This is a genomic window from Catenulispora sp. GP43, assembly GCF_041260665.1.
Taxonomy (GTDB): Bacteria; Actinomycetota; Actinomycetes; order Streptomycetales; family Catenulisporaceae; genus Catenulispora.
Genome location: NZ_JBGCCT010000003.1, coordinates 226,256 through 282,125 on the forward strand (window position 1 = coordinate 226,256; position 55,870 = coordinate 282,125).

Genomic DNA, 55,870 nt, shown 5'->3' on the forward strand with positions numbered 1-55,870 from the left:
CTGGCCCGGCTGCTGGACAGCGCGGGCTCGCGCCTGGTGGTCTGCGGGCGGCCCTCGCCCGGCGAGAACCTGCCGGTGACCGTGGTCGAATACGACAACGCCGGCGGCGCCTTCGCCGCGACCAGCCACCTGCTCTCGCAGGGGCATCGCAGGATCCTGTTCATCGGCGGCGACGAGGCCAACACCACCACCCGCGACCGCCTCGACGGCTACCGCCGCGCGATCCACGCCTACCGCGCCGAGGAGGACCCCGGCCTGGTCATCATCGGCAACCAGCTGCCGCCGTTCGCCTACTCCGAGCTCAAGAAGCGGCTGGCCGCCGGCCCGCCGGACTTCACCGCGGTCTTCGCCTGGGACGACCACATCGCGGCCCGCGCCCTCGTCGCGCTGCGGGAGGCCGGGGTGTCCGTGCCGGACGAGGTATCAGTGATCGGATACAACGACGAGCAAGAGGCCCAGGACCTGTACCCGGCGCTGACCACCGTCTCGATCCCGCACATGGAACTCGGCCGCGAAGCCGTCCGCCTGGCCCTGCACCGCGACGAAGCGGCCGCCCCGACCCAGCACGTCGTGCTGGGGACCCACATCGTGATGCGGGACTCGGTGCGGCCGCTGATCAACCGGTGAAGGCGGGCTTCACCTTCAACGCCTCGGCCAACGGCACGGCCTCGGGGTGCCACTTGGACTCCCACTCCAGCGACATCCAGCCCTGATATCCCAGTTCGCGCAACGCGGCGTAGAACTCGTCCAGCGGGATCGTGCCCTCCCCGAGCGGCAACGGCGTCCGCTCGGTCGGCGACAGGACATCCTTGACCTGCACATGCCGCAGATACGGGGCCAGCACGTCCTTCGTGACCGCGATCGGCTCGCCGGTCCGCCACGGATGCATGACGTCCCAGATCGTCCCGACATCGCCGGAGACCTGAGACAGCACCCGCGCGATATCCACACCCTGTGGATGACTGTCATGGGTTTCCACCAGAATCGCGACGCCTTCGGGCAGCCGCGCCGCGATCGCGTTCAGCCGGCGAACCGCGCGCGCGTCGGCCTCGGCGCCGGGTTCCTCCGCGCCGGGGAAGACCCGCACGAAAGGCGCCCCGAGATCCCGCGCGAGATCGGCGTGCGCCAAGGCGTCCGCGACGCACTCGTCGTCGCCGACTTCGCCGCGAGCCACTTTGACATACGACGCGACCGCCAACACCGTGACGCCGCCGGACTCCAGCACCTCCCGCGCGGCAGCCCGCTCCCGCGCCGACAGCCCGACGTGCACCGGCTCGTCGTCTGCGGCCCGCAGCTCCAGCCCGAGCCAGCCGGTGGACCGGGCCAGTTCCACGACGTCCGGCAACGGCAGCCCCGAGCAGCCCAGGGTCGAGAACGCCAGCGGCCAGCTCATTCGGCATCTCCCTCGGGCAGCCGGAACACCATCGCCTTCGACCGGTAGAACACCGTCCCGCCGGGATGCTCGGCCGTCAGATACGGCGTCGCCGAGAACGCCCCCAACGCGTTGGCGCCCAACTCGTGCTCGACCCCGGCCGCGGTCCACCCGCCCAGGCTCTCGATCCGCGACATCACGCCGAGGTCGTTGACCGCGAAGGCGCCGGGCAGCTTCTCGTTCTCGCCGTGCAGCGCCTGCTCGGAACCGGCGACCGGATAGCCGCCCTCGCGCACCGTCCAGCCGGCCGGCGCCGTCACCCGGTGCACCCGGATCTCGGCGCCCTCTTTAACAAAGGTCTGTGTTTCGATCATGAAAGGCTGTGTCTCGATCTCCGCGCCCTCGATGGGGTGGACGGCGCCGCCGGGCTCCTCCTCGAAGCCCGGGACGTGCCGCGACGCACCCCACTCGGCCGCCACCCCGATCGGCTCGATCACCGCGCGCGAGGTGACCCGGCCGTCCGGCGCGATCAGCGCGACGTGGTTGCCGACCCGCCTGGCCCACGCCTCGGCCCCGGTGTCCGGCGCGGTGACCGTCGAGAACGCCAGCGGCGAGTAGAAGACGTCGGTGTGCTCGTCGAACGGCGGAGTGTGGTGCCGGGCCTTGTCGCTGCCGTGGTTCAGCAGCCGGACCACGCCGTCGTTCCGCGTCCCGCTCAACGACCAGCCGACCGGCGCGATCGCCGACTCGAAGTCGGCGACCTCCACTGGCAGCGGCGACTCCGGCGCCGTCCATACCCGGTGATCGGCCGGCAGCATCAAGCCGATGAAGCCCTTCGAGGCCCAGTACGGCGAAGCAGGGCCCGAATAGTTCTGCACCATGGGCAGGAACGGCTCGTGCCAGCCGAGGGTCAGCAGTCCGCGCTCGTCCGGCGCGCCGTGTTCGGCGAAGTGCTTCAGCACGCCGCTGGCCGCGCGCCGCGAAAGCCCGGCGTCGTAAGGGGAACAGTCGAACATCTCCCCGATCCAGATCGGGGCCGCGGCCGCGAAGCGGTAGGTCAGCGACCGGCCCTGGTGGATCGGCGCGCCGTCGGCGCCGAAGAAGTCGAAGTAGCGCTCCAGGAACTGCCGCAGCCGGTCCCGGTACACCTCGCGGGCCGCGAGCGCGCGGTCGTTGCGTCTGCCACCCTCGGCCATCTGCGTCCACACCAGCGGATACAGGTGCATGGCCCAGCCGATGTAGTAGTCGAAGTTCCGGCCGGCGCCGTCGGTGTACCAACCGTCGCCGACGTACCACTCCTCGGTGGCGTCCAGACCCCGCAGGATCTCAGACTCCTCATATCGCGCGCCGATCGAGGACAGGAACTCCTCGGTGACCGTCTGGAACAGCATCCAGTTGTTCGGCCAGGTCGGGTTGCCCACGAACTCGCCGAGCCAGTCCGCGACGAGCCCCTGGGCCCGGGTGTCCAGCTTGTCCCACAGCCATTCCCGTGTGTAGTGCAGCCCCAGCGCGATCGAGGCCGCCTCCACCATCGGCTGCCCCGGACGGCCCTGCGGAATCCGAGGCCAGGCCTCGGGATGCGAGGCGTCCGCTCCGGCGGCCAGGCCCGAGGAGTACCGCGCGATCAGGTCCTCGGCCACCGGCCCCCGCCCGCGATCGGCGGCGATCCGCCACGCCGCGAGCAGGAAGGTGCGCGCGAAGCCTTCGAGGGCATCGGAGTCGAACCCCGAACCACTCGGCCGCCCGGGGAGCTCGAAACGCGCGGAATGCGGCGAGGCGAACGGTTTCACGGAATCGAGCAGGTAGTCGGCCTGCGTGAGCCAGTGCTCCCGCGTCCAGCCGGTGTACTCCGACAGTTCGCGGTCCTCGGGGACATCCAACGCGCCGGCCATCAACGCTCCTTGCGCTCGACGGTGAACACGGACTCCAGCCGGCTGCCACCAGCCTCGACCGAGCATCGTAGCCGAAGACGGAAAACGCTTTCCAGCTCGCCCCGGTGACCGGTGGTCTCGACGGTGTCCAGCTCGGGCCGCATCTCGACCGGGCCCGACCAGGTGAGGACACACCGGGCCTTCTCGCCTTCCCACACCACGCGATCGGCCTCGACCGCCGGCCGGATCCGGCTGAGGTACAGCTCCTCGAACGGCATCGCGCGGTCGGTCTCTACCCGGTCCACCACGACCAGGCTGCCGTGCCGCTGCCAGGTGAAACGCCGGCCGAGGGCCAGCAGGCCCGGCACGTCGTACGCCGCGGTGAGGTCCAGCGTGAGGATCGCGCCCCGGCCGGTCTCGGCGAAGCGCTCGACCTTCGCGGCGTACTCGGCGCCCGGCAGCTGACCTCGGCCGTCGACCAGCGGGATGGAGTGGCCTTCGGCGGCCGTATGAATGTCCTTATACCGCTCGGGCCCGAAGTAGTCGGCGTTGTACTCACCGGCGCCGAGGTCCGCGAGAAGCGTCTCGCCGTGGCCGCGCAGGATGAACTGGCCGACATCCAGGTGGTTGTGGAACTCGTCGTTGTGACCGCCCTTGGCCGCGAACTCCGCCTCGCCGCCGCGGTCCACGACCCACGCCAGATCCGGCAGAAACGCGACACCCGGTGAGACCGGTCGGCCCAGGACGCGCTCCGTCGTCCACTCGATGTTCTTGGCGACGTGCGGCCAGCGATGACAGAAGTCTGATGCGAAGCTCGGCACCGCCTCGATGTACGGCACCGGCACCCCGAGCCGCTCGACTAGCCGCGCCATCAGCCCGGTCGGGATGGCCGCGGTCTCTGAGCCGTCCGAGAAGCTCGGGAACCGGCCGTCGCCGAAGGCGACCCGCGCCGGGAACGCCGCGATCTCCCGGATCTTCGCGTCCGTCAACAGGTCCGGGCCGCCCCGCTCGCGCCAGGCCTCGGCGAAGTAGGCGAAGTACCCGAAGCCGTAGACCCAGTAGTCCATGCCCTCGGAGCAGCCGCCGTCGTCCGGATAGTGCTCGATGAAGCGGCGCAGGGATTTCTGCGCGCGCTTCAGGATCATCGCCAGCCGCTTGGCATCGTCCGGGAAGAAGGCCAGCGCGGCCATCCCGACCCCGCCGGCGACCACGGCCAGCCAGTTGTTGGTCATCTTCTCGAACGCCATCGGCCGCTGGTCGTCGGCGAACGGGATGAAGACCCGGTCCAGCAGTTCCTCGCGGCACCGCATGGTCACGTCTTCGGGCAGCTGCTTGCCGAAGCGCCCGATCAGCTCGGCCACGGTGTGCGCGGTCTCGGCCGCGAACAGGTCGACGCAGCGCCGCATGTCCCCGTCCCGCGCGTGGTACTCGTGCGCGGGCAGGGCCCAGCTGTACTCGTCGCACACCCGCCACAGTTCGTCGGCCAGGACGCTCAGGACCTCGGCGCCGACGACACCGTCGGCGCGCACGTCGAACATCGCCGCCGCGCCGGCCGCGACCAGCCGGCCACGCCGTTCGAAATAGGGATGCTCGTAGCCGTAGCGGTGGCCGGTGTCGCCGAACTGCCGGTACAGCGTGTAGGTCAGCTCGGGCGCGGCGGACCCGGCCGCCTTCGCCACGACGTCGCGGACCTCGTCTTGCAAAGCGGCCAGGTAGCTCATGCGCCCGATCATGCCTCAGCTATGAGTCTTGCTGTATTCGGCGCCGAGCTCCGCGGCGATCTGGTCGCCTCCGCTGCTCTTCCACTTCTTGATCACATCGTTCCAGGACGACAGCTGCGCCTTCCCGGTGATGATCGCGTTCATCCCGTCCTGAATCTGCTGCAGCAGGGTCGGCCACTGCTTGTTGCGGGTCGCCGACTGGATGCCCAGGCTCGGGTCCGGGACGCCGAGCGGCACGATGTCCACCTGCGCCTGGTAGCAGCGCTTAGCCGCCTCGGGCTCGCCGGCGAGGTAGTTCACCAGCGGGGCGGCCATGACGTACTTGAACGGCACGTTCACCGAGTTCTCGATCTTGCCGAGGTCGGTCGGCTTCGAGGGCCCCCCGTCCGCGCCGCGGGTGAAGTGCACGCCCTCGATGCCGTAGTTGATCAGCTCCCACTCCTTGGAGCCGAAGGGCGCGGCCAGGAAGTTCAGCACGCCGAGCAGCATCTTGATCCGCTCCGGCGACGCCTTCTTCAGAGCCGTGTAGCCGAAGTAGCCCGGGGTCAGCCACGGCGTCGCCTTGGCGCCGGCGCCGGTGTCGTAGGGACGGACGAAGTCGACCTTCCACTTCTCGTTGACCGCGGTCGCGTAGCCGCCGAACCCGCCGAATCCGTCGGTGGTGGTGACGTAGGTCCCGTTCTGGAAGTCCGTCTTGCACTGGGTGCTCGACACGGTCAGCGCCGCCGGGTCGTACAGGCCCTTGCCGTACCAGTCGGCCATCGTGGCCAGCGACTGCTTCATGGTGTCGGTGCCGTAGGCGGTGGTGAACTGGCCGTTCGCGAGCGACCACAGGTTGGGGGTGCCGTGCACGCCGGAGTGCGTCAGGTAGCCGAAGGAGGCCACCTTGTTGGTGCCGAGCGCGAAGTGGCCCTGCGTGTTCAGCTTCACCAGTCCGGCAGTCAGTTCGGCCTTGCTCAGGCCGCCCGGCGTCGGGTTCCAGATCCCGGCCTGCTGGAACAGGTCGGAGTCCGCGAAGAACGAGTTCCCGAGCCGCGGCCGGTGGATCGGTATCGCGTAGAAGTCGCCGCCGACCCGGCCCACCGAGTCCCAGCTGTACGGCGGGATCGCGGCCAGGTTCGGGTAGGCCTTCGCACCGGCGTCCCCGGACAGGTACTGGCCCAGCGGCTCGCACTTGGCCTGCAGGAACTGCGCCTCGTTCGGCAGCTGGTACAGGCCCAGCATGATGATGTCCGGCAGGTCCGAGGCGGCCATCATGGCGCCGAGCTTGGTCTGCCAGTCGGCGTCGGTGACCATCGTCAGGTCCAGGTCCACGCCGACCGCGTCGTTGACGGCCTTCCACAGCTGGTTCTGGTCCGGACCCTTGGGCTGCGTGCCGTAGGTGACGATCAGGGCCCGCACCTTCGAGCCGTCGCCGGGCTTGGTCGGCACCGACTGGATGAGGTTCGCCGGGTAGCGCAGGAACGTGTCCTGCACTCCGGCCGCCGTGCCCGGCATGTCGGGGTGCAGGCCGGCCGCCGGCGTGTAGGTCGGCCAGGCCATGAGCTTCTTGTCGGCGTTGGACTGCGCGGCGCCGGAGGTGGTCTTGGAGCCGCCGCAGGCCGCCAGGGCCGGGGCGGCGGCGGTCGCGACGGCGGCGGCACCGGTGGCGCGCAGGACGGTCCTGCGGGAGATCTGCTGCGCGGGGTTGGTGAACGGCATGACGGTGCGGTTCCTTAGCTCTTGACGGCGCCGGTCATGACGCCCTTGGTGAAGTAGCGCTGCAGGAAGGGGAAGGCGGCGGCGATCGGCACGATCGCGATGACCACCAGGGCGGAGATCGCCTTCATCGGGGCGATGCCGGTGATGTCCACGCCGGCCTCGGCGTTGGGGTTGTTGCCGGCGATGACGAAGCCGCGCAGCACCGTGGACAGCGGGTTCAGCGAGCCGCCGTTGGTGTAGAGCATCGCCCGGAAGTAGTCGTTCCAATAGCCGACGGCGTAGTACAGGCCGACCACCGCGATGATCGCCTTGGACAGCGGGAGCACGATCTTGAACAGGGTCCTGAGATCCCCGGCGCCGTCCAGGCGCGCCGCCTCGTACAGCTCCTCCGGGATGCCCTGGAAGAAGCCGCGCATGATGACCAGGTTGAAGACGTTGATCATCACCGGCACGAACAGCGCGGCCAGGTGGTCGAACAGGTGCAGGTCGGTGACCACCAGGAAACTGGGGATCATGCCGGCCGGGAACAGGAACGTGAACAGGATCGCCAGCAGGATCGGCTTTCCGGCCGGCACGTTCGGCCGGGACAGCGCGTAGGCCAGGAAGGTCGTCGAGGCCAGGCTGGCCGCGGTGCCGAGCGCGGTCACCAGGACCGAGACCCACAGCGCGTGGCCGATGGTCCCGCCCTCGAAGACGTTGGTGTACGCGGAGAAGTCCAGCTTGTCCGGCCACAGCGACCAGCCGCCGTTGGCGTTCACCTCGGCGTCGGAGGACACCGAGGTCGCCAGCACCAGCCAGAACGGCACGGCTATCAGGGCCAGGATGACCACGACCGTGGCGCCTTTCAGCGCGCTGACCGCGGGCTTGGGCCGGCCCATCCAGGCCGGACGCAGATTCGAGCTCTCGACGCTCACTGGTAGACCCCCTGTTCGCCGAGCTTGTGCGCGATCTTGTTGGCGCCGATCACCAGCACCATCGCCACCAGGCCCTTGAGCAGGCCGGCGACCGCCGCCACGGAGAACTGGCCGTTGCCGACGCCGTGGTTGTAGACGTAGGTGTCGATCACCTCCGCCGCGGCCGGCGTGAAGGTGTCCCGCTGCTGCATGACCTGGTCGAAGCCGACCGACAGGATGTCGCCGACCCGCAGGATCAGCAGCAGCACGATGACCGGCCGGATCGAGGGCAGGGTGACGTGCCAGGTGCGGCGGGCCCAGCCGGCACCGTCGAGCGAGGCGGCCTCGTAGAGCGCGTCGTCGACCTGGTACAGCGCGGCCAGGAAGATGATCGTGCCCCAGCCGCAGTCCTTCCAGATCAGCTCGATCAGCATCATCGGCTTGAACCAGGCCGGGTCCCGGAAGACGTTCACCACGACGTGGTGGCTGTCGTGCGTCAGCAGGCTGTTGACCATCCCGGAGGGACCCAGCACCTGCACGAACAGCCCGACCACGACCACCCACGAGATGAAGTGCGGCAGGTAGACGAAGCTGACCACCAGCTTGCGCACCCGGTTGCGGGTCAGGCTGAACAGGAACATCGCCAGCGCCAGCGGCACCGGGAAGTAGAAGACCAGCTGGATCAGGGCCAGCTCGAAGGTGTTGCGGACCGCGTGCCAGAAGTCGGGGTCGGCGAACAGCGTCGAGAACTGCTGGAACCCGACCCAGGCGCTGTCCTTGATGCCGACGAAGGGCACGTAGTCCTTGAAGGCGATGATGTTCCCGAGCTGCGCCAGGTACTGGAAGACCCCGAAGTACAGCACGCCGGGAAGCATCATCAGCAGCAGGACCTTGTCCCGCCGCAAGCGCGCCCACCGGGTCCTGGCCCGGGGCTCGGCCCCGGCTGTCGCGGCGGCTGCGGCGGCCGTTGCGGCTGCCATGCGGTACCTCCCTACCTTTCGACGTCGGTGTGATGGGACGCGAACCTAAAACGGTTACTGTCTCGCGTCAAGCGATCGAGGTCGGCGTGGCCGACTTGTGATCTGCTGTGACGTGGACGTGGGGTTCTTGACCTCGGAATCTGAGCCGCCTACAGTCCTCGTGCTACGAAACCGGTTACATGACCACGACTCGGCGCGCGCCGAACGGGCATACCTGTACCGGCAGAACATCGCTTCCCGGCAGAACATCGCCCGACAGATGAGGGGGCCCCATGGCCGGCCGTGCCGCCGCGTTATTCGCCATGCGTCCGGACGTCGCCGCCGCGGCGTTCCCGGCCGCGCTGCGCACCCGGCTCGACGCCGTCGTCGAGATCGACCACGGGCTGGTCGTGACCGACTTCGCCGAGCCGCGGGCGCGGCGGGCGCTGGCCGGCACCGAGGTCCTGCTGACCGGCTGGGGCTGCCCGCCGCTGGCCGCCGAGGTGCTGGACGCGGCGCCGAACCTGCGCGCGGTGGTGCACGCGGCCGGCTCTGTGAAGCACCATCTGGGCCCGGACTTCTGGGGACGCGGGATCCTCGCGTCCTCGGCCGCGGACGCCAACGCCCATCCGGTCGCGCAGTTCACGCTCAGCGTGATCCTGCTGGCCTGGAAACGGACCTTCTCGATGGCGCGGCAGTACGCCGAGGGCGTCTACAAGGCGTCCGCGACCTCGCCGCGGTTCGGCAACGTCGGCCGCACGGTCGGGGTGGTCGGCGCCTCGCGGATCGGCCGGCTGGTGCTGCCGATGCTGGCCCGCGAGGGCTTCGAGGTGCTGCTCGCCGATCCGACGCTGAGCCCGGCCGAGGCCGCGGCGCTGATGCCCGCGCCGTGGACGGTGCGGCTCGTGGACCTCGACGAGCTGCTGCGCCGCAGCGACGTGGTGACGCTGCACGCGCCGTCGCTGCCGGAGACCCGGCACCTGCTCGACGACCGGCGTCTGGGGCTGATGCCCGAGGGATCGGTGCTCGTCAACACCGCCCGCGGCGCCCTGATCGACACCGAGGCGCTGGTGCGGCACTGCGCCGCCGGCCGGATCGACGCGTTCCTGGACGTCACCGACCCCGACGAGCCGCTGCCGCCGGGGCATCCGCTGTTCCTGCTGCCGAACGTAGTCGTGACGCCGCACCTGGCCGGCGCGATGGGCAGCGAGGTCGCGCTGCTCGGCGGGTACGCGGTCGCCGACGTCGAGCGGTTCGTGGCGGGACTTCCGCTGCTCGGCGCGGTCCATGAGGATGATCTCGCGCGGATCGCCTAGCCGGCGGCCCGGACACCAGGGGAGACATGAGCACTTCACGCACTTCACGCGTTCTGGTCATCGGGATCGACGGCACGCGGCTGGACTTCCTGGAAGCCGAACCGACGCCGAACCTCGACCGGATCGCCGGCGAGGGCTTCCTGGCCCCGGTCCGGATCGAGGACGGCACGCCGACGGTGTCAGGGCCCTGCTGGGCCACCGCGGTCACCGGCACCAAGATCGACCGGCACGGCATCGGCGGCAACGACTTCGCCGGGCACCGCCTCGCCGAGCACCCGGACTTCCTGACCGTGCTGACCCGCGACTTCGGCCTGCACACCTACCTCGCGGTCGGGGCCTGGCCGCCGCTGGCCACCACGGCCGACCACGGCCCGATGTTCGCTGCGCCGTCCCGGCTGAGCTTCGCCACTTTCGGGCAGTCCGCGCCGGGCTGCGACCGCGGCGACGAGGCCGTCACCCGGGACGCCGAGCGCGTCCTGGCCGCCGAGGACGTCGGCGCGGCGTTCGTCTACCTCGGCGTGAACGACGCCACCGGCCACGACCTGGGCTGCGGGGACGCGTACCGGGCCGCGATCCGCCGCACCGACGCGCGGGTCGGGCGGCTGCTGGCCGCGGTCGCCGCGCGGCCGGACCGGACGGGCGAGAACTGGACCTTCATCGCCGTCACCGACCACGGCCACGTCCTGGAAGGCGGCCACGGCGGCGGCAGCGAGGCCGAGCGGACCGCCTGGATCGCGGCCTGCGGCCCGGGGATCGAGGGCGGCGCCGACTACGGCACGCTGCGGCACGTGGACGTCGCGGCGCACGTCTACGCGGCGCTGGGCGTCGAGCCGGACATCGTGCTGGACGGCAAGCCGTTCGCCTCTGTGGTCTGACTGGCCTTGTCGCCTTATCGCCTTGCCGGTGTGACCGGCGGACCGCGGCTACTTCGCCAGCTTGCCTATGTCCACGACCTGACCCGGCGGCGGCGGGTTCAGCGTCACCTGGGAGTCGTAGTCCATGAAGTCCAGCGTCCCGCCGCCGGGAGGCAGCACCCGCTCCAGGAAAGGCTGTCCGTCGATGGCCACGTAGACCCGGGTGTCCTTGGAGCCGGACAGCACGATCGACTTGGTGCCCCGGATGTCCTTCTGGCCGTCCTTGCCCAGCGAGCCGATGCCCTGCATGATCTGCGCCAGCAACTGGCGCGGGTCGGTCAGCGAGGCGAAGGTCTGGTACTGCGCGTCACTCGGGCCGATGTGCAGGTAGTTGATCTGCATCGCGGTGACCGCGATGCTGTTGTCGGACGAGCTCCCGCCCGAACTCGGGCTGCCCGGGGTGGAGGACGATCCCGAGGACGGCGCGGATGCGGACGAACTCGGCGCCGGGGCGGAGCCGTCACCGAGCCGGGACAGCACGGAGCGGTAGAAAGCCTCATCGCCCTTGACGTAGACGTCCGGCCCGACCCGCAGCAGCTCGAGCACCTCGGTGCCGATGGTGACAGTGCCGGAGGCGCCCTTGTCCTTCACCAGCCGCAGGTCCAGCGCGACCGGCTGGTTGCCGGAGTTGAACTGGCCCTGGACGTGGACGCTGCTGGCGTTCAGGACGGCGTCCTCGGCGGTGGCGACGATGGATCCGGCGCCCTTCTTCGCGACGCCGTTGGTGCCGGTGGAGCCGCAGCCGGCCAGCACCGCCACGGCCGCCACGGCCGCGACAGCCGCGGCTCCTGCGCGGACGGCGGTTCCTCGGGACGTGCGCACGGTTCTCCCGTTCTCCCGTCGATCGGTGACGCCACGAGACTAGACGACGGGCCCGCGGACCGGGGACGGAGTAGCGGAGTCTGTCGCCCGGGGCCGGAACCGGTAGCCTGATCACATCATCGGACCTGGGGCGTCGCGCGGTCGGCGGCGTTTCGACCGGCCCGTGAGGCAGCACACTCATCTTGACCACCCGCGGCCGCCGGGAGCGTGCCGGCCGCGCAGACGACGATGCGGAGGATGACGTGAGGGCCCTGTCCCGCGTGTACGTCTCCCACCTCGCCGGCCGGTCCGTGTTCGACGCGGACGGCGAACCCGTGGGCCGGATCCGCGACATCGTGGTCAGCATGGGCGCCGGCGACTCCGCGCCGCGCGTGCTCGGCCTGGTCCTGGAGATGCAGATGCACGGCCGGCGGCGGGTCTTCCTGCCGATCGGCCGGGTCACCTCGATCGAGAACAACCAGGTGATCTCCACCGGCCTGGTGAACATGCGGCACTTCCAGCAGCGGGCCGGCGAGACGCTGGTGCTCACCGAACTGCTGGACCGCCAGGTCACGCTGAAGGCCACCGGCGAGACCGCGACCGTGCGCGACGTCGCCCTGGAGCCCGAGCGCGCCGGCAAGGACATGGCGCTGACCAAGCTGTTCGTGCAGAAGGCGGCCAAGGGCGGGCTGCGGCGCCGCGGCGAGTCGCTGACCGTGGACTGGGACGCGGTCGAGGGCCTGGAGGTCTCCGGCGTGCAAGGCGCCGCCGAGCTGGTCGCGGCGCTGGACAAGCTGCACGCCGCGGACCTGGCGCACGTCATGCACGAGCTGTCGCCCAAGCGCCGCGGCGAGGTAGCGGCGGCCCTGGACGACGAGCGCCTGGCCGACGTCATGGAGGAACTGCCCGAGGACGACCAGGTCGAGATCCTGGGCGAGCTGGAGTCCGAGCGCGCCGCCGACGTCCTGGAGGCGATGGACCCCGACGACGCCGCGGACCTGCTCGGCGAGCTGAGCGCGGACGAGGCCGAGCGGCTGCTGGCCCTGATGGAGCCGCAGGACGCGAACCCGGTGCGGCGGCTGCTGACCTACCGCGAGGACACCGCCGGCGGCCTGATGAACTCCGACCCGATCATCCTGCTGCCGAACGCGACCGTGGCCGAGGCGCTGGCGCTGGTGCGGGACGAGGAGCGGACGCCGGCAAACGCCTCGCTGGTGTTCGTCACCCGTGCTCCGACCGAGACCCCGACCGGCCGCTACCTGGGCGCCGTGCACATCCAGCGGCTGCTGCGCGAGCCGCCGATGGCGCTGGTGTCGGCCGCGGTGGACGTCGAGCTGGAGCCGCTGGCCCCGGACACCATGCTGAACGAGGTCACGGCCTACATGGCGACCTACAACCTGGTCGCGGTGCCGGTGGTGGACGCCGACGACCGGCTGCTGGGCGCGGTCACCGTGGACGACGTGCTGGACCACCTACTGCCGGACGACTGGCGGATGCGGCAGGGCAAGCACCCGCACGACGAGCTGCCGCCGGAGGCCCGCGAGGTCGTGGAGCTGCTGGAGGAGCAGGACGCCGGGACCGCGGGCCTGGAACGGACCGGCACCGGCACCGGCACCGGCACCGAGGCGGGGGAGGGTTAAGTGGCGCGCGAGTACACACCGCCGCGGATGGACCAGCCGCGCGGCCGGCGGCAGGTCTCGCTGAAGCCGTCGTTCGACCCGGACGCCTTCGGCCGGGTCTCGGAGACCATCGCACGTTTCTTCGGCACCGCGCGGTACCTGATCATCCAGACCGTGATCGTCATCATCTGGATCGCGCTGAACATCCTGGTGATCAGCAGGGCGATCCGCTGGGACCCGTACCCCTTCATCCTGCTGAACCTGGCGTTCTCGACACAGGCCGCGTACGCCGCGCCGCTGATCCTGCTGGCGCAGAACCGGCAGGCCGAGCGGGACAAGGTGCAGTTCGCCGAGGACCGGACCCGCGAGGAGCTGTCGATCGCGACGATGGAGTACCTGACCCGGGAGATCGCCTCGCTGCGCCTGGCGGTCGGCGAGGTCGCCACCCGGGACTACGTGCGCGGCGAACTCCAGGGTCTGCTCAAGGAGCTGGAAGAGCGGGCCCGGGAACTGCCCGCGGAGTAACGCTGTCAGCGCTGTTCCTGGCTATTCCTGGATGAACTCCAGGCGGTTGCCGTGCGGGTCGAAGGTGTGCAGGCGGCGCCGGTCCGGGATGCTCGTGTCCCACGTGTACTCGTGGCCGGCGGCGGTCAGGGCGCCCGAGAGCTCGTCGATGTCGGTGACCAGGATCCCCGGGTGCGCCTTGCGGGCCGGGACGAAGGGCTCCTCGACGCCGGTGTGGATCTCCAGGCCGCCGGCGGCGAACCAGCAGCCGCCGCGCGCGGCCAGGACCGGCGGCTTGGGCAGCTCGGTCATACCGAGCACGCCGACGTAGTAGGCGCGCGAGATGTCCTCCGCGCCCTTCGGGACCGCGACCTGCGTGTGGTGGAGTGCTGAGAGCATTCTTCTTCTCCTGGATTCCCTAGAGCGAGCGGCCGATGGCGAAGATCCGCCGGTAGGGCAGCAGCTGGACGGTGTGGCCGCCGAGTTCACGGATCGGGTAGGCGGCGCGGGCCAGGGTGTCGTACTCGGCGACGAATTCGGCGGCGTCGGCCTCGCTCAGGGCCTTGATCGCCGGACGCAGGGCGCTGCCGCGCACGAACTCGGTGACGCCGCACGGCACGGCCGGGTCCGGATCGGCCGGGACCAGGTAGGTGTAGGTGGTTTCCCACACGTCCGGTTCGAGCCCGGACTCGGCGAGCTTCTCCAAATAGCCCGCCGGATCGTGAGAGGCGGGCTTGACCAGATCGTCCGGGACGCGGCCGGCCCACCGGCGCTTCATCTCGGCCAGCGCGAGGTGCGAGGGCGCCTCGAAGTTGCCGGGGACCTGGAAGCCGAACACGCCGCCGGGGGCGAGCTGCGCGGCCAGGTCCGGGAGCAGGTCCAGGTGGTCCGGCACCCACTGGAGCACGGCGTTGGCGAGCAGGACGTCCACCTTGGCGTCCGGGTGCCAGTCCCGCAGGTCTGCGAGTTCGAACTCGACCTGGCCGGGAACCTCCTGCTGCCGGGCCGCCTCGATCATCGCCGGGGAGGAGTCGACGCCCACGATCCGGGCGTCCGGCCACCAGTCGACCAGCAGCGCGGTCGCGTTGCCGGGTCCGCAGCCCAGGTCGACGACGGTGCGCACGTCGCCGTCCGCGTCGAGCTGGGTGACCAGGTCCAGGAAGGGGCGCAGGCGGTCGTTCTCGAACCGCAGGTATTGCTGGGCGTTCCAGATGTCGTCGGCCATGACGCCTCCTGGCAGGTCGGGGATGTGCAAAGTATCTCGACGTCGAGATACTTAGAGTCTGCCCGGTCAAGAATCTCGATGTCAAGATGCTCGGTGCCGACATTCCCGCTAGGCTGGGATCTCGGATCACGCTGAGGAGAAGGTACGCGGTGGAGACGCCACAGACGGAGACGCCACACACGCACGACCTTGACGCCGTCGCGACCCCCGCCAAAAACGGCGCCGCCGCCCCCTCGGACCCGCAAGCCTGCCGGGACGAGGTCGACCGCCTCGTCGAGGCCTGGCGCCACGAGCGCCCGGACCTGGACGTGGCCCCGCTCGAAGTCCTCTCCCGGGTCTCCCGCCTGGCGCGGCATCTGGACCGGGCCCGCCGCACCGCGTTCGCCGAGCACGACCTGGAGCCGTGGGAGTTCGACGTGCTCTCGGCACTTCGCCGCGCCGGCGCGCCGTACCAGCTCACCCCCAGCAAGCTGCTGACCCAGACCTTGGTCACCAGCGGCACGATGACCAACCGCATCGACCGGCTCGCGGCCAAGGACCTGGTCAAGCGCCTGCCCGACCCCGGCGACCGGCGCGGGGTGCTGGTGCAGCTGTCGGACACCGGACGCGAGCGCGTGGACGGCGCCTTCGAAGGACTGCTGGCCCAGGAGCGCGACCTGCTCGGCGGGCTGTCCGCCGAGGACCGCAAGGCTCTGGCCGGGCTTCTGAGGACCCTGGTCCTGCCCTTCGACAACTGACTTAAGCAGCCGTTCTACTCGAATCACCCTCCCCTACCCCTGGCGGCTACCTACCAGTAGCATCCAGGTGTTCGCCGCCACATGTATGTGCGATGGAGCCTTTGCGGGCGGCGCGATCTCCATGGGAGGGGACCCACAGCATGCACGTTCCCAAACTCGGCCTGCGCAAGGCCGCCGCGATCGCGGCCGCCGCGCTGTGCGGCCTGGCGGTGAGCGCCGGCCCGGCGAGCGCGTCCGACGGCTGGAAGCACCGGCCCTACGACTACTACCTCGCCCTCGGCGACTCGCTCGGCGCCGGCTGGCAGCCGAACGCGGTGACCGGCCAGGGCTACATCAGCGGCCACGGCTACGCCGACGACATCGCCGCCTCGCTGAAGGCCCAGGGCACCAAGTACGTGAACCTGGCGTGCCCCGGCGAGACCACGGGCTCGATGATCAACGGCGGCTGCCCGTACCCGGAGCCGTACAAGAGCCAGCTCGACGCCGCCGCCGCGTTCCTGAAGGCGCATAAGGGCGACCGGGTCCTGGTGACCCTCGACATCGGCGCGAACGACGTCGACGGCTGCGCGAGCGCGACCGGCCTGGACATCCAGTGCGGTCTGAACGGGATCAAGCAGACCTCGCAGGACCTGCCGGTGATCCTCAAGACGCTGCGCGCGGCGGCCGGGCACAAGACCGAGTTCGTCGGGTCGACGTACTACAACCCGTTCCTCGCGTCCTGGCTCACCGGTTCCTCCGGCCAGAGCACCGCCACGCTGTCGGCGGTGTTCCTGAACCTGTTCAACGCGGTCTTCGCGGTCGAGTACCCGCTGAACGGCGTCCGGGTGGCCGACGTCAGCGCCGCGTTCGACAGCAACGACTTCGTCGACCAGGTGCCGCTGAAGCCCGGCGTCACGGTGCCGCTGAACGTGGCCCGCATCTGCCAGTGGACCTGGATGTGCGCGCCGGCCCCGGTCGGCCCCAACATCCACGCGAACGACACGGGGTACACCGTGATGGCGAAGGCTTTCGAAGCAGCCATCTGACATACCGCGTTTTCCTGCGACGCAGGTCAGCCGGGGCCACCTCGACACGAGGTCGGCCCCGGCCGTGTTGTCGGGTTCGACAGGACACGTGGGTCTGCGTGTCGAGGCGCCCGAGATGCGACTGCTGTGCGATCCGCGGGTTTCGCCGGGTCGCGCCTTCTTAGGGTCCTGGTTTCCCTTCCCGGACAACGGCCATCTGCGTGCGGTTCCCGGGCTGCTGGAGGCCGAGTGGGTCGCGGAGGCTGGCAGCGGTTGCCGCTCAACGACCGGGGTGACTGGCTGACGGTCGTGCCCGAGCAGTCGCCGATGGCGCACCGGGCTGCGTTTTTGATCGTCGTCGATGGCGTCTCGGTACTGCACTGCAATGATGGGATCCCCATTGGGAGGGGAACACCTATAGCGAGTCCCGCGCACAGGAGATCGCCGACCTATGGCTGCATATCCCGATCCTGCGGCGGGCTCAGGCCTTGCGGAACGGTTCGCGGAGCACTTCGCGCGACTCCGCAACATGAGTCCGTACTTCCTGGAGCGGATCGCGGTGACAGTGCGGTTCGAAGTGGCCGGTGCGGTCATCGACGAGGCGCCGGAGGGTCTGGTTCTGCGCTGCTTGGCGCACAACTTCGACTTCTCACTCACCACCGGCCTGTGCCTGAACGCCCGGTGTGAGCCCATAGTGGTGGCGGCGTCCGTCTGAATTCCCTTATGCGGGCGCGGTTTCCTTCTCAGGAGCGGTGTCCGACAGGTAGCCCAGGCCACCCGTGGATGGCGTACGTCCGGAGCGCATGAAGTATGTGCCGACCAAGGCGATCGCGCCGGCTATCGCACAGGCGATGAAGATCTGTGTATACGCGGTGTCGGTGAAGACTCCCGCGCGCTCCGTTATGCCGGTCTTCGGATCCGGGGTACCGGCGAGGACTGTCTGGCCGGCCACGATAAGCCGCACAGGATGGGCTGCCTGGAACGCTGCCGCTACAGCGGTTCCCACAGCGGTGCCTATGGAGTTGGACACTCCAAGCATGCCCGCGGTAATCCCCTGCTGCTCCGGCGGGGAGGCTTCCACGAGCAGGTTCGGCGTCGTCGCGTAATACGCGCCGAACCCGACGCCGAAGACGATGCCGACCAGGGCCAGTACCAGCGCACCGTGGTGCGCGGCGGCGTACACACCGCTGGTGGCGGCGAAGGCGAACATCCCGATCAGCAACGGCCTGCGTGCGCCGATCTTGCCCGACAGCTGTCCGGACGCCGCGCCGGAGAACATCGACACCGACGAGCCCCACACCTGGACGTGGAACGCCAGGCCCAGCAACGTGAACCCGAGCCCGTACCCGATGTCGCCGAGCACCTTCACCGGGATCTGGTCCGGCTGCACCAGGCCCTTGAAGCGGGCCGCCGCGCCCTGCTGGGTCATCGCGATCAGCCCGGCGTGACTCGGCGTGGACACCATGTACGGGATGGCGAAGGCCTGGATGCCGACCACGATCGAAGCGAAGAAGGCGATGAACAGCACCACCGAGACCTTCGGCGAGAACAGCAGCCGCAGGTCGATGATCGGCTGGCTGACTCTGCGTTCCAGCACCACGAAGCTGACGACGAGCAGCACGCCGAGGACGAGGTAGCCCAGATAGAGCGGGTCGGTCCAGCCGACGTTCGCGCCGTTGGAGACGTACAGCAGCGCGAAGCCCACGCCGCCGGCCAGCAGCAGCGCGCCGAGCGGGTCGAGCTTCTGGCGGGCGCGGAACTTGGTCTCCGGGCACACGATGAACAGCAGCGGCAACGTCACCAGGGTGTAGATCACCAGGAACCAGAACAGCGACTTGTAGCTCCAGCCGGCAGTGTCGGTCAGCACGCCGGAGAGCATGATCCCGCCGACCCCGGACACCCCGAGCCCGGTGGACACCAGCCCGATCGCCAAGGGCACGTACTTGCGCGGGATCAGGTCCCGGATCAGGCCATAGGCGACCGTGGCCGCGGCGATGGCCACCGCCTGGAACGCACGGCCGATCAGGAACAGCGTCCAGCTGCTGGTCGTGGCGCAGATCAGCGACCCGATCAGGAACGACACCCCGACCGCCAACAGCATGTTCCGCTTGCCGTACAGGTCGGACAGCTTGCCCAGGATCGGCGTCGCCGCCCCGCCGACCAGGCCGAAGACGATGGTCATCCAGGCGATGTTGCTCCCCACCCCCGGGAAGCTGCGCCCGATCAGCTGGGCCGCCGGCGAGACCATCGTGTACTGCAACGGCGCGACCTCGGCGAAGAGGACGACGACCGCGATGACGGCGAAGATGCGCCCACGGGAGGCGTTGTCGAGGCGCCCCGTGTCGTTCTCGGGCGGAGGTCCGGCCGCTGTGCTCGATCCGGTATCGGTCATGGCGCGTCCTTGAGATCTCGGGGAGATGTCTGATCGGCCTAATACGAACCCGACCTGTGAGGATGCTCACAGCCCGCGTTCGGGGCACCATGACACCGAGACCTTCAAGTCGCAAGAGTTATCGAGTGGACGCCGGAGCGCCCACCCGCTCTAGCCCTCGCGCGACCAGTCCCCTGAGACACCGCCGGTCTTGGTCTCCACCTGCACCCGCGTCAGCACCGCCGCCGGATCGACCGCCTTGACCATGTCGATGACCGTCAGCCCGGCGACCGCGACCGCGGTCAGCGCTTCCATCTCCACACCGGTGCGGTCCGCGGTCTTCACGGTCGCGGCGATGGCGACGCCGGAGTCCTCGACCTCCAGCGCCACCTTCACGCCACTGATCGCGATCGGGTGGCAGAGCGGGACCAGGTCGGGCGTCCTCTTGGCGCCCATGATCCCGGCGATGCGCGCGACCGACAGTGCGTCCCCCTTGGGCACGCCCTCGCCGCGCAGCAGTTCCACCACCTTCGGCGACACCTCGACGAAGGCGGTCGCCCGGGCCTGGCGCGCCGAGACCGGCTTCTCGGTGACGTCGACCATGCGCGCGTCGCCGGTGGCGTCGATGTGAGTCAGGCGGTCGGACTTGCCGGCGGCGGCCTCCCCGGAGCTCACCGGGGACCACCGTCCAGCACGATCACCTCGACGTCGTCGCCGTCGACCACCTCGGTCACGTACTCCGGCACCACTATCAACGCGTTCGCCAGGGCCAGGTCGCCGACCAGGTGCGAGCCGTGGCCGCCGACCGGCCGGACGCTCAGGCCCTGTGGGTCGTAGACGCCGCGGGCGAACTGGCGCTTGCCCTCGGGCGAGGTGAAGGCGCCGAAGCAGGTCGCGGTGACGGTCTTGCGCGGCCCGGTCTCGATGCCCATCATCTTCTCGATCGCCGGGCGGATGTAGATCTCGAAGGACACGTAGGCCGACACCGGGTTGCCCGGCAGCGTGAAGATCGGGATCCGGTCCTCGCCGACCGTGCCGAAGCCCTGCGGCATCCCCGGCTGCATCGCGACCTTGGTGAACTGCACGGTGCCCAGCGTCGAGAGCACCTCCTTCACCACGTCGTAGGCGCCGACCGAGACCCCGCCGGTGGTGACCACCATGTCGGCGCGGATCAGCTGGTCCTCGATGGCGTCGAGCACCCCCTGCGCGTCGTCGCCGATGATGCCGACCCGGATGCCGGTGGCGCCCATGGCGTTCACCGCGGCGGTCAGCGCGGGGCCGTTGCCGTCGTTGATCTGGCCCGGGCCCAGCGGCGTGCCCGGCTCGACCAGCTCCGAGCCGGTGGACAGCACCACGACCCGCGGGTGCGGGTGCACCGGGGCGTGGACCTGGCCGATCGCGGCCAGCAGGCCGATCTGGCGCGGGCCCAGGCGGGTGCCGGCCTTGAGCACCACGTCGCCGGCCGCGATGTCGGAGCCCAGTATGCGGATGTGGGCGTCGCGCTCCGGGACCCGGGTGATGCGCACGCTCTCGGTACCGCCGTCGGTCCACTCCACCGGCACGATCGCCTCGGCGCCGTGCGGCACCATCGCGCCGGTCATGATCCGCAGGCAGGTGCCCGGTTCCAGGAGACCCTCGTGGACCGAGCCGGCCGCGATGTCGCCGAGCACGCGCAGCTCCGCCGGGCTGTCCTCGGCGGCGCCCGCCAGATCGGCCAGCCGCACCGCGTAGCCGTCGACCGAGGAGTTGTCGAACGGCGGCAGCGAGATGGCCGAGACCACGTCGTCGGCGAGCACCAGCCCGTTCACATCGGTGATCGGGAGCTCCATCGGGGCGAGCAGCTGCACGGTGTCGAGGACCGTCTTCAGGTGGTCGTCGACACTGCGCATCGTCGCGTTCTCGGAATCGGACATGCGTCCATCATCCCTTATGCCGCGGACGCGGACGGCGAGCGCCTCAGTCAGCGCCTCAGTCAACGCCTCAGTCTTGGAAGCCCGCGCTCACGTACGACGACAGCCAGTCACGGAACTCCCGGCCGAGGTCGGGGCGGTCCACCGCGAGCTGCACCACGGTCTTCAGGTAGTCGATCGGGTTGCCGGTGTCATACCGCCGCCCGGTGAACACCACGCCGTGGACCGGCCCGCCGATGTCGGGGTCGCCCGCCAGGGTGCGCAGGGCGTCGGTCAGCTGGATCTCCCCGCCGCGTCCCGGAGCGGTCTCGCGCAGGACGTCCATCACCGCGGGGTCCAGCACATAGCGGCCGATCACCGCGAGGTTCGACGGAGCCTGCTCGGCGTTGGGCTTCTCCACCAGGTCGGTGATCTGGATCAGGCTGGTGTGCTTCTGCTCCAGCGCCGGGCCGTCCGCCGCAGGCTTCACCGCGGCACAGCCGTACATGTGGATGTGCTCTTCGGGGACCTCGATGAGCGCGACCACGGAGCCGCCGTAGCGCTTCCGGACCTCGATCATCGCGGGCAGCAGCGGGTCCCGCTCGTCGATGAAGTCGTCGCCGAGCAGGACGGCGAAGGGCTCGCCGTGCACATAGGACTCCGCCTTCAGGACCGCGTGGCCCAGGCCCTTGGGGTCGCCCTGCCGGACGTAGTGGACATTCGCCATCTCCGCGGACGCGCGAATCTGCTCCAGCCGGACCGTGTCGCCCTTGGCCTGCAGCGCCTCCTCAAGCTCCGCGGCACGGTCGAAGTGGTCTTCCAGCGGCCGCTTGTTGCGGCCGGTCACCATCAGGATGTCGGTCAGCCCGGCGGTCACGGCTTCCTCGACGACGTATTGGATCGTCGGCTTGTCGATGACCGGGAGCATCTCCTTGGGTGTCGCCTTGGTCGCCGGCAGGAACCTGGTACCCAGGCCTGCGGATGGGATGACTGCTTTGCGAACCTCCACCATGAATCGGGACGCTATCAGGTGATGCGCCAACTTCCATGAGAGTCTCGTTTAGCTGCCATGAGTTGTTCATCAGCGACCCGCAACAGAGTCGCGGCATGCGTCCCGTGGTCGGGGAAGATCACACCGCCCACGGAGATCGTCAACTGGAACGGCCCCTGCTCCGAGTCGCCGTCCGGACCTGCATCGAAAGTGAGTTTGCGGACCGCGTAGCAGAGCCGTTCCGCGACTTTCGCAGCGGTCTCGGCGTTGGTGCCGGGAAGGATGAGGACGAACTCCTCGCCGCCGTATCTGGCGAAAGTGTCGGCGTGTCGCACTTCCAGCGCCAAACGCTGCGCCAACTCCCGGAGCACCGCCGAGCCCCGCTGATGGCCGTACCCGGCGTTCACCTGGCGGAAGTCGTCGACATCGATCATCAGCAGCGCGCCGCCCACGCCGGTGGCCCGCGCGGCTTCGAGCTCCCGGGCCAGCGCGCCCTGCAGGTACCGGTAGTTCCACACCCCGGTCAGCGGATCGAGCGCGGACAGCCGCTCCAGGTCCTCCCGGCCCTGTTCCAGCCCGGTCACCTCGCTGGCGGCCTGGGCCAGGGCGGTGCGGGTGGTCTCCTCCACGTGCTCCAGGCGACGGCGCAGGGCCAGGTTCATGCCGGCCAACGCGGCACAGGCCACGGCCAGCAACACCAAGACCACCGCCGTGAGAGACATCGGTGGGACTCCTCTCGCGGCCTGGCATTCTTGAGCACAGCATGACTAATCAATTCAACGACCCGGGCCTTGCCAAGGGCACGATCCGGTCACGGTTGCTGGCCGCCCGGCGCGCGTGCGCCCCCGAGAGGCGTGCGGCGTGGGCGGCTGCGGCGTGCGAAGTGCTGGTGGGGCAGATGAGTGGGGCGGACGTGGTCGCCGCCTACGCTTCGTTCGGCACCGAGCCGGACACCGGCCCGCTGCTGGCGGGATTGCGTGGGCGCGGTATCCGCGTCCTGCTACCTATTCTAGAGAATGACATGGACCTGTCGTGGGGGTGGTTTTCCGGCCCTGATTCACTCGTTCGAAGGATCCCGCCCGGAGGCTCCCGGCCGAGCCCCATCCCCGAGCCCGCCGAGTCACTGGGCCGGGACGCTGTGCTGTCAGCCTCCTGGATCGTGGTGCCGGCGCTGGCGGTGTCCCCCGACGGCGTCCGCATGGGGCGCGGCGGCGGCAGCTACGACCGGGTGCTGACCAGGATCGAGGCGTCCCCCCGCGCCGCACGCCCCCGGGTGGCGGCCCTGCTCTACCCCGGCGAGCTCGACGTCGACCTCCCGGTCGAGCCCCACGACCGCGCGGTCGACATGGCGGTCGCCGGGGAAAGCGTTCGCCACTGGGACGAATCTCCCGGCGGGGTTCTCTCGCGCTGAGGCGGCCGCTAGTGGCAGACTCGGCGCTTAAAGAACGTCAGGGTTCGGCAGAGCGGTTGGTACCTCACATGCGACGTCAGCCGGGGACCGGGGAACAGCTCCCGCATGCCCGGCCGCAACCACCCGCCGAGCTCGTACCCGCGAACAGCACCCAGACCTCGGCGATCTCGGTGCTCGAGGCCCTGCCCGACCCGGTGGTGGTGCTGAACCACCGGGGCCAGATCACCGGCTGGAACCCCGCCGCCGAGGAGCTCTTCGGCTGGTACGGCGAAGAGGTCCTGGGCCGGCCGTGGACCGAGTTCGTGGTCGCCGACGGCACCAACGGCAACGCTCTGTCACACCTGGACTCCATCGGGTCGACCGTCCAACGCGGCGGTACGTGGGAAGGTTCCTTCCCCATCACCACGCGCAACGGCGACTCCCTGCTCGCCCGGGTGCGGGCCGCGCCGATGATGAACGGCGGCATGGTCACCGGCACCGTGGTGACCGCGATCGACCTGTTCGGCTCCGACGCCAGCCGGGACGACCAGCAGCGCGCCGCCGCGCGGGCCGCTGTGCGCGCCGCGGTGCTGTCGCGCGCGGGCATGCAGTTGGGGACCTCACTGGACACCGGCCGGACGCTCGCCGCGCTGGCCGAGATCCTGGTCCCGGCGTTCGCCGACACCTGTGTCGTGGACCTGCTGGATGAGAACGGCGTCGCACAGCGTCTGGTGACAGTGCACAGTACGGACACCTCTCCGTGTCCCCCAATGCGTGCGGGTACGGAGATCCAATACCCCGCGCGCCATCCCTGTGACCGCGCGCTGCGGACCGGCCGTCCGGTCCTCATCCAGGGCGCGCCGAGGGTCAAGGCCCTGGACCAGGATGAGGAGTGCGACCGCAAGGCGCTCCTGCTGGACGCGAAGTCGCTGATCGCCGTTCCGCTGCTGGCGCCCAGCGGGGTGCGCGGAGTGCTCGCCATCGCCCTGACCGAGGACGCCGACCCCACGCCCCGGTACGACACGGCGGACCTGGAGCTCGTCGAGGAGCTGGCGGCGCGGGCCGGGCTGGCCCTGGAGAACGCGGCCATGTTCGACCGGCAACGGACGCTGGCCCTGGCGCTGCAGAAGTCTCTGCTGCCGACCGACCTCCCGCTGCCTGACGGCGTCTCCATCCGCGTCGGCTATGCGCCGGGCGCCGCTTCCGAAGTCAGCGGCGACTTGTATGACGTCGTCGAGCTGTCGGCCGGACGGATCGGCGTGGTCATCGGGGACGTCCAGGGACGCGGTGCGCACGCCGCCGCGGTGATGGGACAGTTGCGCGCCGCGCTGCGTGCATACGCCGTATTGGATGTGCAGCCCGGCCAGTTGCTGTCGTACCTGGACGAACTGGTCCGCGGGCTGAACGAGGAGATCCTCGTCACCTGCGTATACGCGATCTACGACCCCTTCACGCGGCGCTGCGCTTTAGCCAACGCCGGACATCCGCCGCCGTTGTTGGCCTCCGCGCACGGCACTTATCCGATGGAAGTCCCGCCGGACGTCCCGCTGGGCATCGGCCCGCTGGGGCCCGGCGGCGGCAAGGGCGCCGTGCAGTTCGAGGACCACATCTTCAGCATCCCTCCGGGGGACGTGCTGGTGATGTACACGGACGGGGTCGTGGAACGGCGCGACCAGTCGGTGGACACCGGTGTGCGCACGCTGTGTCTGGCCATCGAGCGCGTGGTGCGCGAGCCCCGGGCGATCTGCCGGGCCGCTTTGCGCGCCGCCGGCAGCGGGGCGCATGACGACCAGGCGGTACTCGCCATGGCGACGTCCACTGTGGATCTGCCGCTGTCGCGCCTGGCCCTGCCGGCGCGTCCCGAAGCGGCGTTCGCAGCCCGGCACCACACCCGGGCCGTGCTTCGCGAGTGGGGCCTTAGCGAGCACGCCGAGCTGGCCGAGCTGCTGGTCTCCGAGCTGATCACCAACGCGGTGCGGCACGCCAGCAGCCCGCGGCCGACCCCGTGGTCCTTCTCCGACTCCGACCAGTACCCCGAGCCCGAGCCGCCGCCGATGGCCGAGGACATGATGGAGCTGGCGGCCGTCCGGGAGTACGCCGACCACCTCGGCGCCCTGGACGAGGACAACGAGATGGACCTGCTCGCCGAGCCCGGCCTGCTGGACGAGCTGGGGATGCTGGACGGCACCCTGGCCGCCCCCGGCGGCTCGCGGCGGCTGGACCTGGTGCTGCGCCGGGGCCTGCGGGCGCTGTGGATCGAGGTCCACGACCCGGACGTGCGGCTGCCCCGGATCCGGCAGGCGGCGGAAACAGATGAGGGCGGTCGCGGGTTGTATCTGGTGGACGCGCTGTCGGCGCGGTGGGGCGCGCGGCCCACCGACGCCGGGAAGTTCGTCTGGTTCGAGATCCCGCTGTTCTGACGTCCTGTTCTGTCGCGGAACGCGGCCGTGTGAGCGGCCCCGTGGGTGAGGTGTGTCACAGGACCGCCCCACCGCATTGGACAGTCCGCGCGCCTTTCCCGCAGAATTGGCAGTCTGGCGGCCAGAGTGCCAGGTCGATGAAGGAGTTTCCCCGTGCCGACTTACCAGTACCAGTGCAAGGACTGCGGTGAGGCGCTGGAGGTCGTGCAGAAGTTCACGGACGACGCGCTGACCGTCTGCCCGAACTGCCAGGGCGAACTGCGCAAGGTCTTCTCCGCTGTGGGCATCGTGTTCAAGGGCAGCGGCTTCTACCGGACCGACAGCCGCTCGTCGTCGAGTTCGTCCACGCCGCCGGCGTCGTCGAACGGTTCCTCGGGGTCCTCGGACTCGAAGAGCTCCGGCGGCTCCGGGAGTTCGAGCGGCTCGGGCAGCTCGGGCAGCTCGTCGAAGGGCGAGTCGTCGTCCTCCTCGTCGAGCACGTCCTCCTCGTCGTCGTCAAGCTCGGGCTCGTCTTCGTCCACAAAGAGCTGAGCGCCGCCCGGTTGTCCACCGGGTTATCCACAGATCCACCCCGGTTATCCACAGGTCGCCCGGCGACCGGTGGACACCGTTGACGACCCCCTCGGATCATTACTCCCCGAAGCGTCCTGACTACGCAAGGGGGAGCAATGCCCGCCGTCACCACCGCCCGCCCGAAGCTCGCCGCCCGCCTGCCCGGCCGGCGCCGCTGGTCGCGCACCCGGCGGCTGCGCGTCATCGGCGCCGCCGGTTTCGCCGGCGTCTCGATGGCCCTGCTGACCGCCGAGCACTCGGCCCCGCCACCGCGCCGGCCGCCCCGCTTCGCGGCGGAATCCCTGATGAGCGGCCTGGTCGCGGTCCCGGTGCGGTTCGCCGACGCCGGCAGCACCGGATACCTGCGCCCCGGCGACCGGATCGACGTCCTGGCCGCCCGCGACGCCGGGCCGGGCGGACCGCCGGGCCCGCCGGACACCGCCCCCGGCCCGGTCCCGGAGCCCGGTACGGACCCGCCACGGGGTGAGACGGCGGTCGCGATGGACGTCTCAGTCCTCGAGATCGCGCACCCCGCGGACGCCGGCTCCCTGACCCGCTCCGCGCCGGACGACGGCGGTCTGGTGTTCCTGGCTGTGGACAACGCGACCGCCGCGCGGCTGGCCCGTGCCGCCGTCGCGGACCGCCTGAGCTACGCGCTGCGCCATGGCTGAGCGCGCCCTTGCCCCACTGGGGGAAGAAATCTACCCTGCCGATCATCATGGACATTTACGAAGCGCTCTACACCACCCGGGCCATGCGCCGGGTCGAGCCCGACCCGATCCCGGAGTCCGTCCAGGCCCGCATCCTGGACGCCGCGATCCGCGCACCCTCCGGCGGCAACGGCCAGAACTGGCGGTTCCTGCTCCTGGACGACCCCGAGAAGAAGAAGCTGATCGGCCCGCTCTACCGCGACGCCCTCGACCAGCTCTACAAGACCGTCTACGCGCCGATGATCGCCGCCATCGAGGCCGACCCGGACAGCCCCGAGTCCCGGCAGATGGCCAAGGTCACCAGGTCCTCGCAGTGGCTCGGCGAGCACTTCGAAGAGGTCCCGCTGTTCCTGTTCGCCTTCGTCCAGCGCGACCGCACCGGCGGCTCGATCTTCCCGGCGGTCTGGAACGCGCAGCTGGCCGCCCGGGCCCAGGGTGTCGGCAGCGCACTGACCTCGATCCTCGGCGGCTTCCATGACGCCGAGGTCAAGGAGATCCTCGGCGTCCCGGCCGACGAGAAGTGGACCCAGTCCTGCTGCGTGTCCTTCGGCTACCCGACCGGCCGCTGGGGCGTCGCCCCGCGCCGTCCCGTGCACGAGGTCTCGTACCGGAACAGCTGGGGCGAGCCGGTGGGCTTCACCGTCGACGAACCGCTGTGGCAGCCGCCCGCCGAGTCCTGACCGCCTACCCGAGGGCCTTCTCCTGGATCAGGTCGGTCAGGGACCTGACGGCGTCGGCCTTGGCCGGCGACTCGGCCGCGTCGCGCAGCTCCGTGAGCCGGTCCAGGACGTCGTGCACGTCGGTGTCGGGGGAGGCGGCCTCGTCGAGGTCCACCACGACGACGGCGTCCGCGTCGGCGTACTGGACCCGCCCCTCCTTCAGGACGACAAGCGTCTTGGTGCCGCCGGCGGCCTTGCGAGGGGCGCTCTTGCGCTTCGGCTTGGCCGCCTTCTTCTCGTCCTTGTCGTCTTTCTCCTCTTTCTCTTCCTTCTCCTCGCGCGGCTCCTTCTCCTCCCCGGCCGGCTCCGGGTCGGCGACCGCCTCCGCGGGGAAGTCCTCCTCCGCAGGGACCTCCCCCTCCGCGGGCGCCGGCGGTTCGACGTCCTGCTGCTGCGGGATGTCAACGACTTCCCCGGGTCCTTCCTGATCCTGGTTCTGTGGCATCGCCGAGGGAGACATCGGGGGCACGGTCGTGACGTTCATGACCACTTCAACGATCGACCCCGGACACGGTCACCCCCCTCCGGGGGAAACCGGATCGGCCCCGCCTGCGTCCAATCCGCATGCCACGCAAGCAGATAGCCGCGATCGCCGCCGCATCCCTGGCCGCTCTGACGGCGTGCTCGTCCTCCGGCGGCACCTCGTCGGCGGGCGGTTCGCTGGTGCGCGCCGACGCCGCGCGGGCGATCGTCGCCGAGCCCGACGAGACCGCCGCCGCGGCCGCCGTGAACAGCTTCGGCGTGGACGTCTTCCACTCCGTCGCGGACCGGGACGAGGGCGACGTCATGATCTCCCCGGCCAGTCTGGCCACGGTGCTGACCATGCTGATGCCCGGCGCGAAGGGGCAGACCGCGGACCAGATGGCCAAGGCCCTGCACACCACCATGCCCGCCGACCGGTTCGCGGACGCGCTCGGCGCCCTGGACTCGGCTACCGCGCAGCGCGTCCTCGCCGACAAGGCGGACCTGCAGCAGTACGACACGGTGTGGGCGCAGAAGGGGTACGGCATCCAGCAGCCGTATCTGCGGACCCTGGCCTCGGCCTTCGACGCCGGCGTCCGCGAGACCGACTTCACGAACCCGGAGAACGCGCGCCAGACGATCGACAAGACGGTCGAGGATCAGACCAACGGCCTCATCAAGGACCTCTTCGGTCCCGGCTCGGTATCCGCCGACACCCGGCTGGCCCTCACCGACGCCCTGTACCTCAAGGCGCAGTGGGCCACCCCCTTCGCGAAGTACATGACCTCGGACAAGCCGTTCCACCTCACCGACGGCACGACCGCGAACGTCTCCACGATGGGGAGCAGGACGGATACCGCCTATGCCCAGGGCAACGGCTGGCAATACGCAGAACTGCCCTACCAGCAGGGCCACCTGGCGATGGGCATCGTGCTCCCGGCCGCCGGGTCCTTCGACGCGTTCCGCACCTCGCTGACCGCCGACCAACTCACCGCCATGACCTCCTCGGCGACGACGGTCCCGGTCGACCTGGAACTGCCGAAGTTCACCTTCGACACCAGCCGCCAGCTGAACGCCGCGCTCCAGACCCTGGGGATGAAGTCGCTCTTCGACCCGGCCTCCGCGGACCTGAGCGCCATCCCGGCCAAGGCCGAGCCGCTGTGGGTCGGCGCCGTCGTCCAGAAGACCCACGTCGCCGTGGACGAGGACGGCACCACGGCGGCCGCGGCCTCGGGCGTCACGGTCATCGCCGGCGCCGCGCCCGCGCAGCCGGTCCAGCAACCGGCCCAGATGCACGTCGACCGACCCTTCCTCTTCTTGATCAGAGATACCGTGACCGGCCAGATCCTGTTCCTCGGCCAGGTGAGCGACCCCCGCGGCTGACGCAGGCCTCGATCACACCCACAGTCTTGCTGGACACCCGATCGGCCGACACTGGACAATCTCTTCCATGGGAGGTCCTTCGTTCGGGAATGCCAGATGGCAGCCGCCGGACTTTCGGCCGTCGGACGCCGAGCGCGACGAAGCCATCGACGCGCTGTCGGCCGGCGCCGAGGCCGGCCGGCTGTCCAGCGACACCTTTTCGCACCGCATCGACCAGGCCCTGGCGGTGCGCTCGCACAGCGAGCTGACCCAACTCGTCTCCGATCTACCGATCCCGCCCGAACCGCCGGGCTTCGGCCAGCGCGTGGTGAACGCGGTCTCCGCGGTCGCGCACTTCCGCTTCAAGATCAAGGCCGCCTGGCGCGGCCCCTCCCTGCCCCGCCTGTCCCTGCCCGGCGGCCAGCAGGGCATCCTGCGCATCGGCCGCATGCCCGAATGCGACCTCCAACTGTTCGACACCACGGTGTCCCGCTTCCACGCCGAGTTCCGCCGCTCCCCGGCCGGCTGGCTCCTGGTCGACCTGGGCTCCACCAACGGCACCCGGGTCAACGGCTGGCGCATAACAGCGCCCACGGCGGTCCACCCCGGCGACGAGGTCTCCTTCGGCTCAGTGGTCTTCTCCCTGAACGGCCCCTGACACCAGCGACCGCGCGGCCGTTCCCCTGTTCGGGGCAATCCACGTTTCCGGGCCCCCACCCCGGCAACAGGCCGTGCATGACGACGGACGCCCCCCAGCCCCCACCGGCCCCGCAAGCCCCGCGCACCGCGGCCGACAAGGCTCAGCGGTCCCGCATGATCGGCGGCATCGTCATCGCCGTGGTGGCGATCTGGTTCATCCTGGCCAACACCCACAAAGCCAGCATCACCTTCTGGGTGGTCACGGTGACCAGCCCCATGTGGCTCACCCTCGCGGGCACCTTCCTCGGCGGCATGCTGACCAGCCTCCTACTGACCCGCACCCGCACCAAGAAGCGCCAGAAGCAGCAGCAATAATATAAGATGTCTTATCCCCAATCCCCCAAAAACCCAAAAAATGTCACACCCCTCTGCCACTCTGGTGAAACCAGTACAAAACCACCCCAGAGGGGGAAACAATGCCGACCCAAACCCAACCCTGGCTCCGCGCGGAACTCATAGCCGCCCCCGAAACAACCCCCGGCGCCCAGCTGATGATCCCCGCCGACGGCGTCGAGTTCCACGACGACCAACTGGTCTTCCACCACCAAGGCGACATCGTCTACGTGGCCTCCCAAGGCCAACTCCGCTCCATCACCTGGTTCGCCAGACAACCCAACCCCGAAACAGCCCGCCGCAAAGCCCAATGGCCCAAACACGGCACCCGCTGGACCGACGAGGAAAGAGCGGACCTCCTCCGCCACCTCCGCACCGGCCAAAGCTGGAAAGCCATCTCCCACGCCCACGGCCGCTCCCGCACCGGCTGCCAGCAAGAAGCCATCAAGCAGGGCTGGCTGGACCCGGACACCCTGCAACCGACGGCAGCACTGCTCCTCGCCGAGCCGGATCCCACACCCGCCGCGAAGGCAGAATCCTTACTCGCCACCCCGAGCACCGACTCCGCGGCCCCGACCCCAGACGCCACGCCCGCCGACTCCCCCGATCCGGCGCCCAACAACTCCTCCGATCCGAAGCCGAATGCCGTACCTGCCGGCTTGGCCAACAAATCGCGGAAGACCGCGCCCACCGATTCGCCGCCGAATGCCGCAGCCACACCGGCTATCGCCGATCAGTTGCACAAGGCCACGCTCGCCGACGCTGCCGCCGACTCGCCAGCAAACCCCGCAGCCTCATCAGCCCTCGCCGATCTGCTGCGCGAAACCGCGCTCGCCAGTGCTGCCGCCGATTCGCCGCCGAATGCCGCAGCCTCAGCGAGCTCGCCGCCAAGCGCCAGGCCCGCAGCCTCGCCGGCCCTCGCCAATCTCCTGCGCAAGTCCGCGCCCGCCGACACTGCCGCCGATTCGCCACCGAATGCCGCAGCTTCCGCCAGCTCACCGCCAACCTCCTGGGTCATTGCCCCGCCACCGGCCGCCGATCCACCGCAGCCGTCCGCGCGCATCCCCGCCTCCACGAGGCCAAGTCCCTCAGCAACCTCAAGCCCAACTGCCGAACTCGCCGTTGCTACCCCGCGAGCGGTCCACGACTCGGCAGCATCGCCTTCGCCCACAACACCATCAGCGCCACCGATCGCCGCCGAGCCGCTCGCATCTGCCACCGCCGCGCCACAGCCGGACCGGCCCCGGATTCCGCCACGCGTCCCGCGGCAGCGCACCGGCTCCGGCGCCGAATCTCAGCCCGGCGGTGGTGATCCCGACAAGGATCCTGATCCCGACTCCGGCCCCGGTTCGGCTCCCGGGCCCGGATCACGCTTCCTGTCGCGCGCGCAGTCCTCGCTGGCCCGTGCCACGCTCGGGGCGTACATGAACCCGCCGCGGGGACAGTCGGGTGCGGCGTCCGGGGCGACCTGACGTCGCCCTCAGCGCCGGCTTGTGCCGCCGACCATCCGGAACCGGATGCCGGTGCCCGGGCGCGCTTGTCCCACGGCGTCCAAGTCCGCCGGGTGGGCGCATGCGATGACCGGGTAGCCGCCGGTCACCGGGTGGTCGGCCAGGAACAGCAGCGGGCGGCCGTCGCGGGGCACCTGCACGGCCCCCACGACCAGCGGCTCGCTCGCCGGCTCACCCTCGCGGACCCGCTGCAGTGAAGGGCCGTCCAGCCGTACCGCTGTCCGGTTCGACTCCATCCCGACCGTCCACCGCGCCGCGATCAAGTCCCGGACCGCATCCTCCGTGAACCACTCGCTGCGCGGCCCCAAGACCAACCGCACCACCACGGGATCATCCACGTCCCGCAGCGGTGCCAGTCCCAGGCCCGGAATGTCCGGTGGCAAGCCCACCGGATCGCCGATCGCGAGGCGTTCCTGAGCCGCCAAAGCCCGCCCGCCAACTCCCGACAGGAGGTCGACCGACCGGCTCCCCAACACCCCCGCACCGCCCACACCCCCGGCCACGGCGAGGTACGCGCGCACCCCCGCCGCGGCCGGCCCCACATCGACCACCGCGCCGCCCGGCACGTAGAAGGCAGCGCCCGGGACCGTGCGCATGACCTTGTTCTGGTGGGGAGGCGTGGGTTCGGGCACCGACACCGTCACCTCGCACCGAGCGCCGGCAACCGCGACCCAGCGCCCCACCTCGAGGCACACCGCCCCGCCGCCGAGCGTCAGCTCGAGCGCCGCGGCACCCTCCTCGTTGCCCACCAACCGGTTCGCGAGCTTCAGCGACGCCCGGTCGACCGCGCCCGAGCGCGGGACGCCGAGGTGCGCGAAGCCCGGGCGGCCGAGGTCCTGCACCGTCGTCAGAGGTCCGGCGCGCACCACCCGCAAGCCGGGCTCGCCGGCTTGCGCCGCGGCCTCCTCACGGCCGCCGGGAGCGTCGTCCGGGCGGCTTCGCCCCGTCGCGTCGCGGAACCGGACCCGGGTGCCCGGTCGGAGCAGCGCCGGCGAGTCCCGTGCCTCGTCCCACAGGGCCGGGGCCCATGACGCCAGGCGCCCGATCAGTTGCCAACCGCCGGGAGACTCCCGTGGATAAACGCCGCTGTACGGCCCGCCCAAGGCCACCGCTCCGGCAGGCACGCGGGTCCGCGGCGCATCACGGCGTGGCACGCGCAGCACGTCCGGCAAGCCGGTCAGGTACGCGAAGCCGGGTGCGAAGCCGGTGAACGCGACCGTGAATTCGGCCTCCGTGTGCAACGAAACGATCTCATTTAGGGCAAGCCCAGTCAGCCGCGCGACGTCATCGAGATCCGGACCGTCGTACAGCACCGGCAGCTCAACGATCTCGGGCTCGATACCGGGCTTGCTCTCGGGCTCGGTATCGGGCTCGGGCTCGGGCTCGGGTCCAGTCGTGCTCTGCGCGCACCAGTCCACATCCGCGACCGCAGCCGCGAACTCCCGCAGCCCGCGCTGCCCCGCGTCGTCGAACGTCGCGATGGCCATCAGCGTGCGCTCGGCGGGCACCACGTCGACCAGAACACCCGGCCGCGCCACGCGCCAGCGCTCGGTCCAGGCGAAGCAGCGCTGAACTTTCTCCAAAGAATCGAACTCGAGCAGCACCCCGAACGGACCCGCGGGTCGGACCGACCCGGCGCCGGTACCGGCGCCCGAGCCATCGCTCACGTGAACGCCCCGACCTCGACCCCCGTCGACCGCAAGGCTTCCCGGACCGCGGCCGCCATGGCCACCGCGGAGGGCGAATCCCCGTGCACGCACAACGAGCGTGCCGAGATCTCCAGCAGCGTCCCGTCGATCGCCCGGACCGTGCCGGACACGGCCATCTCCACGGCGCGTCCCGCGACCTCCTCCGGGCTCGTCACCACCGCGCCCGGCGCGGAGCGCGGGACGAGGGTGCCCAGGGGGGTGTAGGCGCGGTCCGCGAAGGCCTCGGGGATGGTGGTCAGGCCCGCTGTGGTCGCCAATTCCAGGAATACCGAGCCGGAAAGGCCCAGGACGGGGACGTCGACGTCGTACGCGGAGGCGAAACTGGACACCGCGCGGACCACCGCCTCGGCTTGCACGGCGTCATGCACGATACGGTTGTACAGAGCCCCGTGCGGTTTCACGTAACGGACCCGGTCTCCGGCTGCTCTGGCGAAGGCGTCCAGAGCTCCGATCTGGAAGAGGACGTCGTCAGCCAGTTCGTGGGGGTCGTACTCGATGTCGCGGCGGCCGAAGCCGGCCAGGTCGCGGTAGCCTACCTGGGCTCCGATCCGTACTCCGCGGCCGACGGCCGCCGAGCAGACCCGGCGCATGGTGGAGGGATCGCCGGCGTGGAAGCCGCAGGCGACGTTGGCACTGGTGACCAGTTCCAGGAGAGCGTCGTCATCACCTAAACGCCAACGCCCGAAACCTTCGCCCAGATCTGCGTTAAGGTCGATCATCCTGCGCACCACAGTACGCCCGAAGACGGAGTCGTCGCCCCTTGTCGCTCCTGTACCCTCTCTGCCGCAGTGCCCTGAGTAAATCTGTGAGGACCAACCGTGGAGACTGCCCAGGCAATGAGTGAGCCGTTGTTCCAGAGTCTGGAAGACGCCGTCGTGGTGGCCGAGACGGCCCTGCTGGACACGCAGGTGGCCGTCGAGTCGCTGCGTGCCGAGTTGGACCAGTTCACCCGGCTGCACCAGATCCAACTGGGCCCGCTGTACGGCCGGCTCGACGAGCTGGACGCGCTCACCGCCGAGACCGAAGCCGCCATGACCGGCGACCCCGAGGCGATCCGCCGTGCGGTGGAGGCCCGGGCGCGGGTCGATGGCGAGGACCCCCTGCTGTTCGCCGCCGCCAACGCCGGGCTGCTCGAGGACGATGAGGAAGGTGGCACGGAGCAGGACCAGAAGCCCCCGCGGCCGCGCGCGGAGAGCGCGCCCCCGGCCGCCGACCCGGACGTGCCGGTGCGGCCCAGCAAGACCGCGCAACGGCTGTACCGCGAGCTCGCCCGCCGGTCGCACCCGGACCTCGTCCAGGACCCGACCGAGATCGCGCGCCGCTCGGCCTTCATCACCCGCGTCAACGCCGCCTACGAGAAGGACGACCTTCCCGCGCTGCAGAAGCTCAGCGAAGAGTGGTCGCTGACCTCCTCGGGCCCGGCGAAGGACCATCCGCAGCGCGAGCTGTGGCTGCGGGGCCGCCTGATCTGGCTGCGCGCCAAGCAGGCGGAGCTGGCCTTGGAGCGCCAGACGCTGATGGAGAACCCCATGGCGGACGTGCTCGCGGCCTACCAGTACGACTCGCTGACGGCGCTGCGCTCGATCTCCGAGCAGCTCTACACGGCGATCGCCGAGCGGGAGGCCCTGCTGAACGCGCTCATCGGCTCCTGAGGCCGGCCAGCCATTCGGCGGCCTCGCGGAAGTCCTCGTCGGAGGTCCCACTGCGGATCTCCGCGGCGCGTCCGTCGGCGCGCGGGTAGCTGCCGAGGTACCGGACCTCGGCGGCGACCCGCCGCAGGCCGGTCAGGACTTCGCCGACGCGCGCGTCGTCGAGGTGCCCCTCGCAGTCGATGGAGAACCAGTAGGTGCCCAGCTTCGAGCGCGTGGGCCGCGACTCGATGCGCATCAGGTCCACGCCCCGGACGGCGAACTCCTCAAGGATCTCAAGAAGCGCGCCCGGGTGGTTGTCCCGCAGCACCACGGCGAGGGACGTCTTGTCGGCGCCGGTGCGGGCCGGCGGCGGCCCGGGCGGCACGACCATCACGAACCGGGTGACCGCTCCGCTGACGTCGTGGATGTTCTCGGCGAGCAGGGTGAGCCGGTAGAACGGCGCCGCGAACGAACCCGCCAGGGCGGCGTCGTGCACGCCCTCGGACACCAGCCGCGCCGCGTCCGCATTGGACGACGCCGCCACCCACCGCGCGTCCGGCAGGTTCTCGGCCAGCCAGCGGCGGCACTGCGGATAGGCGTGCGGATGGCTGGACACCGTCTTGATGTCGGCGAGCGCCGTGTCGGGACGCCCCATGAGCGCGAACTCCACCGGCAACAGGATCTCCCGCACGATGCGCAGCGGGGGTTCTTCAGTGGACAGATCGTCGAGCGTGGCCGGGACCGCCCCCTCGACGGAGTTCTCGAACGCCACGACCGCGCCGGACACCTCACCGCGCCGCACCGCGTCCAGAGCCGCAGGCACCGACTCATACGGAACCCGCTCTGCTTCCCGCGCGCCGGGAACGCTAAGAAGCGCCGCCTCCGTAAACGTCCCCGCCGGGCCCAGGAAGCCGTAGCGAATGGGGACGGGAGGCGACGCAGTCTCGGTCATGCCGCCTAGCCTACGGTCACTGTGGCGGCTGCCACGCGACCACCGGATCCATCGCCCGCAACGCCAGGTCCGGCACGAGGCGTCCGGCGAGGCCCATCGCCAGGTTCCGCAACGCCGCCTTAGGACGTGAGGTGCTCTGCGTCAGGGCGCCCATCCGATGCGACCGGCGCACCATGTCCGCTCCCCGAGGGGCCCGCAGGGCGGTGTAGCGGGCGAGGGCGGTCACGACCTCCACAGAGCTCTTAGCCGGTCCCACAAGCGCCGCCAGGGTGACACCGTCCTCCATGGCCTGATTCGCACCCTGGCCGAGATGCGGGGTCATGGCGTGCGCGGCGTCGCCCAGGATCGCGACGACGCCTCGGTGGTACGCGGGCAACGGTTCGGCGATCTCGTAGATGTCGTTGTGCAGGACCGTCTCGGGATCCGCGGCGGCGATGAGCTGGGGCACCGGGAAGTGCCAGCCGCCGAAGCGCCGTAGCAGTTCGGCCTTCTCGTCCGGGTAGACCACGCCGGGCTCGGAGTGATCGGCGGCGTAGGCGTAGGTGCGGCCGTCGGCCAGCGGAGTGATCCCGAAGACCCGGCCGCCGTCCCAGACCTCGCCGGGCAGGAAGTCTCCCGCCGGTGTCGGGACAAGAAGCCGCCACGCGGTGATGCCGCTGTAGACAGGCCCCGGATGTTCCGGGAACAGGGTCTTGCGCAGTGCGGAGTTCACTCCGTCGGCGGCAACGATCAGGTCCGCTTCGAGGGGCCCGGAGTCCGTCAGCAGGCGGGGCCGCTGGGAGGCGCTGCCCGCCTCGACCCCCTGGGCCGCGACGCCCAGCATGAACACGTCCGCCGGCAGCAACGCGGTGAGCACGTCCATGACCGAGGACCGCGTCGCCGGGATCACCGCGTCCCCGAACCGGCGGATCATGGCCTTGCTCGCCGTGCGGGCGATCACCCGGCCGTCCGAACGGGTCACCGCCGCGTCCCCCTGGAACGCGGCCAGCTTCCGCACCGCGTCGCCGACGCCCAGGGTGTCCAGCGCCCGCAACCCGTTCGGCGCAACAGCCAGGCCGGACCCCACGGGCCGCAGCTCCGCGGCGCGCTCCACGACTGTGACGTCCCACCCCCGCTGGAACAGGCCCACTGCCGCAGTGAGCCCGCCGAATCCCGCCCCCACCACGATCGCCTTCATGATCGCTCCTCACTACATCCGTAGTTTCAACTACAAACGTAGTTCTACGCCACTACATCCGTAGTCGTCAACTGCTAGGGTCTGTCCATGACCTCCCGTCCGGACCTCATCGGAGACACCGCGATCGCCCTGCTCGCCGAACGGGGAATGCGCGGCCTCACCCATCGCGCGGTCGACGAGGCCGCCGGTCTGCCCGCCGGGTCCACCTCCAACCACGCCCGGACCCGCAGCGCCCTGCTGGAGACGACGTTCGCCCGGCTGTGCCGCCTGGAGGCCGAGGTCTTCGAGGACGCCGCGAACCCCGGCGGCCTGCTGGCCCTGGACACGCTCACCCCGGAGACGGCCGCCGACCTGGTGGCCGCCCAGCTGCACGACACGCTCACGCTCCGCCGGGACCAGGCGCTGGCCCGCTTCGAACTCGCCCTGGAGGCGACGAGGCGGCCGGAACTGCGCGCCATCTACGACGACGCGGGCGTCACCTTCCGCGAGCCCGCACGCGGCCTCATGGCGGCCCTCGGCGCCGCCGACCCCGACCGCGCCGGCCGCACGTTCATCGCCTTCAGCGAAGGGATCCTGTTCGACTCGGTCGCCGGCGCCGGCAGCCGCGCCGTCCCGACCCGCGAGGAGATCCGCGAAGGTCTCCTCGAGCTCTTCCGGGGAATGCTCATGAAGCCCGCGCTATAGAGAACCCGCAGTAGAACGAACCGCTACTAATGCGAACGCCCAGGAAGATGTCGCACGGCGAACGCCGCAGCCTGCGTACGCCGCTGCATGGCCAGCTTCGCCAGGATCCCGGTGATGTAGTTCTTCACCGTCTTCTCGGCCAGGTTCAGCCGCTCGCCGATCTGCCGGTTGGTCAGCCCCTCGGCGATCAGCTCCAGGATCCGCTTCTCGGAGGTCGTGAGCGAGGCCAGCTTGGAGGCCGCCGCCTCGCGGTCGGCCTCCCCTGGCACGATGCCCACGCGCAGCCTGCTCAGCAACCGCCCGGTGGCGGTCGGGTCGAGCAACGAGCCCCCGCGCGCCACCGTCCGGACCGCGTCGACGAGCGCGGAGCCCCTGATGTCCTTCAGCACGTAGCCGGCCGCCCCGGCCATGATCGCGCCGAACAACGCCTCGTCGTCCGAGAACGAGGTCAGCATCAGACAGCCCAGGTGGGGCATCCGCGACTTGAGCTCGCGGCAGACCTCGATCCCCGAGCCGTCGGGAAGCCGCACGTCCAGCAGGGCGACGTCCGGCCGGGCGGCCTCGGCCGCGGCCAGGGCCTGCGCGACGGAACCGGCCTGACCGGCCACGTCGATGTCGGGTTCGGCGCTGAGCAGTTCGGCGACGCCGCGCCGCACCAGTTCGTGGTCGTCCAGGAGGAAGACGCGGATCGAGTCCGCCATGTCCGACTTCCCCGCATCAGCGTGCACATCTACAACATAGCCACGCTCACATGCTTTCGCGTGTTTGGCGTGGGGCATCGCCCATGCATTCGGCACTGTAACGTGGCCTCTGCACGGCCGAGGGGGATCCACGTCACACCCCGACCCGAACTCCACGGCCGCCGCAGCACCTCACCGACCGCGGCGGCGATCCCGCCGTACGTCCGTCTGAGTTACGTGTAGAGGAGACATGTAGTGGTGACCTCACGCAAGGGCGCGGGTGGAAAGACCGCTGCTAAGAAGAAGGCCGGGGCCGCGGGCCCGGACCTCGTGCAGCTGCTGACCCCCGAAGGGGATCTGGTCGAGCACCCCGATTACTCGATCGACCTGACGCCCGAGGAGTACCGCGGCCTGTACCGGGACATGGTCCTGGTCCGCCGCATCGACGCCGAAGGCACGGCGCTTCAGCGCCAGGGCCAGCTGGGCCTGTGGGCCCCGCTGCTGGGCCAGGAGGCCGCGCAGGTCGGCTCCGGCCGCGCGCAGACCGCCGAGGACTTCGCCTTCCCCACCTACCGCGAGCACGGCGTGGCCTGGTGCCGCGACGTGGACCCGGTGAACCTGCTCGGGATGTTCCGCGGCGTGAACAACGGCGGCTGGGACCCGAACGAGAAGAACTTCGCCCTCTACACGATCGTGATCGGCTCCCAGACACTGCACGCCACCGGCTACGCCATGGGCATGCAGCGCGACGGCCGCGAGGCCGCCGTGATCGCGTACTTCGGCGACGGCGCGTCCTCGCAGGGCGACGTCAACGAGGCGTTCGTCTTCGCCAGCGTGAACAACGCCCCGGTGGTGTTCTTCTGCCAGAACAACCAGTGGGCCATCTCCGAGCCCAACGAGCGGCAGTTCCGCGTCCCGCTGTACCAGCGGGCCGCCGGCTTCGGCTTCCCGGGCGTGCGCGTGGACGGCAACGACGTCCTGGCATGCCTGGCGGTCACCAAGGCCGCCCTGGAGCGCGCCCGCACCGGCAACGGCCCGATGCTGGTCGAGGCCTTCACCTACCGCATGGGCGCGCACACCACCTCCGACGACCCGACCCGCTACCGCGACTCCGACGAGTTGGAGGAGTGGAAGGCCAAGGACCCGATCCTGCGCATGCGGGCGTTCCTGGAGAAGAACAAGTACGCCGACGAGGCGTTCTTCAAGGACGTCGACACCGAGGCGGACACCGTCGCGGCCGACATCCGCGAGCGCTGCGTGTCCATGCCGGACCCGAAGCCGATCTCGATCTTCGACCACGTCTACGCCGAGCCGCACCCCCTGATGGACGAGGAACGCGCAGAGTACGGGGCTTACTGGGAATCTTTCGAGGGTGCTCACTGACATGTCTGACTCGACTTCCAAGACACAGCAGATCAGCCTCGGCAAGGGCTTGAACCTGGGCCTGCGCCGGGCCCTGGAGGACGACCCGAAGGTCCTGCTCATGGGCGAGGACATCGGCAAGCTCGGCGGCGTCTTCCGCGTCACCGACGGCCTGCAGAAGGACTTCGGCGACTCGCGGGTCATCGACACCCCGCTGGCCGAGTCCGGCATCGTGGGCACCGCAGTGGGCCTGGCGCTGTCCGGCTACCGGCCGGTGGTGGAGATCCAGTTCGACGGGTTCGTCTACCCGGCCTTCGACCAGATCGTCACCCAGGTCGCCAAGATGCGCGCCCGGGCCCTGGGCAAGGTCAGCATGCCCATCGTGATCCGCATCCCGTTCGGCGGCGGCATCGGCGCGGTCGAGCACCACTCGGAGTCCCCCGAGGCGTACTTCGCCATGACGGCCGGCCTGCGCGTAGTGGCCGCGTCCAACCCGGTGGACGCCTACTGGATGATCCAGCAGGCCATCGCCTCCGACGACCCGGTCGTGTTCTTCGAGCCCAAGCGCCGCTACTGGGACAAGGCCGAGCTGGACCCGACCGCGACGCCGTACCCGCTGTACGCCTCCCGCGTCGTGCGCGAGGGGACGGACGCGACGCTGGTCGCCTACGGCCCGATGGTGAAGACCTGCCTGGAGGCCGCCGCGGCGGCCGCGGAGGAGGGCCGCTCGCTGGAGGTCATCGACCTGCGGACGCTGTCCCCGCTGGACCTGGAGCCGGTGTACGCCTCGGTGCGCAAGACCGGCCGCCTGATCACCGTGCACGAGGCCTCGGTCTTCATGGGCATGGGCGCGGAGGTCGCCGCGAAGGTCACCGAGAAGTGCTTCTACTCCCTGGAGGCACCGGTCCTGCGCGTCGGCGCCCCGCACACCCCGTACCCGCCGTCGCGGGTCGAGGAGGAGTTCCTGCCGGACCTGGACCGAGTGCTGGACGCCGTCGACCGCGCGTTCGCGTACTGAGGGATCGGGAGCACACCATGGGTGAGATCAAGAGATTCAACCTCCCGGACGTCGGCGAGGGCCTGACCGAGGCCGAGATCCTGGCCTGGTCGGTGAAGGTCGGCGACCTGGTCACGGTCAACCAGATCCTGGTCGAGATCGAGACCGCCAAGGCCGCCGTCGAGCTGCCCTCGCCGTGGGCCGGCAAGATCGTCGAACTGCTGGTGGAGGAGGGCGCGACGGTCGACGTCGGCACCCCGATCATCGGGATCGACATCGACCCGAGCACGCCGGGCACCGGCGGCGCCGCGGGCGGCGACGACATGACCGCCGGCGTCGCGGCCACCGCCGAGGCGAAGGCCGCGCCGGCGGCCGACAAGACCGAGAAGCGCGAGCCGGTCCTGGTCGGCTACGGCGTGAAGCAGGGCGCCTCCACCCGCCGTCCGCGCAAGACCGCGGCGACGCCGTCGGCGGCCGACGTCATGGGCGCCTCGGTCCGCGAGGAGCCGGTCGCCGACGACCTGCCGGCCCCGGCGTACTACGGCCAGTCCGCGGCGCTCGAGACGGCCGCTCCGGCGGTCCCGACCGCCGCGTCGGCAGCCCCGGCGGCACCCTCCGCCCCGGCCCCGCCGATCGGCGCGAAGCCGCTGGCCAAGCCGCCGGTCCGCAAGCTCGCCAAGGACCTGGGCGTGGACCTGGCGCTGGTGATCGCGACCGGCGCCAACGGCACGGTGACCCGGGAGGACGTCCACGCGGCGGCTTCCGGAACGCCGGCACAGACGCAGACCGCGCCGGCCGCGAACGGCACCGCTCCGGCCGCCGCCCCCTTCGTCAACGGCGAGCGCCGCGTCCCGATCAAGGGCGTGCGCAAGGCGACCGCCGCGGCGATGGTGCAGTCGGCGTTCACCGCGCCGCACGTCACCGAGTTCCTGACGGTCGACGTCACCCCGACCATGAAGTTCGTGCAGCGCCTCAAGGAGATGCCGGACTTCAAGGGCGTGCGGGTGTCGCCGCTGCTGCTGGTCGCCAAGGCGTTCCTGGTGGCGATGGCGCGGAACCCGGAGATCAACGCGCGCTGGGACGAGGCGAACGGCGAGATCGTCTACTTCGACCACGTCACCCTGGGCATCGCGGCGGCCACGCCGCGCGGGCTGATCGTGCCGAACATCAAGGGCGCGGACCTGCTGCCGCTGGTGGAGTTGGGCCGTGCGCTCAACAACCTCACCGACGTGGCGCGCGAGGGCAAGACCTCGCTGGCGGACATGAGCGGCAGCACGGCGACCATCACCAACGTCGGCGTGTTCGGCGTGGACACCGGCACCCCGATCCTGAATCCCGGCGAGGCGTCCATCCTGGCGTTCGGCGCGGTGCGGGAGCAGCCGTGGATGCACAAGGGCAAGGTGAAGCCGCGCCTGGTGACCACGCTCGCGCTGTCCTTCGACCACCGCCTGGTCGACGGCGAGCTGGGGTCGAAGGTGCTGCGGGACATCGGCGCGGTTCTCGCCGACCCGCTGAAGGCGCTGGCCTGGAGCTGATTTCGTTAGAGGACCCCCGCGGGGATCCCTATAGCGAACCAATACAGAGGCGCACCGGTTCTCAGAACCGGTGCGCCTCTGGCACGATCGACAGTATGCGCGTATCGCTCATGCAGCTCGCGGTCGACGACGCGGAAGCGCCGGAGGACCGCTGGACCCGTGTGGTGAAGCTGGTCGAGGCCGAACGGGAGACCGGCGCGGAGCTGGTCGTCCTGCCCGAACTCTGGGTGGCGGGCGGCTTCGACTACAAGAGCTGGAGCAGTCACGCGGACCCGCTTGCCGACAGCAAGCCGATCGCCGCTTTGGAGAAGGTGCGGACGCACGAGGGCTCGGGCCCTGAGATGTGGCTGCACTTCGGTTCCTACGTGGAGCGCACCCCTGAGGGGATTCTCTATAACACCTCGGTTCTCCGTGGACCCGACGGCAAGCAGGCGCAGTACCGGAAGATCCACCGGTTCGGCTTCAGCGAGGGCGAGGCGACCCTGATGGGGCCCGGGAAGGACATCGTCACCGTCTCCTCCCCATGGGGAACGCTGGGACTGGCCACGTGCTACGACCTCCGCTTCCCGGAGCTGTTCCGCCGCCTCCTGAATCAGGGCATGGAGCACATGGTGATGTGCTCCGCCTGGCCCGCCAAGCGGATCGAGCACTGGCGCGTGCTCCTCAAGGCCCGCGCGATCGAGAACCAGGTGTTCGTCTTCGCCACCAACTGCGTGGGGACGAACGGGGGCGTGGCCCTCGGCGGACGTTCGGCGGTCATCGACCCCTGGGGGAACGTCGTCGCCGAGGCGGGTACCGGTGAAGAGGTCCTGCGGGTGGACGTCGATCCGGCACTGGTCGCCCAGACGCGTAGCGCGTTGCCAGTCCTCAACGATCGCCGCCTGCGCTGAGGCCCGGGGCGCTCCGGGTCGACCTGCTGCCCCATAATGGCCGGGACGCCGTACAGGGGAGGCTTGACGTTGAATATGAACGGCAACGTACACAGAGGGGAGCCCGCAGCCACCGACCACGTCGGCCCGTACCTGCTCATCACCCAGCTCGGCTCCGGTGCAATGGGCCAGGTGTTCCTCGGAACGGACGCGGCCGGACGACAGGCCGCGGTCAAGGTGGTCCGCTCCGACCTGGCCGACATCCCGGCCTTCCGTAAGCGCTTCTCGCGGGAGTTGCAGGTAGCAGAGCGCATACACAGTCCCCGTATAGCGGAGATCTACGACGCGCAGACGGAGAGCGGGCGTCCGTGGCTCGCGACGGAGTACGTGCCCGGCCCGACACTGCAGGAAACGGTGGACCAAGGCGGCTGCTTCGACAACCAGCGTCTTCGGGCCCTGGCCGTGGCGATCGCCGAGGCCCTCCTCGCCATCCATGCCGCGGAGGTCGTCCACCGCGACCTCAAGCCCGCGAACGTCCTTCTCGGCCCGGACGGCCCCAAGGTCATCGACTTCGGCGTGGCCCGGGCCTTGGACGCCTCGCTCCTGACCAACACGGGCCAGACGCTCGGCACGCCGGCGTACATGTCCCCTGAGCAAGCCGACGGACGCTCTGTGGAGAGCCCTTCCGACGTCTTCGCACTGGGCTCGCTCCTGGTCTTCGCCGCGACCGGACGCCTGGCCTTCGGCGACGGGGCACCGCTGGCGATCCTGCACCGCGTCGTCAACAACGAGCCGGACCTCACCGGCGTCGCCGAAGGCGACGCGGAACTGCGCCGGGTCATCGAGGGCTGTCTCGCCAAGGAACCCACGGACCGGCCTTCGCCACAGCAGATCAAGGACGCGCTCGGCGCCGTCGCATGGCAGCCGCTCACCGGAGTCGCCTGGCAGCAACCGCCGCTTGGCGTGGGATTACCGCTCACCGCGAGCGAAGCAGCCGACCTGCAGACGGTCGCCCTCACGCCGAAGCGGACGAACAAGCGGGCCGTCGTGATCTCCGCGGCCACAGTCGGCGCGCTCATCCTGGCTGCCGTCGCCGTCGTGGAGAGCACCGGCGGCGGCGGTGGAAAAGGAGACACGGCGGCGGAGCGCGCACGCACCGGCAGCACGATGTCCAGCAGCCAGAACGGCGGCGGCGCCTTCCCGCCCACCGCCGGCTCTTCCAGCGCCAGCGGGCAACCGGCCTCCAGCAGTACGCCGTCTCCGACATCGAGCGCCCCTGTCGCCCCGGTGAAGCCGGGCAGCGGCGCCACGACTCCGGCTCAGGGCAACTCCGTGCCGGTCACGATCACCGTTCCGGGCACCACCGCGAACGGCGGCCAGAACAAACCGCCGGCCTCGTCGACGTCACACCCGGCGACCCACCCCTCGACCACGCACACGACGGCGGCCCCGCCCCCGCAGCCGGTCAACAACGCGCCCGGCTCCGTCACCGGCGTCGGCGCCAAGATCCCGGCCTGGTTCGGCGAGGCCACCGTCAACGCGTACTGGAACGCGGACGCCGGGGCGACCAGCTACGTCCTGCACTACACCATCGACGGCGGCGGCGATCAGTACGTCCCGGTCAACGGGACGTCGTCCTCCTACATGCTTCCGGCGGGGAGCACCTCCTGCATCCAGGTCCAGGCGATCAACCAGTACGGCAAATCCGCCTATGCGCCGTCGCCGCCGCTGTGCTTCAACTCCGCCGGCCAGCAGGTCGGCAGCTGAACTGCCGCTCCACCCCTACCGATCAGTAAGTTACCGGCGGTAGGGTTTGCTCATGGGAACCTGGGGACCGCAAGGCGTCAGCGGAAAAGTCGTGGTCATCACCGGTGCGGCGCGCGGGATCGGCGCGGACGCGGCCCGCCGCCTGGCCCGCGGCGGGGCGAAGGTCGCGCTGGTCGGCCTGGAGCCCGAGGAACTGCGCAAGACCGCGGAGTCCTGCGGCCCCGACGCGACCGCGTGGGACGCGGACGTGACGAGCTGGGAGCAGCTCGGCGCGGCGATCGACGGCATCGTCGACCACTACGGCGGCATCGACGTCGTCGTGGCCAACGCCGGTGTCGCGCCGACCGGCTTCATCCGCTCGATCGACCCGGCGGCGTTCGAGCGCACCGTCGAGATCAACCTGCTCGGTGTCTGGCGGACGGTCCGCACCGCGCTCCCGCACGTCATCAAGAACAAGGGCTACGTCCTCGTGGTCTCCTCCGCGGCGGCGCTCATCCATCCCCCTGCGCTCGCCGCCTATACGGCGTCCAAGGCCGGCGCTGAAGCGTTCGGCGACAGCCTGCGCGCCGAAGTGAAGCACCTCGGCGTGGATGTGGGCGTCGCCTACTTCTCCTGGATCAAGACGGATCTGGTGACAAGTGCGGACGCGCATCCAGTCTTGGGCAAGTTCCGTAAGAGCGCGCCCGGGCCGGCGTCCCGCGTGTATCCGTTGGAGAAGGTCGGCCAAGCGGTCGCGGATGGAATCGCTAAGCGCAGCCGCGTTATCTGCGTTCCCTCCTGGGTCAACCACCTGCGCCGCATCCACGGGATGCTGCCGGCGATCGTGGAGAAGGCCAACGCCCGCGCCACGATCCGAGCGGACCGCGAGATGCTCGCGGACATCGAGAAGCGCGGCGTCGAGGCTTCCTCCCGGCTGACCGGCCCGGGCGGCGCGGCCGCACAGGCGGCGACACCGCCGGCGGCCAAGGTGTTAGCCGAGGACTGATCCGGCCAGTCGGTCCAGGGCCGCCGCGGGATCGGCGGTGAGCCCGGTGTGCACCGGTCCCGGCTGCACCACGGTCGACCGCGGCGCGATCAGCCACCGGAACCGCCGGCCCAGCGCGTCCTGGCCGGCGGGGCCGGATTCCGGGCCGCCGCAGCAGACCTTCGAGACGGCGCTGAGCAGAGCCTCGATCCCCTCGACGTCCGCAGTGGGATCCAGTGCGCGCACCCGCACGGAGTCCAGCTGCGTCGCGCATCCGAGGAAGTCGAGCTGCTGGCAGTAGAGCACCACGCCGATGTTCACGTACTCCCCGCGCTCCACACGGGGAACGGCGCGCAGTACCGAGTACTCGTAAGGCTGAACGCTCATTTCACCCGTCCCTGCATCCAGTTCGGGTGCTTCGCCTTGAGGCGCGCCTTGAGATCGGAGCTCTGCTGGGCCCGCGCGGCCTCCTGCGCGGAGCTGTCCACAACCTGTGGAAACCACTCGCGCGGCCCGACGACGCGCGTCAACAGATAGCTGACGTACGCCTCGCGCACCGCATCCGGGGACTCGAATCCGGGCTCGTCCGCCAGCCACTCGTCCGGCACGACCGCCACCACGGACCGCAGCAGTTCCTCGGTGACGAGCGGAGCCAGCGCGGCGTCCGCGCCGGGCATGTCCTTCGCATAGGAGGCGAGCACGTGGTCACCCGCGTCGAAAGGAGCCAGGGCACCCTTCTGTGCTCCCGGCCAGTTGTGGTGGAAGATCAGCGAGGCGCCGTGGTCGATCAGATAGAGCTGGCGATGCCACAGCAACAGATTCGGGTTCCGCCACGAACGGTCCACGTTCCGCACCAAAGCGTCGAACCACACGATGCGACTGGCCAGTTCGGACTCCACGGGAAACGCTAAGGGGTCATATCCCAGTGAACCCGGCAGATAGTCCATACCGAGGTTCAGTCCCTTGCTCCCCTTAAGGAGTTCCTGGATCTCCTGGTCCGGCTCGGCGGCTCCGATCACCGGGTCCAGCTCGATCCCGGCCAACGCCGGCACCGGCAGGCCCAGAGCCCTGGCCAGTTCCCCGGCGATCACCTCGGCGACCAGAGCCTTGCGGCCCTGGCCGGCCGAGCGGAACTTCACCACGTACGTCCCGAGGTCCGAGGCCTCGACCAGACCGGGCAGCGAACCGCCCTCACGGAGCGGGGTCACGTACCGGGTCGCGGTGACGGTCGGCAGAGCGGCAGGCATGGACACCACGCTAGACGCCCCACCGACGATCGATCATCCCCATTACGCCTGCGAGCTGATGACCAGCGCGTCGTTCTCGACGTCCACGTCCACCCGCACCGTGTCGCCGTCCCGGATCTCGCCGCCCAGCAGCTTGCGGGCCAGCGGGTCGCCGATCGAGGACTGCACCAGGCGGCGCAGCGGACGGGCTCCGAAGGCCGGCTCGTAGCCGGCGATCGCCAGCCAGTCGCGGGCGCCGGGCGTGACCTCCAGAGCCAGCCGCCGGTCGGCCAGGCGCGCGGCCAGCTTGGCCACCTGGATGCCGACGATCCGGCCGAGCTCGGTGGTGCCGAGCGGGTCGAAGATCACCTGGGCGTCGAGCCGGTTCAGGAACTCCGGCTTGAAGGCCGCCCGCACCGCGGTCTCCACCCGCTGGCGCCGGTCCAGCCGGGCCTGCGCCGGGTCCAGCGCCTCGTCGATCGTGAGGTCGAAGCTGGCGGTCCCCAGGTTCGAGGTGAGGATCAGGATCGTGTTGCGGAAGTCCACCGTGCGGCCCTGGCCGTCGGTGAGCCGGCCGTCGTCCAGGACCTGCAGCAGCACGTCGAAGATCTCCGGGTGCGCCTTCTCGACCTCGTCGAGCAGCACCACCGAGTAGGGCCGGCGGCGGACGGCCTCGGTCAGCTGGCCGCCCTCCTCGTACCCGACGTAGCCGGGAGGGGCGCCGACCAGCCGGGCCACCGCGTGCTTCTCGGAGTACTCCGACATGTCGATGCGCACCATGGCGTGCTCGTCGTCGAACAGGAAGTCCGCCAGCGCCTTGGCCAGCTCGGTCTTGCCGACGCCGGTCGGGCCCAGGAACAGGAACGAGCCGGTCGGTCGGTCCGGGTCGGAGATACCGGCCCGCGCGCGGCGCACCGCGTCGGAGACCACGGCCACCGCCTCGGCCTGGCCGATCAGCCGCTCCCCGATCCGCTCCTCCATGTGCAGCAGCTTCTCGGTCTCGCCCTCGAGCAGCCGGCCGGCCGGGATGCCGGTCCAGGCGCCGACCACCTCGGCGATGTCGTCCGGGCCGACCTCCTCCTTCACCATCGGGGCCACGGCCTCGGCCTCATCCACCGTGGTGGACGCGGTCTCCAACTCGGCCTCGACCGCCGGGATCTCGGCGTACAGCAGGCGGGAGGCGGTCTCGAAGTCGCCGGACCGCTGCGCCAGCTCGACCTGCGACTTCATCGCGTCCAGCCGCTGCTTCAGCTCGCCGACCCGGTTCAGGCCGCCCTTCTCCTGCTCCCAGCGCGCGTTCAGGGCGTTGAGCTGCTCCTGGCGGTCGGCCAGGTCCAGCCGCAGCCGGGCCAGCCGGTCGCGCGAGGCCGGGTCGTGCTCCTTGGCCAGCGCCAGCTCCTCCATCTTCATCCGGTCCACGGTGCGCTGGAGCTCGTCGATCTCCACCGGGCGGGAGTCGATCTCCATGCGCAGCCGGGAGGCGGCCTCGTCGATCAGGTCGATGGCCTTGTCCGGCAGGAAGCGGGAGGTGATGTAGCGGTGCGAGAGCGTGGCGGCGGCGACCAGCGCGGTGTCGGAGATGGCCACCTTGTGGTGCGCCTCGTAGCGGCCCTTGAGGCCGCGCAGGATCGCGATGGTGTCCTCGACCGTCGGCTCGTCGACCAGCACCTGCTGGAAGCGGCGCTCCAGCGCCGGGTCCTTCTCGATGCGCTCGCGGTACTCGTCCAGCGTGGTCGCGCCGACCATCCGCAGCTCGCCGCGGGCCAGCATCGGCTTGAGCATGTTGCCGGCATCCATCGAGGAGTCGCCCGTGGCGCCCGCGCCGACCACCGTGTGCAGCTCGTCGATGAAGGTGATGACCTGGCCCTCGGAGTCCTTGATGTCGGCCAGGACGGCCTTGAGGCGCTCCTCGAACTCGCCGCGGTACTTCGCGCCGGCCACCATCGCGCCCAGGTCCAGGGACACCAGGCGCTTGTCGCGCAGGCTCTCCGGCACGTCGCCGGCGATGATGCGCTGGGCCAGGCCCTCCACCACGGCGGTCTTGCCGACGCCGGGCTCGCCGATCAGCACCGGGTTGTTCTTGGTGCGGCGCGAGAGCACCTGCACCACCCGGCGGATCTCGGCGTCGCGGCCGATCACCGGGTCCAGCTTGCCGTCCCGCGCCGAGGCGGTCAGGTCCACGCCGTACTTCTCCAGGGCCTGATACGTGGCCTCCGGGTCCTGCGACGTCACCCGCGCCGAGCCGCGCACCTTGCCGAAGGCCTCGCGCAGCGCCCGCGGTGTGGCCCCGGCCTTCTTGAGCAGATCGGCGGTGGCGTCGTCGCCCAGCGCCAGGCCGAGGAGCAGGTGCTCGGTCGAGACGTACTCGTCGTCGAGCTTGCGGGCCTCGTCGCCGGCGGCATTGAGGGCGTTCAGGGTGTTGCGGGCCAGGGTGGGCGCCGAGACCGTCGAGCCGCTGGCCGACGGCAGGCGCTCGGCGGCGGCCGCGACCGCCTGCGTGAGCGCGGCCCGGTCCACGCCGACCGCCTCCAGCAGCGGCCGGGTGGTGCCCTCGACCTGGCCGAGCAGGGCCAGCAGGACCTGGACCGTCTCGACCTGGGGGTTGCCGGCGCGGGTGGCCTCGCGGATCGCGACGCTCAGGGCCTCCTGGCTCTTGGTCGTCAGCTTCTGCGAATCCACAGTGAATCCTCCAAGAGATCAGCCCCCCGACATTCAGTTGTCCGGCGCCCGGTCCCCACCGGGGCTCAGAAGTTCACCTGGCCTGCGGCTTCCAGACCGCCAGCGCCGTGGTGAACGTCGCCGGCAGGGCCGGCAGCAGGTCGCCGCGGTAGCCCGGCGGGGCCGGCGGCAGCGGCGAGGCCGGCGGCGTCACCGGCGAGGCGACCGGGACCGCGCTCTTGGCGGTCGGGTACAGGGTCACGGCCTCGAGTTCGGCGACCCGCCGGGACAGCGCCGCGACCTGCTCCTCGAGCTCGCGGATCCGCTTGATCCCGGCCAGGTTCACGCCCTCGTCCTGGGACAGCCGCTGCACCTCGCGCAGCGTGTCGATGTCACGCGCGGAGTACCGGCGGCCACCGCCGCCGGTGCGCTCCGGGCACACGATGCCGAGCCGGTCGTACTGCCGCAGGGTCTGCGGGTGCATGCCGGCCAGCTGCGCGGCGACGGAGATGACGTAGACAGGAGTTTCGTCGGTCAGCGGCAGGAACGGATTCTTGGAAGCCACGGTGCCGTCACTCTCCCTTCGCGGCGTCCAGCAACTCCGCCCTGGGGTGGTGGTTGCCGGTCGCCTCCTGGAACTTCTGCAACGCCGCGCGCGCGTCGTCGCCGATCTCGGCCGGGACCGCGATCTCGAAGCGCACCAGCAGGTCGCCCTTGGTCCCGTCCTTGCGCCCCACGCCGCGGCCGCGCACGCGCAGCACCCGGCCGTTCTGCGAGTTGGCCGGCAGCTTCACCGTCACCGGCATGCCGCCCAGCGTCGGGACCTGGATCTCCGCGCCGAGCACCGCCTCCGGGAAGGTGACGGGCACGGTCACGGTCAGGTTGTCGTCCTCGCGTCCGAAAACGGCGTGCGGGCTCACATGGACCACCACATACAGGTCGCCGGCCGGGCCGCCGCGCTCACCGGAGGCGCCCTTGCCCTTGAGCCGGATGCGCTGGCCGTCGCGGACGCCCGCCGGGATGCGGGCCTGGATCGTGCGGGAGCTGGCGGCCCGGCCGGAGCCGTGGCACACCGGACAGGGGTCGTCGACCAGCAGGCCGCGGCCCTTGCAGTCCCGGCAGGGTTCGGAGAAGGCGAAGCCGCCCTGGTTCCGGCTCACCTGGCCGGTGCCCGCACAGGTCGGGCACACCCGCGGGGTGGTGCCGGCCTTGGCCCCGGTGCCCGAACACGCCGAGCACGGGGTGTCCGAGGTCAGCCGCAGCGAGACGGTGGCGCCGTCGATGGAGTCGCTGAACTTCAGCGTCACCTCCGACTCCACGTCCGCGCCGCGCCGGGCCTGGCTGGTCCGGCCGGCCGTGCCGGTACCGGTGCCGGTGGTCGGGCCGCCGGTCCGGTTGAACAGACCGCCGAGCAGGTCGCCGAGGTCGAAGTTGAACCCGCCGGGGGCGCCGCCGCCGGGGGGCCGGAAGCCGCCGTTGCCGAAGACCGAGCGCGAGTCGTCGTACTCCTTGCGCCGCTTGTCGTCCGACAGGACGTCGTAGGCCTCGGAGATCTCCTTGAACTTCTCCTCGGACGCCGCGTCGCCCTTGTTGGCGTCGGGGTGGTACTGGCGCGCCAGCTTCCGGTAGGCCTTCTTGATGTCGGCAGCCGGCGCGTCCTTGGGGACTCCGAGGATCTTGTAGTAGTCCTTGTTGACGGCCACCTAAACCCACGCCTCCCGTCCGGGTTGTGCCATGTCGTTCACGCGTCGCCTACTGTGCCGGGCCCGGGGCTCTCACAGCCCCGAATCGTCGTCGTCGTCGACGTCCACCGGCGTGTCCGCCGGCTTGTCCTCGGTCGCCGCTGCGGCCGTGCCCTTGGCGGCCCGGGCCGCCGGGGCGGCGGGCTTGGGCTTGGCCGCGGGCTCGGGGGCCGGCTCGGCCTCCGGAGCCGGTCCGGGCTCGGCGACCTGCACCTGCGCCGCGCGGACCACGCGCTCGCCGATCCGGTAGCCGGGGCGGAACAGCACCGCCACGGTCACCTCGTCCACGTCCGGGGACGTGGTGCTCATCAGGGCCTCGTGCAGGTTCGGGTCGAAGATCTCGCCGGCCGCGCCGAACCGGGCCAGGCCCAGCTTAGCCACCACGGCTTCGAACGCCTCGCCGACCTGGCGGAAGCCGCCTTCCAGTTCGCCGTGCTCGCGCGCCCGGCCGATGTCGTCCAGCACCGGGAGCAGTTCGGACAGCGCCCCGGCCACGGCGGTCTCCTTGACCACCTGGCGGTCCCGCTCGACCCGCTTCTTGTAGTTGCTGAACTCGGCCTGCAGCCGCTGCAGGTCGTTGGTGCGCTCGGCCAACTCCGCCTGCACGCCCTGCAGCTCGTTGGTCCGCTCGGCGAGTTTGGCCAGCAGCTCGGTCACCGCGAGGTTGGCGCGCTCGCCCTCGCCTTCCCGCTCGGCCGCGTACTCGTCGCTCACGAAAGGTCCTCCTGAACCCGCCGCTTCCCCACCATCGGGAAGACTTCAGTCTCGCTGGGGTCGGCGCCGCGCAGAGCCGTGACCATCATCGATGATCAGCGTCCCGCGCGGCGCCGTCTAGCCGTCATGCTTCATCGCTCGTCAGGGGGAACCCGCGACGGCAGGCCTCAGGCCTGGCCGCCCTTGCCCTCGTCGACGATCTCGGCGTCCACCACGTCGTCCTCGGCACCGCCGCCGGGGGCGCCGGCGGACTCGCCGCCGGGCGCGCCCGCCGCCTCACCGGAGGCCTGGGCCTGCTGGTACAGCGCGGCGCCGAGCTTCTGGCTGGTGGTCGCGAGCTTCTCCGACGCGGAGCGGATGGCCGTGGAGTCCTCGCTCTTGAGGGCCTCCTTGGTCTCGCCGATCGCGGCCTCGACCTCGGACTTCACGTCGCCGGGGACCTTGTCCTCGTTGTCCTTGAGGAACTTCTCGGTCGAGTAGACCAGGGACTCGGCCTGGTTGCGGACCTCGGCGGCCTCGCGGCGGCTGTGGTCCTCGTCGGCGTACTGCTCGGCCTCGCGCATCATGCGGTCGATCTCGTCCTTCGGCAGCGCCGAGCCGCCGGTGATGACCATCGACTGCACCTTGCCGGTGCCCAGGTCCTTGGCCGAGACGTTGACGATGCCGTTGGCGTCGATGTCGAAGGTGACCTCGATCTGCGGCAGGCCGCGCGGCGCCGGCGGCAGGCCGGTCAGCTCGAACATGCCCAGCCGCTTGTTGTACGCCGCGATCTCGCGCTCGCCCTGGTAGACCTGGATCTGCACCGACGGCTGGTTGTCCTCGGCCGTGGTGAAGGTCTCCGAGCGCTTGGTCGGGATCGTGGTGTTCTTCTCGATCAGCTTGGTCATGATGCCGCCCTTGGTCTCGATGCCCAGGGACAGCGGGGTGACGTCGAGCAGCAGGACGTCCTTGACCTCGCCCTTCAGCACACCGGCCTGCAGCGCGGCGCCGACGGCCACGACCTCGTCCGGGTTGACGCCCTTGTTCGGCTCCTTGCCGCCGGTCAGCTCGCGGACCAGGTCGGCCACGGCCGGCATGCGGGTGGAACCGCCGACCAGCACCACGTGCTCGATCGCGCTCAGCGAGACGCCGGCGTCCTTGATCACCTGGTGGAACGGCGTCTTGCAGCGGTCCAGCAGGTCCGCGGTCAGCTGCTGGAACTGCGAGCGGGTGAGCTTCTCGTCCAGGTGCAGCGGGCCCTCGGCGGAGGCGGTGATGTAGGGCAGGTTGATCGAGGTCTCGGTCGAGCTGGACAGCTCGATCTTCGCCTTCTCACCGGCCTCGCGCAGCCGCTGCATGGCCATCTTGTCCTTGGACAGGTCCACGCCGTGCGCGTTCTTGAACTGGGTGACCAGCCACTCCACGACCGCGTTGTCCCAGTCGTCGCCGCCCAGGTGGTTGTCGCCGTTGGTGGCCTTCACCTCGATGGTGGAGAAGCCGTCGTCGTCCTTGCCGACTTCCAGCAGCGAGACGTCGAAGGTGCCGCCGCCGAGGTCGAAGACCAGGATGGTCTGGTCGCCCTCGCCCTTGTCCAGGCCGTAGGCCAGGGCCGCGGCGGTGGGCTCGTTGACGATGCGCAGGACGTTCAGGCCCGCGATCTCGCCGGCCTCCTTGGTGGCCTGGCGCTCGGAGTCGGAGAAGTAGGCCGGGACGGTGATGACCGCGTCGGTGACCTTCTCGGACAGGTAGGACTCGGCGTCGCGCTTGAGCTTCTGCAGGATGAACGCGGAGATCTGCTGCGGCGTGAACGCCTTGTCGTCGACGTTGATCTTCCAGTCGGTGCCCATGTGGCGCTTGACCGACCGGATGGTGCGCTCCACGTTCGTGACGGCCTGGCGCTTGGCGACCTCGCCGACCAGCACCTCGCCGTTCTTGGCGAAGGCCACCACGGACGGCGTCGTCCGGGAGCCCTCGGCGTTGGTGATGACGGTGGGCTCGCCACCTTCCAGGACGCAGACGACGGAGTTCGTCGTCCCGAGGTCGATGCCGACCGGACGTGCCATGGGGATTCCTCCGCGAAGACGTTTCGTTGTCGCTGCCACGTGTCTGCTGGGTGTTGCGGTGGGGAGGCCCGCGGCAGGTTGAGTCGAGTTCGCTCAATGATGCATGGTGAGGGTGCTCGAAGTCAAAAGGTTGCGCGGACCGCACTCAACTTTGATGCGTAGGTGCGGTCTGACCTGGCGGGATGCCGCACAAAATGGCCGACGACCGCTGCGCCCGGACGGCCGTGCGAACCGGCTGTCAAGGTGCACGGTACCGGTGTCCGTCCTACCGTCGGCCATAGGGGGCGGCGGAAGGAGCCTGCACCATGAGGAACGTCCTTGGGAGCCTGATCGCCCTGATCGGCGCGGCGGCCACGCTCGTCAGTCCCTGGAAGCCCTGGTACAACAACCGGCACGGCAGCGACTACAAGTTCTACGAGGTCTTCGGTTCCGGGATCACCGTCTCAAGGTCCGGAGTCATGGACTCGGTGTTCCTGGTCTTCCTGGTCACGGCCATCGTGGCCGTCGTCGGCGTGGTCCTGCGCTCGCGCGCGCTGGTGCTCGGCGCCGGCGTGGTCGCGTTCGGCTTCGCCATCCTGTGGATGATCCGCCAGGGACAGGCCGCCGGCGAGCTGACCATCACCGGCGCGAACAACCGCGGGCTCGGCACCGGCCTGGCCTACGCGTTCGGCGGCGGGCTTCTGATGATCATCGGCGCCCTGATAATGACCGGCCGGCCGAGGCAGACCGTGGTGGCCGAGCGGTCCGGCACCGCGAGGACCGCGGATCAGACCGCCTACGGCGCCGCCGCGACCACGACCGCGGCCCCGGCGGCCCCGGCGACCACGTCAGCACCGCCGGCGATCACGACGACGGCGCCGGCGAACAAGAACCGTGCGGCTCAGCCCTCAGCCCCCATCCAGCAAGAGCAGACTCCGGCCGAGACGACGCCGGCCTCCCAACGCACCGGCACCGAGCGGCTCAGCAAGGAGGAGCGCCAGATGCTGGGGCTGGACGAGGAAGCGTCGGCCGAGCAGAAGAAGCAGGACTGAGGACGCTCCGGCGTTGTTTCACGTGAAACAACGCCGGAGCATCACCCGGCCGGAGCAGGGGTCGGCGTCGCACCGGGCGCCGCG

54 protein-coding genes (2 of these 54 cut by a window edge) are annotated in these 55,870 nt (G+C 70.4%); 26 read left to right on the forward strand and 28 right to left on the reverse strand.

Annotated elements, in window-relative coordinates; all coding sequences use genetic code 11:
- A protein-coding gene (locus ABH926_RS08215) for a LacI family DNA-binding transcriptional regulator (RefSeq protein ID WP_370364785.1) crosses the window boundary here: on the forward strand, window positions 1-627 show its 3' portion. The gene continues 456 nt to the left of window position 1, outside the view; the window shows 627 of its 1,083 coding nt (coding positions 457-1,083); its start codon lies beyond the left edge, outside the window; its stop codon occupies window positions 625-627.
- Here ABH926_RS08215 and ABH926_RS08220 read toward each other — a convergent pair.
- Genes ABH926_RS08220 through ABH926_RS08245 form a run of 6 tightly spaced genes read right to left on the reverse strand, consistent with a single transcriptional unit; the run spans window position 617 to window position 8,538 of the window.
- Entirely contained in the window at window positions 617-1,393 is a 777-nt protein-coding gene (locus tag ABH926_RS08220) for a sugar phosphate isomerase/epimerase family protein (RefSeq protein ID WP_370364786.1), read from the reverse strand. The genes ABH926_RS08215 and ABH926_RS08220 overlap by 11 nt on opposite strands.
- On the reverse strand, window positions 1,390-3,264 hold the full coding sequence (locus tag ABH926_RS08225) for a DUF2264 domain-containing protein (protein ID WP_370364787.1): 1,875 nt from the start codon (window positions 3,262-3,264) through the stop codon (window positions 1,390-1,392). Before ABH926_RS08225 ends, ABH926_RS08220 begins: the two co-directional genes overlap by 4 nt.
- On the reverse strand, window positions 3,264-4,964 hold the full coding sequence (locus ABH926_RS08230; protein ID WP_370364788.1) for a heparinase II/III family protein: 1,701 nt from the start codon (window positions 4,962-4,964) through the stop codon (window positions 3,264-3,266). The genes ABH926_RS08225 and ABH926_RS08230 overlap by 1 nt, the downstream gene beginning before the upstream one ends.
- Window positions 4,965-4,979: 15 nt before the next feature.
- Window positions 4,980-6,665 carry a sugar ABC transporter substrate-binding protein gene (locus ABH926_RS08235; protein ID WP_370364789.1) on the reverse strand — a complete coding sequence of 562 codons (1,686 nt, stop codon included), beginning with the start codon at window positions 6,663-6,665 and terminating at the stop codon, window positions 4,980-4,982.
- 14 nt (window positions 6,666-6,679) lie between these two features.
- Window positions 6,680-7,579 (reverse strand): carbohydrate ABC transporter permease, encoded by a 900-nt coding sequence (locus ABH926_RS08240; protein ID WP_370364790.1) that lies wholly within the window; start codon window positions 7,577-7,579, stop codon window positions 6,680-6,682.
- Window positions 7,576-8,538 (reverse strand): ABC transporter permease, encoded by a 963-nt coding sequence (locus ABH926_RS08245; protein ID WP_370364791.1) that lies wholly within the window; start codon window positions 8,536-8,538, stop codon window positions 7,576-7,578. The genes ABH926_RS08240 and ABH926_RS08245 overlap by 4 nt, the downstream gene beginning before the upstream one ends.
- Before the next feature lie 272 nt (window positions 8,539-8,810).
- Between ABH926_RS08245 and ABH926_RS08250 the strand changes: the two genes are divergently transcribed.
- On the forward strand, window positions 8,811-9,833 hold the full coding sequence (locus ABH926_RS08250; RefSeq protein ID WP_370364792.1) for a hydroxyacid dehydrogenase: 1,023 nt from the start codon (window positions 8,811-8,813) through the stop codon (window positions 9,831-9,833).
- Window positions 9,834-9,859: 26 nt separating this feature from the next.
- Window positions 9,860-10,708, forward strand: coding sequence for an alkaline phosphatase family protein (locus tag ABH926_RS08255; protein ID WP_370364793.1), 849 nt, complete (start codon window positions 9,860-9,862; stop codon window positions 10,706-10,708).
- Window positions 10,709-10,756: 48 nt separating this feature from the next.
- Here the strand turns inward: ABH926_RS08255 and ABH926_RS08260 are convergent, their stop codons facing one another.
- A complete protein-coding gene (locus ABH926_RS08260) occupies window positions 10,757-11,569 on the reverse strand; it encodes a hypothetical protein (protein ID WP_370364794.1) in 813 nt (270 codons plus the stop codon).
- A gap of 242 nt (window positions 11,570-11,811) precedes the next feature.
- Between ABH926_RS08260 and ABH926_RS08265 the strand changes: the two genes are divergently transcribed.
- Window positions 11,812-13,188 (forward strand): magnesium transporter MgtE N-terminal domain-containing protein, encoded by a 1,377-nt coding sequence (locus tag ABH926_RS08265; protein ID WP_370364795.1) that lies wholly within the window; start codon window positions 11,812-11,814, stop codon window positions 13,186-13,188.
- A gap of 27 nt (window positions 13,189-13,215) precedes the next feature.
- Window positions 13,216-13,692 (forward strand): DUF1003 domain-containing protein, encoded by a 477-nt coding sequence (locus ABH926_RS08270; RefSeq protein ID WP_370365189.1) that lies wholly within the window; start codon window positions 13,216-13,218, stop codon window positions 13,690-13,692.
- Between the two features lie 21 nt (window positions 13,693-13,713).
- On the opposite strand, the gene ABH926_RS08275 is transcribed toward ABH926_RS08270, so the two are convergent.
- Both ABH926_RS08275 and ABH926_RS08280 read right to left on the reverse strand, forming a co-directional pair.
- Window positions 13,714-14,070: a glyoxalase gene (locus ABH926_RS08275; protein WP_370364796.1), complete on the reverse strand. Its 357-nt coding sequence runs from the start codon at window positions 14,068-14,070 to the stop codon at window positions 13,714-13,716.
- A gap of 19 nt (window positions 14,071-14,089) precedes the next feature.
- Window positions 14,090-14,896, reverse strand: coding sequence for a methyltransferase domain-containing protein (locus tag ABH926_RS08280; RefSeq protein ID WP_370364797.1), 807 nt, complete (start codon window positions 14,894-14,896; stop codon window positions 14,090-14,092).
- A gap of 302 nt (window positions 14,897-15,198) precedes the next feature.
- Between ABH926_RS08280 and ABH926_RS08285 the strand changes: the two genes are divergently transcribed.
- The 3 genes from ABH926_RS08285 (at window position 15,199) to ABH926_RS08295 (ending at window position 17,352) form a co-directional block, all read left to right on the forward strand.
- Entirely contained in the window at window positions 15,199-15,633 is a 435-nt protein-coding gene (locus tag ABH926_RS08285) for a MarR family winged helix-turn-helix transcriptional regulator (protein WP_370365190.1), read from the forward strand.
- A gap of 140 nt (window positions 15,634-15,773) precedes the next feature.
- Window positions 15,774-16,658 (forward strand): SGNH/GDSL hydrolase family protein, encoded by an 885-nt coding sequence (locus ABH926_RS08290; RefSeq protein WP_370364798.1) that lies wholly within the window; start codon window positions 15,774-15,776, stop codon window positions 16,656-16,658.
- A 508-nt stretch (window positions 16,659-17,166) separates the two neighbouring features.
- Entirely contained in the window at window positions 17,167-17,352 is a 186-nt protein-coding gene (locus ABH926_RS08295; protein ID WP_370364799.1) for a hypothetical protein, read from the forward strand.
- Between the two features lie 6 nt (window positions 17,353-17,358).
- Here ABH926_RS08295 and ABH926_RS08300 read toward each other — a convergent pair whose 3' ends face one another.
- The 5 genes from ABH926_RS08300 to ABH926_RS08320 all read right to left on the reverse strand — a co-directional run bounded on the left by ABH926_RS08300 (window position 17,359) and on the right by ABH926_RS08320 (window position 22,610).
- A complete protein-coding gene (locus ABH926_RS08300) occupies window positions 17,359-19,029 on the reverse strand; it encodes an MFS transporter (protein ID WP_370364800.1) in 1,671 nt (556 codons plus the stop codon).
- Window positions 19,030-19,179: 150 nt separating this feature from the next.
- Window positions 19,180-19,683: a cyclic pyranopterin monophosphate synthase MoaC gene (gene moaC / locus ABH926_RS08305; protein ID WP_370364801.1), complete on the reverse strand. Its 504-nt coding sequence runs from the start codon at window positions 19,681-19,683 to the stop codon at window positions 19,180-19,182.
- A complete protein-coding gene (glp, locus tag ABH926_RS08310; protein WP_370364802.1) occupies window positions 19,680-20,921 on the reverse strand; it encodes a gephyrin-like molybdotransferase Glp in 1,242 nt (413 codons plus the stop codon). The genes moaC and glp overlap by 4 nt, the downstream gene beginning before the upstream one ends.
- 67 nt (window positions 20,922-20,988) lie before the next feature.
- The gene (gene galU, locus ABH926_RS08315) at window positions 20,989-21,909 is read right to left on the reverse strand and encodes a UTP--glucose-1-phosphate uridylyltransferase GalU (protein WP_370364803.1); all 921 of its coding nucleotides are present in this window, start codon (window positions 21,907-21,909) and stop codon (window positions 20,989-20,991) included.
- A gap of 14 nt (window positions 21,910-21,923) precedes the next feature.
- On the reverse strand, window positions 21,924-22,610 hold the full coding sequence (locus ABH926_RS08320; RefSeq protein ID WP_370364804.1) for a GGDEF domain-containing protein: 687 nt from the start codon (window positions 22,608-22,610) through the stop codon (window positions 21,924-21,926).
- A 41-nt stretch (window positions 22,611-22,651) separates the two neighbouring features.
- On the opposite strand from ABH926_RS08320, the gene ABH926_RS08325 reads away from it, so the two are divergent.
- From ABH926_RS08325 to ABH926_RS08345, 5 genes are all read left to right on the forward strand, one after another.
- A complete protein-coding gene (locus ABH926_RS08325) occupies window positions 22,652-23,299 on the forward strand; it encodes a 5-formyltetrahydrofolate cyclo-ligase (protein WP_370364805.1) in 648 nt (215 codons plus the stop codon).
- A 68-nt stretch (window positions 23,300-23,367) separates the two neighbouring features.
- Window positions 23,368-25,698, forward strand: coding sequence for a SpoIIE family protein phosphatase (locus ABH926_RS08330; protein WP_370364806.1), 2,331 nt, complete (start codon window positions 23,368-23,370; stop codon window positions 25,696-25,698).
- Between the two features lie 153 nt (window positions 25,699-25,851).
- Complete coding sequence (locus tag ABH926_RS08335; protein ID WP_370364807.1) at window positions 25,852-26,229, forward strand: FmdB family zinc ribbon protein; 378 nt, start codon at window positions 25,852-25,854, stop codon at window positions 26,227-26,229.
- Window positions 26,230-26,366: 137 nt separating this feature from the next.
- Window positions 26,367-26,921: an RcpC/CpaB family pilus assembly protein gene (locus ABH926_RS08340; RefSeq protein WP_370364808.1), complete on the forward strand. Its 555-nt coding sequence runs from the start codon at window positions 26,367-26,369 to the stop codon at window positions 26,919-26,921.
- A gap of 47 nt (window positions 26,922-26,968) precedes the next feature.
- Entirely contained in the window at window positions 26,969-27,640 is a 672-nt protein-coding gene (locus tag ABH926_RS08345; RefSeq protein ID WP_370364809.1) for a nitroreductase family protein, read from the forward strand.
- Between the two features lie 4 nt (window positions 27,641-27,644).
- On the opposite strand, the gene ABH926_RS08350 is transcribed toward ABH926_RS08345, so the two are convergent.
- Window positions 27,645-28,163 (reverse strand): hypothetical protein, encoded by a 519-nt coding sequence (locus tag ABH926_RS08350; RefSeq protein WP_370364810.1) that lies wholly within the window; start codon window positions 28,161-28,163, stop codon window positions 27,645-27,647.
- Between the two features lie 80 nt (window positions 28,164-28,243).
- On the opposite strand from ABH926_RS08350, the gene ABH926_RS08355 reads away from it, so the two are divergent.
- The 4 genes from ABH926_RS08355 to ABH926_RS08370 all read left to right on the forward strand — a co-directional run bounded on the left by ABH926_RS08355 (window position 28,244) and on the right by ABH926_RS08370 (window position 32,007).
- Complete coding sequence (locus ABH926_RS08355) at window positions 28,244-29,524, forward strand: serpin family protein (RefSeq protein ID WP_370364812.1); 1,281 nt, start codon at window positions 28,244-28,246, stop codon at window positions 29,522-29,524.
- A gap of 67 nt (window positions 29,525-29,591) precedes the next feature.
- Window positions 29,592-30,161: an FHA domain-containing protein gene (locus ABH926_RS08360; protein ID WP_370364813.1), complete on the forward strand. Its 570-nt coding sequence runs from the start codon at window positions 29,592-29,594 to the stop codon at window positions 30,159-30,161.
- Between the two features lie 77 nt (window positions 30,162-30,238).
- The gene (locus ABH926_RS08365; RefSeq protein ID WP_370364814.1) at window positions 30,239-30,517 is read left to right on the forward strand and encodes a DUF1049 domain-containing protein; all 279 of its coding nucleotides are present in this window, start codon (window positions 30,239-30,241) and stop codon (window positions 30,515-30,517) included.
- A gap of 101 nt (window positions 30,518-30,618) precedes the next feature.
- Window positions 30,619-32,007: a hypothetical protein gene (locus tag ABH926_RS08370; protein ID WP_370364815.1), complete on the forward strand. Its 1,389-nt coding sequence runs from the start codon at window positions 30,619-30,621 to the stop codon at window positions 32,005-32,007.
- A gap of 8 nt (window positions 32,008-32,015) precedes the next feature.
- Here the strand turns inward: ABH926_RS08370 and ABH926_RS08375 are convergent, their stop codons facing one another.
- Together ABH926_RS08375 and ABH926_RS08380 are read right to left on the reverse strand one after the other, a co-directional pair.
- The gene (locus tag ABH926_RS08375) at window positions 32,016-33,713 is read right to left on the reverse strand and encodes a 5-oxoprolinase/urea amidolyase family protein (RefSeq protein ID WP_370364816.1); all 1,698 of its coding nucleotides are present in this window, start codon (window positions 33,711-33,713) and stop codon (window positions 32,016-32,018) included.
- Window positions 33,710-34,474: a LamB/YcsF family protein gene (locus ABH926_RS08380; protein WP_370364817.1), complete on the reverse strand. Its 765-nt coding sequence runs from the start codon at window positions 34,472-34,474 to the stop codon at window positions 33,710-33,712. Before ABH926_RS08380 ends, ABH926_RS08375 begins: the two co-directional genes overlap by 4 nt.
- A 117-nt stretch (window positions 34,475-34,591) precedes the next feature.
- On the opposite strand from ABH926_RS08380, the gene ABH926_RS08385 reads away from it, so the two are divergent.
- Window positions 34,592-35,407: a hypothetical protein gene (locus tag ABH926_RS08385; RefSeq protein WP_370364818.1), complete on the forward strand. Its 816-nt coding sequence runs from the start codon at window positions 34,592-34,594 to the stop codon at window positions 35,405-35,407.
- Here ABH926_RS08385 and pheA read toward each other — a convergent pair.
- A complete protein-coding gene (gene pheA, locus ABH926_RS08390) occupies window positions 35,394-36,338 on the reverse strand; it encodes a prephenate dehydratase (RefSeq protein WP_370364819.1) in 945 nt (314 codons plus the stop codon). The genes ABH926_RS08385 and pheA overlap by 14 nt on opposite strands.
- A gap of 16 nt (window positions 36,339-36,354) precedes the next feature.
- Window positions 36,355-37,515, reverse strand: a complete 1,161-nt coding sequence (locus tag ABH926_RS08395; RefSeq protein WP_370364820.1) for an FAD-dependent monooxygenase — start codon at window positions 37,513-37,515, stop codon at window positions 36,355-36,357.
- A gap of 87 nt (window positions 37,516-37,602) precedes the next feature.
- Here ABH926_RS08395 and ABH926_RS08400 point away from each other — a divergent pair, with 87 nt between their 5' ends.
- Complete coding sequence (locus ABH926_RS08400) at window positions 37,603-38,199, forward strand: TetR/AcrR family transcriptional regulator (protein WP_370364821.1); 597 nt, start codon at window positions 37,603-37,605, stop codon at window positions 38,197-38,199.
- A gap of 26 nt (window positions 38,200-38,225) precedes the next feature.
- On the opposite strand, the gene ABH926_RS08405 is transcribed toward ABH926_RS08400, so the two are convergent.
- Window positions 38,226-38,900: a response regulator gene (locus ABH926_RS08405; RefSeq protein ID WP_370364822.1), complete on the reverse strand. Its 675-nt coding sequence runs from the start codon at window positions 38,898-38,900 to the stop codon at window positions 38,226-38,228.
- Between the two features lie 234 nt (window positions 38,901-39,134).
- On the opposite strand from ABH926_RS08405, the gene pdhA reads away from it, so the two are divergent.
- From pdhA to ABH926_RS08435, 6 genes are all read left to right on the forward strand, one after another.
- Window positions 39,135-40,262 carry a pyruvate dehydrogenase (acetyl-transferring) E1 component subunit alpha gene (gene pdhA / locus ABH926_RS08410; protein WP_370364823.1) on the forward strand — a complete coding sequence of 376 codons (1,128 nt, stop codon included), beginning with the start codon at window positions 39,135-39,137 and terminating at the stop codon, window positions 40,260-40,262.
- Window position 40,263: 1 nt separating this feature from the next.
- Window positions 40,264-41,259 carry an alpha-ketoacid dehydrogenase subunit beta gene (locus ABH926_RS08415; RefSeq protein WP_370364824.1) on the forward strand — a complete coding sequence of 332 codons (996 nt, stop codon included), beginning with the start codon at window positions 40,264-40,266 and terminating at the stop codon, window positions 41,257-41,259.
- Window positions 41,260-41,276: 17 nt separating this feature from the next.
- Window positions 41,277-42,773, forward strand: a complete 1,497-nt coding sequence (locus ABH926_RS08420; RefSeq protein ID WP_370364825.1) for a dihydrolipoamide acetyltransferase family protein — start codon at window positions 41,277-41,279, stop codon at window positions 42,771-42,773.
- 95 nt (window positions 42,774-42,868) lie between these two features.
- Window positions 42,869-43,663 carry a carbon-nitrogen family hydrolase gene (locus ABH926_RS08425; RefSeq protein WP_370364826.1) on the forward strand — a complete coding sequence of 265 codons (795 nt, stop codon included), beginning with the start codon at window positions 42,869-42,871 and terminating at the stop codon, window positions 43,661-43,663.
- 75 nt (window positions 43,664-43,738) lie between these two features.
- Complete coding sequence (locus ABH926_RS08430) at window positions 43,739-45,409, forward strand: serine/threonine protein kinase (protein WP_370364827.1); 1,671 nt, start codon at window positions 43,739-43,741, stop codon at window positions 45,407-45,409.
- A gap of 52 nt (window positions 45,410-45,461) precedes the next feature.
- Window positions 45,462-46,394, forward strand: a complete 933-nt coding sequence (locus ABH926_RS08435; protein ID WP_370364828.1) for an SDR family oxidoreductase — start codon at window positions 45,462-45,464, stop codon at window positions 46,392-46,394.
- Here the strand turns inward: ABH926_RS08435 and ABH926_RS08440 are convergent.
- From ABH926_RS08440 to dnaK, 7 genes are all read right to left on the reverse strand, one after another.
- Window positions 46,380-46,760: a DUF3037 domain-containing protein gene (locus ABH926_RS08440; protein ID WP_370364829.1), complete on the reverse strand. Its 381-nt coding sequence runs from the start codon at window positions 46,758-46,760 to the stop codon at window positions 46,380-46,382. The genes ABH926_RS08435 and ABH926_RS08440 overlap by 15 nt on opposite strands.
- Window positions 46,757-47,620: a HipA family kinase gene (locus tag ABH926_RS08445; protein WP_370364830.1), complete on the reverse strand. Its 864-nt coding sequence runs from the start codon at window positions 47,618-47,620 to the stop codon at window positions 46,757-46,759. Before ABH926_RS08445 ends, ABH926_RS08440 begins: the two co-directional genes overlap by 4 nt.
- A gap of 42 nt (window positions 47,621-47,662) precedes the next feature.
- Window positions 47,663-50,278: an ATP-dependent chaperone ClpB gene (clpB, locus tag ABH926_RS08450; protein ID WP_370364831.1), complete on the reverse strand. Its 2,616-nt coding sequence runs from the start codon at window positions 50,276-50,278 to the stop codon at window positions 47,663-47,665.
- A 73-nt stretch (window positions 50,279-50,351) separates the two neighbouring features.
- Window positions 50,352-50,822, reverse strand: coding sequence for a heat shock protein transcriptional repressor HspR (locus ABH926_RS08455; RefSeq protein WP_370364832.1), 471 nt, complete (start codon window positions 50,820-50,822; stop codon window positions 50,352-50,354).
- Between the two features lie 7 nt (window positions 50,823-50,829).
- The gene (gene dnaJ, locus ABH926_RS08460; protein WP_370364833.1) at window positions 50,830-51,960 is read right to left on the reverse strand and encodes a molecular chaperone DnaJ; all 1,131 of its coding nucleotides are present in this window, start codon (window positions 51,958-51,960) and stop codon (window positions 50,830-50,832) included.
- Between the two features lie 72 nt (window positions 51,961-52,032).
- Entirely contained in the window at window positions 52,033-52,713 is a 681-nt protein-coding gene (grpE, locus tag ABH926_RS08465; RefSeq protein ID WP_370364834.1) for a nucleotide exchange factor GrpE, read from the reverse strand.
- A 167-nt stretch (window positions 52,714-52,880) separates the two neighbouring features.
- On the reverse strand, window positions 52,881-54,755 hold the full coding sequence (dnaK, locus tag ABH926_RS08470) for a molecular chaperone DnaK (RefSeq protein WP_370364836.1): 1,875 nt from the start codon (window positions 54,753-54,755) through the stop codon (window positions 52,881-52,883).
- Between the two features lie 305 nt (window positions 54,756-55,060).
- Between dnaK and ABH926_RS08475 the strand changes: the two genes are divergently transcribed.
- Window positions 55,061-55,786: a hypothetical protein gene (locus tag ABH926_RS08475; protein WP_370364837.1), complete on the forward strand. Its 726-nt coding sequence runs from the start codon at window positions 55,061-55,063 to the stop codon at window positions 55,784-55,786.
- Between the two features lie 41 nt (window positions 55,787-55,827).
- Here ABH926_RS08475 and ABH926_RS08480 read toward each other — a convergent pair whose 3' ends face one another.
- Window positions 55,828-55,870 carry the end of an alpha/beta hydrolase gene (locus ABH926_RS08480; protein WP_370364838.1) on the reverse strand. 983 nt of this gene lie beyond the right edge of the window, so the window shows 43 of its 1,026 coding nt (coding positions 984-1,026); its start codon lies beyond the right edge, outside the window — the gene reads right to left on this strand; it ends in the stop codon at window positions 55,828-55,830.

Excerpts from the sequence above, each read along its gene's own strand:
- ABH926_RS08325 (WP_370364805.1), top strand. The coding sequence starts at position 22,652 with ATGACTAATCAATTCAACGACCCGGGCCTTGCCAAGGGCACGATCCGG.
- ABH926_RS08235 (WP_370364789.1), bottom strand. The coding sequence starts at position 6,665 with ATGCCGTTCACCAACCCCGCGCAGCAGATCTCCCGCAGGACCGTCCTG.
- ABH926_RS08360 (WP_370364813.1), top strand. The coding sequence starts at position 29,592 with ATGGGAGGTCCTTCGTTCGGGAATGCCAGATGGCAGCCGCCGGACTTT.
- ABH926_RS08275 (WP_370364796.1), bottom strand. The coding sequence starts at position 14,070 with ATGCTCTCAGCACTCCACCACACGCAGGTCGCGGTCCCGAAGGGCGCG.
- ABH926_RS08250 (WP_370364792.1), top strand. The coding sequence starts at position 8,811 with ATGGCCGGCCGTGCCGCCGCGTTATTCGCCATGCGTCCGGACGTCGCC.
- ABH926_RS08385 (WP_370364818.1), top strand. The coding sequence starts at position 34,592 with ATGAGTGAGCCGTTGTTCCAGAGTCTGGAAGACGCCGTCGTGGTGGCC.
- ABH926_RS08440 (WP_370364829.1), bottom strand. The coding sequence starts at position 46,760 with ATGAGCGTTCAGCCTTACGAGTACTCGGTACTGCGCGCCGTTCCCCGT.
- ABH926_RS08245 (WP_370364791.1), bottom strand. The coding sequence starts at position 8,538 with ATGGCAGCCGCAACGGCCGCCGCAGCCGCCGCGACAGCCGGGGCCGAG.
- ABH926_RS08280 (WP_370364797.1), bottom strand. The coding sequence starts at position 14,896 with ATGGCCGACGACATCTGGAACGCCCAGCAATACCTGCGGTTCGAGAAC.
- ABH926_RS08415 (WP_370364824.1), top strand. The coding sequence starts at position 40,264 with ATGTCTGACTCGACTTCCAAGACACAGCAGATCAGCCTCGGCAAGGGC.
- ABH926_RS08345 (WP_370364809.1), top strand. The coding sequence starts at position 26,969 with ATGGACATTTACGAAGCGCTCTACACCACCCGGGCCATGCGCCGGGTC.
- ABH926_RS08340 (WP_370364808.1), top strand. The coding sequence starts at position 26,367 with ATGCCCGCCGTCACCACCGCCCGCCCGAAGCTCGCCGCCCGCCTGCCC.
- ABH926_RS08475 (WP_370364837.1), top strand. The coding sequence starts at position 55,061 with ATGAGGAACGTCCTTGGGAGCCTGATCGCCCTGATCGGCGCGGCGGCC.
- ABH926_RS08270 (WP_370365189.1), top strand. The coding sequence starts at position 13,216 with ATGGACCAGCCGCGCGGCCGGCGGCAGGTCTCGCTGAAGCCGTCGTTC.
- ABH926_RS08295 (WP_370364799.1), top strand. The coding sequence starts at position 17,167 with ATGAGTCCGTACTTCCTGGAGCGGATCGCGGTGACAGTGCGGTTCGAA.
- ABH926_RS08330 (WP_370364806.1), top strand. The coding sequence starts at position 23,368 with ATGCGACGTCAGCCGGGGACCGGGGAACAGCTCCCGCATGCCCGGCCG.
- ABH926_RS08445 (WP_370364830.1), bottom strand. The coding sequence starts at position 47,620 with ATGCCTGCCGCTCTGCCGACCGTCACCGCGACCCGGTACGTGACCCCG.
- ABH926_RS08255 (WP_370364793.1), top strand. The coding sequence starts at position 9,860 with ATGAGCACTTCACGCACTTCACGCGTTCTGGTCATCGGGATCGACGGC.
- ABH926_RS08405 (WP_370364822.1), bottom strand. The coding sequence starts at position 38,900 with ATGGCGGACTCGATCCGCGTCTTCCTCCTGGACGACCACGAACTGGTG.
- galU (WP_370364803.1), bottom strand. The coding sequence starts at position 21,909 with ATGGTGGAGGTTCGCAAAGCAGTCATCCCATCCGCAGGCCTGGGTACC.
- ABH926_RS08320 (WP_370364804.1), bottom strand. The coding sequence starts at position 22,610 with ATGTCTCTCACGGCGGTGGTCTTGGTGTTGCTGGCCGTGGCCTGTGCC.
- ABH926_RS08230 (WP_370364788.1), bottom strand. The coding sequence starts at position 4,964 with ATGAGCTACCTGGCCGCTTTGCAAGACGAGGTCCGCGACGTCGTGGCG.
- ABH926_RS08225 (WP_370364787.1), bottom strand. The coding sequence starts at position 3,264 with ATGGCCGGCGCGTTGGATGTCCCCGAGGACCGCGAACTGTCGGAGTAC.
- ABH926_RS08400 (WP_370364821.1), top strand. The coding sequence starts at position 37,603 with ATGACCTCCCGTCCGGACCTCATCGGAGACACCGCGATCGCCCTGCTC.
- dnaK (WP_370364836.1), bottom strand. The coding sequence starts at position 54,755 with ATGGCACGTCCGGTCGGCATCGACCTCGGGACGACGAACTCCGTCGTC.
- pheA (WP_370364819.1), bottom strand. The coding sequence starts at position 36,338 with ATGACCGAGACTGCGTCGCCTCCCGTCCCCATTCGCTACGGCTTCCTG.
- ABH926_RS08430 (WP_370364827.1), top strand. The coding sequence starts at position 43,739 with ATGAACGGCAACGTACACAGAGGGGAGCCCGCAGCCACCGACCACGTC.
- ABH926_RS08300 (WP_370364800.1), bottom strand. The coding sequence starts at position 19,029 with ATGACCGATACCGGATCGAGCACAGCGGCCGGACCTCCGCCCGAGAAC.
- ABH926_RS08220 (WP_370364786.1), bottom strand. The coding sequence starts at position 1,393 with ATGAGCTGGCCGCTGGCGTTCTCGACCCTGGGCTGCTCGGGGCTGCCG.
- ABH926_RS08395 (WP_370364820.1), bottom strand. The coding sequence starts at position 37,515 with ATGAAGGCGATCGTGGTGGGGGCGGGATTCGGCGGGCTCACTGCGGCA.
- glp (WP_370364802.1), bottom strand. The coding sequence starts at position 20,921 with ATGTCCGATTCCGAGAACGCGACGATGCGCAGTGTCGACGACCACCTG.
- ABH926_RS08420 (WP_370364825.1), top strand. The coding sequence starts at position 41,277 with ATGGGTGAGATCAAGAGATTCAACCTCCCGGACGTCGGCGAGGGCCTG.
- ABH926_RS08380 (WP_370364817.1), bottom strand. The coding sequence starts at position 34,474 with ATGATCGACCTTAACGCAGATCTGGGCGAAGGTTTCGGGCGTTGGCGT.
- ABH926_RS08425 (WP_370364826.1), top strand. The coding sequence starts at position 42,869 with ATGCGCGTATCGCTCATGCAGCTCGCGGTCGACGACGCGGAAGCGCCG.
- ABH926_RS08350 (WP_370364810.1), bottom strand. The coding sequence starts at position 28,163 with ATGAACGTCACGACCGTGCCCCCGATGTCTCCCTCGGCGATGCCACAG.
- ABH926_RS08355 (WP_370364812.1), top strand. The coding sequence starts at position 28,244 with ATGCCACGCAAGCAGATAGCCGCGATCGCCGCCGCATCCCTGGCCGCT.
- ABH926_RS08290 (WP_370364798.1), top strand. The coding sequence starts at position 15,774 with ATGCACGTTCCCAAACTCGGCCTGCGCAAGGCCGCCGCGATCGCGGCC.
- ABH926_RS08370 (WP_370364815.1), top strand. The coding sequence starts at position 30,619 with ATGCCGACCCAAACCCAACCCTGGCTCCGCGCGGAACTCATAGCCGCC.
- ABH926_RS08365 (WP_370364814.1), top strand. The coding sequence starts at position 30,239 with ATGACGACGGACGCCCCCCAGCCCCCACCGGCCCCGCAAGCCCCGCGC.
- ABH926_RS08435 (WP_370364828.1), top strand. The coding sequence starts at position 45,462 with ATGGGAACCTGGGGACCGCAAGGCGTCAGCGGAAAAGTCGTGGTCATC.